The 57,671-nt window shown below is 28.9% G+C and carries 59 protein-coding genes, 1 riboswitch and 2 other annotated features (1 of these 62 running past the window's edge); of the genes, 58 read left to right on the top strand and 1 reads right to left on the bottom strand.

The window, feature by feature from the left end:
• Positions 1-18: 18 nt before the first annotated feature.
• From GKG00_RS03705 to GKG00_RS03580, 26 genes are all read left to right on the top strand, one after another.
• Complete coding sequence (locus GKG00_RS03705) at positions 19-303, top strand: co-chaperone GroES (protein WP_094207236.1); 285 nt, start codon at positions 19-21, stop codon at positions 301-303.
• Between the two features lie 13 nt (positions 304-316).
• The gene (gene groL / locus GKG00_RS03700; protein WP_154254328.1) at positions 317-1,936 is read left to right on the top strand and encodes a chaperonin GroEL; all 1,620 of its coding nucleotides are present in this window, start codon (positions 317-319) and stop codon (positions 1,934-1,936) included.
• Between the two features lie 105 nt (positions 1,937-2,041).
• The gene (locus GKG00_RS03695) at positions 2,042-3,160 is read left to right on the top strand and encodes a GTPase (protein WP_154254327.1); all 1,119 of its coding nucleotides are present in this window, start codon (positions 2,042-2,044) and stop codon (positions 3,158-3,160) included.
• Positions 3,153-3,368, top strand: a complete 216-nt coding sequence (locus GKG00_RS03690) for a hypothetical protein (protein ID WP_002836577.1) — start codon at positions 3,153-3,155, stop codon at positions 3,366-3,368. Before GKG00_RS03695 ends, GKG00_RS03690 begins: the two co-directional genes overlap by 8 nt.
• 29 nt (positions 3,369-3,397) lie before the next feature.
• A riboswitch (THF riboswitch) is annotated at positions 3,398-3,486 on the top strand.
• 102 nt (positions 3,487-3,588) lie between these two features.
• Entirely contained in the window at positions 3,589-4,143 is a 555-nt protein-coding gene (gene folE, locus GKG00_RS03685) for a GTP cyclohydrolase I FolE (protein ID WP_035109546.1), read from the top strand.
• Positions 4,143-4,622, top strand: a complete 480-nt coding sequence (locus GKG00_RS03680) for an HD domain-containing protein (RefSeq protein WP_154254325.1) — start codon at positions 4,143-4,145, stop codon at positions 4,620-4,622. Before folE ends, GKG00_RS03680 begins: the two co-directional genes overlap by 1 nt.
• Before the next feature lie 11 nt (positions 4,623-4,633).
• Complete coding sequence (gene folP, locus GKG00_RS03675; RefSeq protein ID WP_154254324.1) at positions 4,634-5,449, top strand: dihydropteroate synthase; 816 nt, start codon at positions 4,634-4,636, stop codon at positions 5,447-5,449.
• Positions 5,449-6,267, top strand: a complete 819-nt coding sequence (gene folK / locus GKG00_RS03670; RefSeq protein WP_154254323.1) for a 2-amino-4-hydroxy-6-hydroxymethyldihydropteridine diphosphokinase — start codon at positions 5,449-5,451, stop codon at positions 6,265-6,267. The genes folP and folK overlap by 1 nt, the downstream gene beginning before the upstream one ends.
• Positions 6,268-6,411: 144 nt before the next feature.
• Positions 6,412-7,059: a redox-sensing transcriptional repressor Rex gene (locus GKG00_RS03665; RefSeq protein WP_002836571.1), complete on the top strand. Its 648-nt coding sequence runs from the start codon at positions 6,412-6,414 to the stop codon at positions 7,057-7,059.
• 99 nt (positions 7,060-7,158) lie between these two features.
• On the top strand, positions 7,159-7,704 hold the full coding sequence (locus GKG00_RS03660; protein ID WP_154254321.1) for a hemerythrin domain-containing protein: 546 nt from the start codon (positions 7,159-7,161) through the stop codon (positions 7,702-7,704).
• A gap of 111 nt (positions 7,705-7,815) precedes the next feature.
• Positions 7,816-8,970, top strand: coding sequence for a glycosyltransferase family 4 protein (locus tag GKG00_RS03655; RefSeq protein WP_154254320.1), 1,155 nt, complete (start codon positions 7,816-7,818; stop codon positions 8,968-8,970).
• 82 nt (positions 8,971-9,052) lie between these two features.
• The gene (locus GKG00_RS03650) at positions 9,053-9,574 is read left to right on the top strand and encodes a VTT domain-containing protein (RefSeq protein WP_241673647.1); all 522 of its coding nucleotides are present in this window, start codon (positions 9,053-9,055) and stop codon (positions 9,572-9,574) included.
• 6 nt (positions 9,575-9,580) lie between these two features.
• The gene (locus GKG00_RS03645; protein ID WP_154254317.1) at positions 9,581-10,579 is read left to right on the top strand and encodes a glycosyltransferase; all 999 of its coding nucleotides are present in this window, start codon (positions 9,581-9,583) and stop codon (positions 10,577-10,579) included.
• Positions 10,580-10,706: 127 nt separating this feature from the next.
• Positions 10,707-11,027, top strand: a complete 321-nt coding sequence (gene spoVG, locus GKG00_RS03640; protein WP_094207224.1) for a septation regulator SpoVG — start codon at positions 10,707-10,709, stop codon at positions 11,025-11,027.
• A gap of 124 nt (positions 11,028-11,151) precedes the next feature.
• Positions 11,152-12,162, top strand: a complete 1,011-nt coding sequence (asnA, locus tag GKG00_RS03635) for an aspartate--ammonia ligase (protein WP_154254316.1) — start codon at positions 11,152-11,154, stop codon at positions 12,160-12,162.
• Between the two features lie 122 nt (positions 12,163-12,284).
• On the top strand, positions 12,285-13,619 hold the full coding sequence (locus tag GKG00_RS03630) for a potassium transporter TrkG (protein ID WP_154254315.1): 1,335 nt from the start codon (positions 12,285-12,287) through the stop codon (positions 13,617-13,619).
• Positions 13,620-13,628: 9 nt separating this feature from the next.
• Positions 13,629-14,306, top strand: coding sequence for a TrkA family potassium uptake protein (locus GKG00_RS03625; RefSeq protein WP_094207221.1), 678 nt, complete (start codon positions 13,629-13,631; stop codon positions 14,304-14,306).
• On the top strand, positions 14,284-15,015 hold the full coding sequence (locus GKG00_RS03620) for an RNA methyltransferase (protein ID WP_154254313.1): 732 nt from the start codon (positions 14,284-14,286) through the stop codon (positions 15,013-15,015). The genes GKG00_RS03625 and GKG00_RS03620 overlap by 23 nt, the downstream gene beginning before the upstream one ends.
• Positions 15,016-15,034: 19 nt before the next feature.
• Positions 15,035-15,222, top strand: a binding site (T-box leader).
• A gap of 37 nt (positions 15,223-15,259) precedes the next feature.
• Entirely contained in the window at positions 15,260-16,282 is a 1,023-nt protein-coding gene (pheS, locus tag GKG00_RS03615) for a phenylalanine--tRNA ligase subunit alpha (protein WP_154254311.1), read from the top strand.
• An 8-nt stretch (positions 16,283-16,290) separates the two neighbouring features.
• The gene (pheT, locus tag GKG00_RS03610; protein WP_154254309.1) at positions 16,291-18,663 is read left to right on the top strand and encodes a phenylalanine--tRNA ligase subunit beta; all 2,373 of its coding nucleotides are present in this window, start codon (positions 16,291-16,293) and stop codon (positions 18,661-18,663) included.
• Positions 18,664-18,671: 8 nt separating this feature from the next.
• Complete coding sequence (locus GKG00_RS03605) at positions 18,672-19,304, top strand: cell division protein ZapA (RefSeq protein WP_094207217.1); 633 nt, start codon at positions 18,672-18,674, stop codon at positions 19,302-19,304.
• Complete coding sequence (locus tag GKG00_RS03600) at positions 19,288-21,429, top strand: U32 family peptidase (protein WP_241673646.1); 2,142 nt, start codon at positions 19,288-19,290, stop codon at positions 21,427-21,429. The genes GKG00_RS03605 and GKG00_RS03600 overlap by 17 nt, the downstream gene beginning before the upstream one ends.
• On the top strand, positions 21,430-23,781 hold the full coding sequence (locus GKG00_RS03595) for an endonuclease MutS2 (RefSeq protein ID WP_154254308.1): 2,352 nt from the start codon (positions 21,430-21,432) through the stop codon (positions 23,779-23,781). It abuts the gene before it with no gap.
• A 10-nt stretch (positions 23,782-23,791) separates the two neighbouring features.
• Complete coding sequence (argS, locus tag GKG00_RS03590; protein ID WP_154254306.1) at positions 23,792-25,486, top strand: arginine--tRNA ligase; 1,695 nt, start codon at positions 23,792-23,794, stop codon at positions 25,484-25,486.
• Between the two features lie 8 nt (positions 25,487-25,494).
• Entirely contained in the window at positions 25,495-26,151 is a 657-nt protein-coding gene (locus tag GKG00_RS03585) for a hypothetical protein (RefSeq protein WP_154254304.1), read from the top strand.
• Positions 26,152-27,267, top strand: coding sequence for a tetratricopeptide repeat protein (locus GKG00_RS03580; RefSeq protein WP_154254302.1), 1,116 nt, complete (start codon positions 26,152-26,154; stop codon positions 27,265-27,267).
• Here the strand turns inward: GKG00_RS03580 and GKG00_RS03575 are convergent.
• Entirely contained in the window at positions 27,264-28,622 is a 1,359-nt protein-coding gene (locus GKG00_RS03575; protein WP_002836547.1) for a helix-turn-helix domain-containing protein, read from the bottom strand. The two genes, GKG00_RS03580 and GKG00_RS03575, sit on opposite strands and share 4 nt — an antisense overlap.
• A gap of 96 nt (positions 28,623-28,718) precedes the next feature.
• On the opposite strand from GKG00_RS03575, the gene murJ reads away from it, so the two are divergent.
• The 32 genes from murJ to cmk form a co-directional block, all read left to right on the top strand.
• A complete protein-coding gene (murJ, locus tag GKG00_RS03570; protein ID WP_110057984.1) occupies positions 28,719-30,242 on the top strand; it encodes a murein biosynthesis integral membrane protein MurJ in 1,524 nt (507 codons plus the stop codon).
• A 40-nt stretch (positions 30,243-30,282) separates the two neighbouring features.
• Positions 30,283-30,462, top strand: a binding site (T-box leader).
• 37 nt (positions 30,463-30,499) lie between these two features.
• Positions 30,500-32,266, top strand: a complete 1,767-nt coding sequence (gene aspS / locus GKG00_RS03565; protein WP_154254300.1) for an aspartate--tRNA ligase — start codon at positions 30,500-30,502, stop codon at positions 32,264-32,266.
• Position 32,267: 1 nt separating this feature from the next.
• A complete protein-coding gene (locus GKG00_RS03560) occupies positions 32,268-32,960 on the top strand; it encodes a tRNA threonylcarbamoyladenosine dehydratase (RefSeq protein WP_154254298.1) in 693 nt (230 codons plus the stop codon).
• Between the two features lie 4 nt (positions 32,961-32,964).
• Entirely contained in the window at positions 32,965-33,393 is a 429-nt protein-coding gene (locus GKG00_RS03555) for a SoxR reducing system RseC family protein (RefSeq protein ID WP_002837908.1), read from the top strand.
• On the top strand, positions 33,386-34,624 hold the full coding sequence (gene glyA, locus GKG00_RS03550; protein ID WP_154254287.1) for a serine hydroxymethyltransferase: 1,239 nt from the start codon (positions 33,386-33,388) through the stop codon (positions 34,622-34,624). Before GKG00_RS03555 ends, glyA begins: the two co-directional genes overlap by 8 nt.
• 110 nt (positions 34,625-34,734) lie before the next feature.
• Positions 34,735-36,051, top strand: a complete 1,317-nt coding sequence (gene der / locus GKG00_RS03545) for a ribosome biogenesis GTPase Der (RefSeq protein WP_094205757.1) — start codon at positions 34,735-34,737, stop codon at positions 36,049-36,051.
• Complete coding sequence (gene plsY / locus GKG00_RS03540; protein ID WP_346962829.1) at positions 36,051-36,647, top strand: glycerol-3-phosphate 1-O-acyltransferase PlsY; 597 nt, start codon at positions 36,051-36,053, stop codon at positions 36,645-36,647. The genes der and plsY overlap by 1 nt, the downstream gene beginning before the upstream one ends.
• A gap of 9 nt (positions 36,648-36,656) precedes the next feature.
• Entirely contained in the window at positions 36,657-37,838 is a 1,182-nt protein-coding gene (locus tag GKG00_RS03535; RefSeq protein ID WP_154254285.1) for an acetate kinase, read from the top strand.
• A 94-nt stretch (positions 37,839-37,932) separates the two neighbouring features.
• Positions 37,933-38,121, top strand: coding sequence for a 50S ribosomal protein L32 (gene rpmF, locus GKG00_RS03530; protein WP_002836538.1), 189 nt, complete (start codon positions 37,933-37,935; stop codon positions 38,119-38,121).
• 95 nt (positions 38,122-38,216) lie between these two features.
• Entirely contained in the window at positions 38,217-39,188 is a 972-nt protein-coding gene (gene plsX / locus GKG00_RS03525; RefSeq protein WP_154254283.1) for a phosphate acyltransferase PlsX, read from the top strand.
• The gene (locus GKG00_RS03520; protein WP_154254281.1) at positions 39,181-39,417 is read left to right on the top strand and encodes a phosphopantetheine-binding protein; all 237 of its coding nucleotides are present in this window, start codon (positions 39,181-39,183) and stop codon (positions 39,415-39,417) included. The genes plsX and GKG00_RS03520 overlap by 8 nt, the downstream gene beginning before the upstream one ends.
• Positions 39,418-39,419: 2 nt before the next feature.
• Positions 39,420-40,136, top strand: coding sequence for a ribonuclease III (gene rnc / locus GKG00_RS03515; RefSeq protein ID WP_002836533.1), 717 nt, complete (start codon positions 39,420-39,422; stop codon positions 40,134-40,136).
• Positions 40,129-41,193, top strand: a complete 1,065-nt coding sequence (locus tag GKG00_RS03510; protein ID WP_154254280.1) for a radical SAM protein — start codon at positions 40,129-40,131, stop codon at positions 41,191-41,193. The genes rnc and GKG00_RS03510 overlap by 8 nt, the downstream gene beginning before the upstream one ends.
• A 2-nt stretch (positions 41,194-41,195) precedes the next feature.
• Complete coding sequence (smc, locus tag GKG00_RS03505) at positions 41,196-44,699, top strand: chromosome segregation protein SMC (protein WP_346962828.1); 3,504 nt, start codon at positions 41,196-41,198, stop codon at positions 44,697-44,699.
• The gene (ftsY, locus tag GKG00_RS03500; RefSeq protein ID WP_154254278.1) at positions 44,693-45,847 is read left to right on the top strand and encodes a signal recognition particle-docking protein FtsY; all 1,155 of its coding nucleotides are present in this window, start codon (positions 44,693-44,695) and stop codon (positions 45,845-45,847) included. The genes smc and ftsY overlap by 7 nt, the downstream gene beginning before the upstream one ends.
• 50 nt (positions 45,848-45,897) lie before the next feature.
• On the top strand, positions 45,898-46,230 hold the full coding sequence (locus tag GKG00_RS03495) for an Asp23/Gls24 family envelope stress response protein (protein WP_002836527.1): 333 nt from the start codon (positions 45,898-45,900) through the stop codon (positions 46,228-46,230).
• 40 nt (positions 46,231-46,270) lie between these two features.
• Complete coding sequence (gene nusB, locus GKG00_RS03490) at positions 46,271-46,684, top strand: transcription antitermination factor NusB (RefSeq protein ID WP_094205749.1); 414 nt, start codon at positions 46,271-46,273, stop codon at positions 46,682-46,684.
• The gene (gene xseA, locus GKG00_RS03485; protein WP_154254277.1) at positions 46,671-48,005 is read left to right on the top strand and encodes an exodeoxyribonuclease VII large subunit; all 1,335 of its coding nucleotides are present in this window, start codon (positions 46,671-46,673) and stop codon (positions 48,003-48,005) included. Before nusB ends, xseA begins: the two co-directional genes overlap by 14 nt.
• Entirely contained in the window at positions 47,998-48,234 is a 237-nt protein-coding gene (gene xseB, locus GKG00_RS03480) for an exodeoxyribonuclease VII small subunit (protein ID WP_002836523.1), read from the top strand. Before xseA ends, xseB begins: the two co-directional genes overlap by 8 nt.
• Positions 48,227-49,036, top strand: coding sequence for a polyprenyl synthetase family protein (locus GKG00_RS03475; protein WP_154254276.1), 810 nt, complete (start codon positions 48,227-48,229; stop codon positions 49,034-49,036). Before xseB ends, GKG00_RS03475 begins: the two co-directional genes overlap by 8 nt.
• Entirely contained in the window at positions 48,999-49,796 is a 798-nt protein-coding gene (locus tag GKG00_RS03470; protein ID WP_241673645.1) for a TlyA family RNA methyltransferase, read from the top strand. Before GKG00_RS03475 ends, GKG00_RS03470 begins: the two co-directional genes overlap by 38 nt.
• Positions 49,797-49,800: 4 nt before the next feature.
• Entirely contained in the window at positions 49,801-50,253 is a 453-nt protein-coding gene (gene argR / locus GKG00_RS03465) for an arginine repressor (RefSeq protein WP_002836519.1), read from the top strand.
• A 4-nt stretch (positions 50,254-50,257) separates the two neighbouring features.
• Positions 50,258-51,955: a DNA repair protein RecN gene (gene recN, locus GKG00_RS03460; protein ID WP_154254275.1), complete on the top strand. Its 1,698-nt coding sequence runs from the start codon at positions 50,258-50,260 to the stop codon at positions 51,953-51,955.
• A gap of 2 nt (positions 51,956-51,957) precedes the next feature.
• Positions 51,958-52,494, top strand: coding sequence for an NUDIX hydrolase (locus GKG00_RS03455; protein ID WP_094205744.1), 537 nt, complete (start codon positions 51,958-51,960; stop codon positions 52,492-52,494).
• A complete protein-coding gene (locus GKG00_RS03450) occupies positions 52,488-53,096 on the top strand; it encodes a site-2 protease family protein (RefSeq protein WP_094207194.1) in 609 nt (202 codons plus the stop codon). The genes GKG00_RS03455 and GKG00_RS03450 overlap by 7 nt, the downstream gene beginning before the upstream one ends.
• Positions 53,093-53,800 (top strand): segregation/condensation protein A, encoded by a 708-nt coding sequence (locus tag GKG00_RS03445; RefSeq protein ID WP_094207193.1) that lies wholly within the window; start codon positions 53,093-53,095, stop codon positions 53,798-53,800. Before GKG00_RS03450 ends, GKG00_RS03445 begins: the two co-directional genes overlap by 4 nt.
• A 2-nt stretch (positions 53,801-53,802) precedes the next feature.
• Positions 53,803-54,351: an SMC-Scp complex subunit ScpB gene (gene scpB / locus GKG00_RS03440; RefSeq protein WP_154254274.1), complete on the top strand. Its 549-nt coding sequence runs from the start codon at positions 53,803-53,805 to the stop codon at positions 54,349-54,351.
• The gene (locus tag GKG00_RS03435; RefSeq protein ID WP_154254273.1) at positions 54,338-55,066 is read left to right on the top strand and encodes a pseudouridine synthase; all 729 of its coding nucleotides are present in this window, start codon (positions 54,338-54,340) and stop codon (positions 55,064-55,066) included. Before scpB ends, GKG00_RS03435 begins: the two co-directional genes overlap by 14 nt.
• Positions 55,041-55,388: a hypothetical protein gene (locus tag GKG00_RS03430; RefSeq protein WP_154254272.1), complete on the top strand. Its 348-nt coding sequence runs from the start codon at positions 55,041-55,043 to the stop codon at positions 55,386-55,388. The genes GKG00_RS03435 and GKG00_RS03430 overlap by 26 nt, the downstream gene beginning before the upstream one ends.
• Entirely contained in the window at positions 55,378-55,917 is a 540-nt protein-coding gene (locus tag GKG00_RS03425) for a class I SAM-dependent methyltransferase (protein ID WP_154254271.1), read from the top strand. Before GKG00_RS03430 ends, GKG00_RS03425 begins: the two co-directional genes overlap by 11 nt.
• Positions 55,917-57,119, top strand: coding sequence for an NAD(P)/FAD-dependent oxidoreductase (locus GKG00_RS03420; protein WP_154254269.1), 1,203 nt, complete (start codon positions 55,917-55,919; stop codon positions 57,117-57,119). Before GKG00_RS03425 ends, GKG00_RS03420 begins: the two co-directional genes overlap by 1 nt.
• Positions 57,116-57,671 carry the 5' portion of a (d)CMP kinase gene (cmk, locus tag GKG00_RS03415; protein ID WP_110058002.1) on the top strand. The gene runs 314 nt beyond the window's last position, so the window shows 556 of its 870 coding nt (coding positions 1-556); the start codon lies at positions 57,116-57,118; its stop codon lies beyond the right edge, outside the window. Before GKG00_RS03420 ends, cmk begins: the two co-directional genes overlap by 4 nt.

The raw sequence follows: 57,671 nt of genomic DNA, 5'->3' as shown, positions 1-57,671 counted from the left end.
ATTCTGAAGGAGGATATCATGAATTTAAAACCTATTGGTGATAGATTAGTATTAAAAAAACAAGAAAAAGAAGAAGAAAAAACATTCTCTGGAATAGTTCTCCCATCTTCAGCCAAAGAAGCTCCTGTTTATGCAGAAGTAATAGCTATTGGATCTGAAGTTGAAGAAGATGAAAAAATGAAAGGCAATATTAAAGTTGGAGATAAAGTTATATACTCAAAATACGCTGGAACAGAAATAAAACTAGAAGACACAGAATATATATTAGTTAAATATGAAGATATTCTAGCAGTTGTAGAATAGGAGGATAAATTTTATGGCAAAACAAATCAAATTTTCAGATGATGCTCGTAAAAGCATGGTAGAAGGTATTAATAAATTATCAGATACAGTTAAAGTAACATTGGGACCTAAAGGTCGTAACGTAGTTTTGGATAAAGAATACGGCGCACCATTGATTACAAATGACGGTGTTTCAATTGCAAGAGAAATTGAACTTGAAGATGAATACGAAAACATGGGTGCACAATTAGTAAAAGAAGTTGCAACTAAAACAAATGATGTAGCAGGTGATGGTACCACTACTGCTACACTTTTAGCACAAGCAATTATCAGAGAAGGTTTGAAAAACTTAGCAGCTGGCGCTAATCCAATTGTTTTACAAAAAGGTATCCGAAAAGCTGTTGAAAAATCTGTGGAAGCTATTAAAGCAAGAAGTCACAGTGTTACTACAAAAGAAGAAATAGCAAATGTTGGTAGCGTATCAGCTGCTGATGAAACTATTGGTAAACTAATTGCGGAAGCTATGGAAAAAGTTGGAAACAATGGTGTAATTACTGTTGAAGAATCAAAATCTATGGGAACTACATTAAATGTTGTAGAAGGTATGGAATTCGATAGAGGATATGTATCTCCTTACATGGTTTCTGATTCAGATAAAATGGTAGCAGCAATGGAAGATCCATTTATTTTAGTTACTGACAGAAAAATTACAAATATTCAAGATATTTTACCATTACTTGAACAAGTTGTTCAACAAGGTAAGCCATTATTTATAATTGCTGAAGATGTTGAAGGTGAAGCATTAGCAACATTAGTTTTAAATAAAATCAGAGGAACATTCAACTGTGTAGCAGTTAAGGCACCAGGCTTTGGGGACAGAAGAAAAGAAATGCTTGAAGATATATGTATTTTAACTGGAGCTCAATTGATCACAGAAGATTTGGGAATCGAACTAAAAGATGCATCATTTGATATGCTTGGTAGAGCTAGAAAAGTCAATGTATCAAAAGACAAGACAACTATTGTTGACGGAAATGGTGAACAATCTAAGATTGAAGAAAGAATTAACCAAATTCAAAACAGAATTCCAGAAACTGATTCTGAATATGATAGAGAAAAACTTCAAGAAAGATTAGCGAAATTATCTGGTGGAGTTGCTGTAATTGAAGTTGGAGCAGCTACAGAAACAGAATTAAAAGAAAGAAAATTGAGAATAGAAGATGCACTTGCAGCAACAAGAGCAGCCGTTGAAGAAGGTATTGTAGCTGGTGGTGGAACAGTTCTATTGGATGTTCTTGAAGAAGTTGAAAAACTTGTCGATGAAGTTGAAGGCGATGAAAAAACAGGAGTTAAGATAATTCTAAAAGCGTTAGAAGAACCTGTAAAACAAATCGCAATTAATGCTGGAATCGACGGATCAGTTATAGTTGAAAATGTTAAAAACAAAGACAAAGGAATTGGTTTTGATGCATACAAAGGCGAATATGTAGATATGTTAAAAGCTGGTATTGTAGATCCAACAAAAGTAACATTATCTGCATTACAAAATGCAGCGTCTGTTGCAAGTTTATTATTGACAACAGAAGCAGCAGTAGTTTCTATAAAAGAAGACGAATCAGCTATGCCTCAACCAGGTCCTGGCGCGTATATGTAGACAAATCAAAGGTGAGGATATATTCCTCATCTTTTTTTATGCAATGAATTAAAAATGTTAGTTGAAAATGGATATCGGGTATATATACAATAAGTTGGTGAGATAATGAATAATTACGATTTAATAAATGAAGTGCTTGGTAAAACAAGTGAAGAAATACAAAAAATGAGTCCAATAAATATATTATTGGTTGGGAAAACTGGAGTTGGCAAATCGACTTTAATTAATGGAATGTTTAGAGATAATTTGGTGGAGACAGGTGTAGGAAAGCCTGTCACTAAATATTTGCAAAAAATTACTAAGGAAAATATTCCTATTAATTTATACGACACTCAAGGACTCGAACTAAATTCACAAAATCAAAGAGAAGTTCTTAAAGAAATAACAACTTTATTAAAAGATTTAAAACGTCAAGGTGAAAAAGATAGAATTCATTTGATATATTATTGTATTAACTCAAATGGATCTAGGATAGAAGATTCTGAAATAGCTCTTATTAATTCCTTAAAACAATTTGCACCAGTAATCATAGTCTTAACGCAATCACTAGGAGAAAATTCTGAAAAATTAAAAGACTATATTCAGAATTTGAATTTAGATGTGGCAGATGTTATAGAAATACTTGCAAAACCATATCGCATTAACGATATGGTTATTGAAGAAAAAGGGTTAAAAGAGCTGATGACTAAAAGTTTCGAACTTTTAGATGAGGAAATTAAAAATTCTTTTATTAATGCCCAACATGTCGACATTGATTTAAAAGCAAAAACGGCAAGACGTTGGGCAAAAAGATATATAAAAACAGCTTTTGGTATTGGATTTGTTCCTATACCTTTCTCAGATGCCTCCATTTTAGTGCCTATGCAAATTGGAATGATAGCTCATATTAATTCTATATTTGGAATATCGATGGATAAACAAAGAGTTGCTTCAATCATAGCGGCGATTGGAGGAACTGGAGGAGCTACTTTTGCGGGAAGATTCATAGTAACGAATGCGTTGAAGTTTATTCCAGGAGTAGGTAGCTTAGCTGGTGGATTAATATCTGCAGCAACTGCATCTATAATGACCACGGCGTTAGCGATGAGTTATATAGAAGTTTTGAGTTATATTGCTAAAAGAGAAAAGCTAGGAATTAATATGGATTTTTCTGAAATTGAAAAATTAATGCAAAAAACTTACACAGAATATTTGAAGAATAGGAAGAAGAAAGACGATGAATGATTTAACAAAAAAAGATTTTATTGAAAAATATAAAGATGGAAATTTTGATTTTGCAGTTCAAAATACTTGCAGAGCTGTTGAATACGCAAAGCTTGAAGATTGTTTTAATGTAGCAGAGAGAAATAGGGAGCCATCTGATATAATAATTTATGAAGATGATGATATGATTGACTATTTTCACTTTGATGGATTAAAATATCAAGATTAAAAAACACATAAGTGTGGTATAATAATAATTACAGAGTAGGGTTGATGCGTTTAGTGTAATGGGATAGGGAGTTGCCCATTAACGAAATTATTGCGATATCAATGCCGCTTCCGCTGATAATATGAATTAGTGGGAGCATTATCTTTGAAACAAAGGATAATGCTTTTTTTGTGGAGCACTCTCGGGTGCTCTTATATTTTTATAAATGAGAGGGATTTAAATGGATAAAGAAAAAATTGAACAAGCAGTATCGATGATAATAGAAGCTATTGGTGAAGATCCAAACAGAGAAGGATTATTGGAAACACCTCAAAGAGTAGCTAGAATGTACGAAGAAATTTTTAGTGGACTAAACCAAGATGCGAAAGTGCATTTGTCAAAATCTTTTGAAATAGTTGATGATAATATGGTTATAGAAAAGGATATTCCTTTCTATTCTATGTGTGAACATCATTTACTACCATTCTGGGGAAAAGTTAATATTGCTTATATTCCTGATAAAAGAGTTGCTGGTTTATCAAAATTAGCTAGAACTGTTGACGTTTATTCAAAAAAGCCACAGTTACAAGAACGTTTAAATATCGAAATAGCTGATGCATTAATGGAATATTTAAATTGTAAAGGATGTTTGGTTACTATTGAAGCTGAACACATGTGCATGAATATGAGAGGAGTTAAAAAACCAGGCACTTCAACAATGACTTCAGTAGCAAGAGGAGCTTTTGAAGAAGATTTGGATTTGAAAAACGAAGCATACAGATTAATGGGATTATAATGAAAAATACCGACATTGTCCTTAATCATAAATTATTTAATAAAAAAATAAATAAAATTGAAGATGATGAGAAAACTCGTGTATTTTGTAAACATGATTTCTCTCATCTTATGGATGTAGCTAGAATCTGCTATATTATAAACTTAGAAGAGAATCTGAATATTGATAAGGATTTAATATATGTTACTGCGCTTTTGCATGATTTGGGAAGAGCTGACGAAGTAGATACAGGGATCAATCACAGTATATTATCACAAGAAATTGCACAAGAAATTTTGAAAGATTTAGATTTTAATGATGAGTCAAAAAAACGAATAATTAGTGCGATTAAACATCATAGAACTAATGAAGAAAACGACGACAGATTTATAGAGATTTTTTACAAAGCAGACAAGCTATCGAGGATGTGTTTTGGATGTCCTGCAAGAAGTATTTGTAATTGGCCAGAAGAAAAGAAAAATAAAACAGTTATTTATTGAAAGGATACAATATGTTAATTAGAAACAAAGAATTTGATTTTAAAAACGATGCTTATATAATGGGAATTTTGAATGTCACACCAGATTCTTTTTCAGACGGAGGAAAATGGAATGAAGTAGACAGAGCTGTGAAACATGTCGAAGATATGATAAACGAAGGAGCTAGTATCATTGATATTGGTGCTGAATCCACAAGACCAGGACACACTCCTGTATCTTCTGAAGAAGAACTTGAAAGAGTTATTCCTATCATTAGAAAAATAAGAGAAAACTTCGATATTCCAATTTCTTTGGACACTTATAAAGCTAATACTTTAAGAGAAGTTGTGAAAGAAGGGGCAGATATTTTAAATGATGTCTGGGGATTGAAATCAGATCCAGAAATGGCTAAAACTGCTAAGGAACTAGATATTCCTGTAATATTGATGCACAACAAAGATAATAATAATTACAATGATTTAATGAAGGACTTAAACAGAGAAACATTAGAATCTGTTGATTTAGCAAAAAAAGCGGGAATAAAAGATGAATTAATTATATTGGATCCGGGAGTTGGATTTGCACTAGATTACGAAAAAGATTTAACTGTAGTAAACAGAATCAAAGAATTTGTCGATTTGGGATATCCTGTTTTATTGGGAACGAGTAGAAAAAGATTTATTGGTAAAGCTATGGGAATAGATGTAGCTACTGAAAGAGATTTTGGAACAGCTATAACTACTGCTATTGGTGTAATGAATGGATGTTCAATTTTTAGAGTTCACAATGTAAAAGAAAGTTATGATGCTATGAGAATGGCTTTGGCTATAAAAAGAGAAGGAAAATAATGGACTACCTTTTAGTAAAAGATTTGGAAATATACGCTAACCATGGAGTATTTCAATCTGAAAAAGAGTTGGGACAAAAATTTTTGGTGACATTAAAAATGGGATACAATATGAAAAAAGGCGCGAATTCCAATAATTTAGAAGATTCAATACACTATGGGGTTTTGAGTAAAGAAATTTACGATTATTTTCGTTCAGAATCGATAGATTTAATAGAAACAGTAGCTTATAAATTGGTTGAGTTTATATTTGAAAAATACAAAATCGTACAAGAACTTACTGTAGAAATTAAAAAACCATGGGCTCCAATAAATTTGCCGCTTGATACTGTAAAAGTGACAATTAATAGAAAAAAAAGAAGATATTTTTTGGGAATAGGATCCAACATTGGAGATAAACAAGAATATGTTAATTCTGCTATTGATAGATTGAAAAACACAAATAGTATTGAATTAAAAAACGTGTCTGAAATGTACACTACAAAAGCTTGGGGAAAAACTGATCAGGAAGATTTTCTCAATTGTGCCGTTGAAATAGAATCATACGAAGAGCCTGAAGATTTGCTGAAAATAACTCAACAAATTGAGTTGGATCTTGGCAGAGAAAGACACGAAAAATGGGGACCTAGAACTATAGATATAGATATTTTATTTTGCGATGGAGAAATAATATATACTGATGATTTGAAAGTTCCTCATCCTTATGTTCAAGATAGAAAATTTGTATTGGAACCTTTGAATGATTTTGCGCAATTTTTTGTACACCCTGTTCTAAATAAAACATTAAAACAATTGCTAAGTGAATTAGAAAATAGTTAATTTTTAAAATATAAATATCATAATAAACAAAGTCAAGCATAAAAAAATGCTTGGCTTTTTCTTATTCAAATTAATTGCTGAATTATTGAAATTAAAATATTTTTTTGATATAATTATATTAATAACAATGAATGGAGTGATAATATGGCAAGGGCAAGAGTATCATTAGCTGTTGTTAAGAGACTTCCAAAATATTACAGATATTTAGGAATGATCGAGCAAAAGGGAATAATAAGAGTATCAAGTCAAGAATTGAGCAGCATTACAGGTTTAACTGCTTCTCAAATTAGGCAAGATTTAAATCATTTCGGTGGTTTTGGTCAACAAGGATACGGATACAACGTTGAAGAATTGAAATCAGAAATTGAAAAAATTATGGGAATAAACAAATCTTACAAAGCAATCATTTTGGGTTGTGGAAATATTGGAAAAGCCATAATGAACTATAAAGGTTTTAAATCTTCAGGTTTTAATATTGTTGATGTATTTGACCATGGTAAAAAGGTGGGTACAAAAATTTCAGATTATGAAATCAAAGATATTGATAAAATTGAAGAGTATCTAAAAGAAAAGAAACCAGAAATAGCTGTTATTGCCCTACCAACAGATGTAGCTCAAGATGTTTGTGATAAGCTAGTTGATGGTGGCATAAAAGGTATTTGGAATTTTGCTTCATTGGATTTGAAATTACCAAAAAATGTTGTATTGGAAAATGTACATCTTGATGAAAGTTTGTACACATTAACATACTACATGAATAATTTGGCAGATTATCCAGGAACTAAAAATTAATTATATTCGGCGTTTTATAACGCCGTTTTTTATTGTAACGAATGTTACAATATTTTTTACGCTTTTATAATATAATTATTGTATAAAAGGAGTGATAATATGGATAGTATATTGGTTTTAGAAAAAGAACACGAAAATATAAGTAAGATAATAGATTTAATGAAAGAAAAGTCAATTGAATTTATCAATAACAAAAATATAAATGTTGAATTTGTCGAATTATTGATTTATATTTTAAAAGAATACGCAGATAAATTTCACCACAGAAAAGAAGAAGAAATATTGTTTAAAAAGATGAAAGAAGATTTGGGTAGAATTGGTGAAGTTATGGTTTTGAATGGAATGTTAGTAGAACACGAAATAGCAAGAGGTATAATTTTTGACCTTGGTCAAAGTATTAAAGAATACGAAAAAGACAGATCGGATGAGAATTTTGTTGAAGTAATAGGAAATCTAATGGGATACAGAAGACATTTACAAAAACACATTGAAAAAGAAAATACAGTGGTGTATCCTTATGGAAAGAACAATTTATCTGATGAGAGATTAAAAGAAGTTGAAGATGAAACTATAAAATTTTTAGAAGAAAATAAAGAAGTTCACATTAATTTGATGAAGAAAATTGACAAATTATTTAATATGTAATGTATGAGAGGAATTAGGTAATAATTCCTTTTTTATTTGCATAAAATGTAATATTATTGTAACAAATACACACCTTTCATTTATGTTATAATTTTATGTGGAAGGTGTTTTATGAAAATATTAATAACTACAGATACATACAGACCGACAATAAATGGAGTTGTAACATCTATTGAATCTTTAAAAAAAGCTTTAGATAGATTGGGACACGATGTTAGGATTTTAACTTTTTCAGATAGTTTTAATTCAAAACAAGAAGGCGACATTTATTATATGGGCTCTTTAGGAGCTGGAAAATTTTATCCAGACGCTAGAATGAATAAGTTATTTTATAATAGATTTTATGAAGATATTATGGATTGGAAACCAGATATAGTTCATTCACAAACAGAATTCACTATGTTTATCCAAGCAAAAAAGATTGCTAAGGATTTGGATATTCCACTTTTGCATACTTACCACACTGTTTACGAGGATTACACTCATTATTTTTCTTTGAATAAAAAGATTGGCAAGGAACTTGCAAAACAATTTACGAAACAAATTATTAAAACTACTGACGGTGTAGTAGTTCCAACTAATAAAATATATAATTTGCTAACAGAATACAATATACACGAAGATATATATGTAGCACCAACTGGAATTAATGTCCAAAAGTTATCTGAATGTGACGATTTTGATATACGAAGTGGCTATAAAATTCCTGAAGATAAGCATATAGTACTATTTCTTGGAAGAATCGGAAAAGAAAAAAATATCACTGAAATTCTACAGTATCTTGAAAACATTGATAGAGATGATATTGTGTTCATTATTGCAGGTGCAGGACCATTTCTTTCAGAATTAAAGGATATTTGTTCAAATTCAAAAATAAGAGATAGATTGATATTTACAGGAATGATTGATTCTTCAAAAGTAGGAAACTTTTACTCCAAAGCAGATGTATTCGTATCTGCATCGACATCCGAAACACAAGGCTTGACATTTATTGAGTCAATGGCATGTTCTACACCAATAATTTGTAGGCACGATGACTGCTTGGACGGGGTGTTGATTGATGGTGAAACAGGATTCGGTTACGATACAGAAGAAGAATTTATTGATTATCTAAATCAAATTCTGGACAATAAAAAACTTAGAGCTAAAATGGGTAAAAATTGTAAACAATTAGTATATGAAAACTATACTGAAGATTCTTTTGCAAATAAAATTGAGCAGATATATAAAAAGGTAATTGAAAATCATGCAAAATCTGTTCAATAAGATACTTGAGGCTGACAACAAAAAATTTCAGATTATTATCCATGTGCTAAATGCAATTGGAATATTACTAAGTATATGCGTTATGATTTACGCATGGAGAACAGGAATACTTAAAGATATCGATAAGTTTCAAGAATTTATGAATCAGTTTGGGAAATTAGCTGCTCTGATATTTATCTTATTTCAGATTATGCAAGTCATTATCCCAATAATTCCTGGCGGTATAACTTGTCTCGGAGGAGTAATCTTATTTGGATCATGGATGGGATTTGTATACAACTATGTAAGTATTTGTATAGGGTCAATAATTGTATTTTTTATTGGTAGAAAATACGGTACGCCATTGATTATAGCAATTTTTGGAGAAAGGGCATATAACAAATACATCAAAATTCTTACCAAAAAGAACAGATTTGATCATGTATTTGCGGCTTTGATATTTTTTCCAATTGCACCAGATGATATGCTATGTTACATAGCTGGAACAACAAAAATGAAATTCCAAAAATATTTCTGGATAATTATATTAGGAAAGCCTATGTCTATAGCTCTTTATTCATTAGGATTGGAAGTATTATTTAAGAAACTAGTATTAAGGATTTAAGAATAAATGAAAATTTTGATATATAAAGGAGATTATGATTTAGTAAAGCAAAGTGGAGTAGGTCAAGCGATTGAACACCAGGAAAAAGCTTTGAAACTAAATAATATTGACTACACAACCGATGAAACTGACGATTATGATATTGTTCATATAAATACTATAATGCCAAAATCAAAAAAATTCGGACGAAAAGCAAAGAAACAAGGTAAGAAAGTTATTTATTATGGACATTCCACGATGGAAGATTTTAGAAATTCTTTTCGCGGAGCGAATTTATTGAGCAGACTTTTTAAAAAATGGATTATTAGTTGCTACAATATTGGAGATATTATTATAACTCCATCACAATATTCGAAAAACATACTTGAAGGATATGGAATTAATAAGAAAATATATAGCCTATCGAATGGTATTGACCTTGATAAATTTAAGGGCGACAAAGATAGCAGAAAGAGATTTCGAGATAAGTATAATTTGAAAGATGATGATAAAGTTATTATTTCTGTAGGTCATTTGATGAAGAGAAAGGGTCTGGATGATTTTATAGAAGTTGCAAGGAAGCTTCCGCAATACAAATTTATTTGGTTTGGTCACACTAATCCTAAACTATTGACTACTAATATTAAAAAAGCAATAAAAAATAAGCCGGATAATGTAATTATGGCTGGATATGTTGATCAAAAAGAACTGGTAGATTGTTATCGAGGGAGTGATTTGTTCCTATTTATGACCAGAGAAGAGACAGAAGGAATTGTACTATTAGAGTCTTTCGCTTCTAAAATAAAAGTTTTGGTAAGAGACATTAAGATTTACGAAAATATGTTTACTGATGGTAAAGAAGTTATCAAAGCAAAAACCAATGATGAGTTTAAAAACAAAATTGTTAATATAATAAATGGCAAATATTCTACTGTTGAAGAAGCGTATAGATATGTTAAAGAACGAAGTGTTCAGAAAATTGGAGAAAAATTGAAAAGCATTTATTTAAAATTAGAAGATGCTTAAGATTTAGTGACATCTTAATCTCACAAAAATATATTATATATAAATGTTTTGTTTAATATTTACATTTATTTACAAAAGAGTTTTTTAGCGTTATAATTATATATATAAAACACAAGGTGGTGAGGTTATGCAAATTACAGATGTTAGAGTTAAAATACTAAATATTGATAACAGATTAAAAGCAATTGCTTCTGTTACTTTTGATGACGAAATAGTAATTCATGACATCAAAGTTATAGAAGGTGAAGAGGGGTTATTCTTAGCTATGCCTAGTAGAAAAATCGGTAATAATAAATATCGTGACATAGCTCATCCAATTAGTTCTCCAGCCAGAGAAAAAATTGAAGTAGCAGTTATCAATAAATACAATGAAGAATTTGAAAAGCAATCTTCTGAAGAAACTGAGCCAGTGACTGAAGAAAATATAGAAACTGCAGAAAATGAATAGTACAAAAAGCATCTATTAAGGTGCTTTTTTTAGTGCTTAAATTATCCGATTCAAATTATTTTACATATTTCGTATGTTTGATATAATAATAAAATATGGTTAATTTTGAATAAAGGAGATATTTATGGAATTAAAAGTACCGAAAGGATACAAATCCTCTTTGGATTTATTAGAAACACAGAAAGCTATTAAAATTATCAAAGATTTTTTTCAATATAGGTTGTCTGAGACTTTAAATTTGACTAGAGTTTCTGCTCCGTTATTTGTTAGAGCTAATACTGGAATTAATGACAACTTAAATGGCATTGAAAAACCTGTAGGTTTTGAATTCTTGGAAGACGGTTCAATGAGTAGGTTGGAAATCGTACAATCACTTGCAAAATGGAAGAGAATAGCATTAAAAAACTACGAGATCCCAGTAGGAGAAGGGATTTATACGGACATGAATGCTATCAGACCTTCAGAAGTTTGTGATAACACACATTCATTGTATGTGGATCAGTGGGATTGGGAAAAAGTAATTTCAAAAGAAGACAGAAATGTAGAATTTTTAAAAGATACAGTAAGAAATATATATCAATGTTTCTTAGACACTCAAACAATGTTGATTAATTCTTATGATGATTACAAAAAAATACTTAGAGATGAAATTACTTTTGTAACTACTGAAGAGTTAGAAGAAATGTATCCGGATAATACTTCAGATGAAAGAGAAACTTTGATTACTAAAAAATACGGTTCTGTGTTTTTAATTGGAATTGGTGATTCTTTAAAATCGGGTAAATCTCATTCTGACAGATCTCCCGATTACGACGACTGGAGCTTAAATGGAGATATATTAGTTTATAATCCTGTTTTAAACAATTGCCTTGAATTAAGCTCTATGGGAATTAGAGTTGATAAGGATAGATTGATTTATCAATTAGACAAAAAACAAAATAATGATAGAAAAAATTTAGAATATCATCAAATGCTACTTAATGATGCACTTCCTCAATCTATAGGCGGGGGTATTGGTCAATCTAGAATTTGTATGTTCTTCTTACAAAAAGCACATATAGGAGAAGTTCAATCATCAATTTGGCCTAAAAATATGCTTGATGAATGTGATAAATTGGGAATTAAATTATTATAATTTAGAGTTATAAAATTAGTTTTACAAAAGAGTTATTTATTTGAATAAATAAGTAACTCTTTTTTTGTAAAATGTTCAATAATTTGTTTTACTTTTAAATTCTTTTGTAGTATGATTTGTTTATGAAACATTTAAAAAAATATTTAGAAGACAATCCGCCATTGGTGTTGATTCTAAGTTTTATTTTTTTGATTATAGTAGGATCGTTATTATTGTCACTACCTATAAGTCAAAATGCAACAAAAGTTCCATACATTGATTGTCTGTTTACAGCAACATCTTCTGTATGCGTAACAGGTTTGGTTACTGTTGCTACATATAGCACATGGAGCGCTTTAGGAAAACTAATTATTATCATTTTAATCCAAATGGGCGGACTTGGTTTTATGACATTTGCAACTTTGATTGCACTTGTCATGGGAAGAAGAATTACTTTAAAAGATAGATTAATTATTAAAGAACAAACAAATAGTATTGATATGCAGGGAATGGTAAAACTAATTAGATATATACTGATATCTACTTTTTCCATAGAAACAATTGGTGCTTTTTTACTGATGACGAAATTTATACCAATGTATGGATTGAAGGGAATATTTTATAGTTTCTTCCATTCAATTTCAGCTTTTTGTAATGCAGGATTTGATATTCTAGGACCTAATTCTCTAATTGATATAAATACTAATTTTTTTATTATGCTAGTAATTGGACTTTTAATAGTAATAGGTGGTATTGGTTTTAATGTAATACTTGATGTGTTGCACAATGGTTTTGATTTTCAAAAATATTCATTGCATTCAAAAATTGTACTTACAACGACTGTATTGATGTTATCCATAACATCAGTTTTAATTTTAGCTATGGAATTTTTGAATCCTGAAACTATTGGCAATTTAAGCTTGGCAGACAAGATATCTAATTCTGTTTTTCAAGCTGTGACTTTAAGGACAGCCGGTTTTGCTTCAATTGATCAATCAAAATTATTGGACAGTTCAAGTGTTTTGTCTATATTGAATATGTTTATTGGTGGATCTCCAGCAGGTACTGCAGGAGGTATTAAAACGACAACTTTTGCACTGTTAATTATTGTGGCATTGAGTGAAATCAAAGGTCAAGAAGATGTAGAAGTATTCAACCGTAGAATTAGATTTTCTCAAGTAAAAAAAGCTTTAGCTATAATTACTTTATCAATGGTTTGGGTGATTTTTGTTACATTTGCAATTTTAGTTATAGATAAAGCAAAATATTTAGATGTAGTTTACGAAGTAGTAAGCGCATTTGGTACAGTTGGTTTAACTCGAAGTTTAACTCCGACTTTAAATATTATTTCAAAGATTTTGATAATTTCCACTATGTATATAGGTAGAGTGGGATCATTAACTATTTTATTTGCGTTGTCTAATACGAAAAACAAAAAAGCTTACAAAGAAGCTCATGAAAATATTATAATAGGTTAGGTTTTAAATATGAAACAATTTGTAGTAGTTGGCTGTGGTAGATTTGGTAGAGCATGTGCTATTGAATTATCCAATACTGGCCACGAAGTATTATTAATAGATAATAATGAAGATACTGTAGATGAAATGAGTCGTATTGTAACTCACGCAGTGTATATTGAACATTTGACGGAAAATTCATTGAGTTCAGTCGGTGTTGGAAATTTCGATGTGGCGATAGTTGCTATATCTTCAAATTTTGAAGCATCAATTCTATCTACTGTAGTTTGTAAAAAATTAGGGGTAAAAAAAGTAATCACAAAAGCTAAAGATACTCTTCACGGTAATATTTTACTTAAGGTTGGAGCAGATAGAGCAATAATTCCAGAAAATGATTCAGCGGTAAGACTTGCTAAGAGTTTAATAAGTGATCAAATCTTCGACTATATTGAATTTACTGATGATTATTCAATTGCAGAGATTACTCCCAAAAAAGAATGGATAGGAAAGAACTTCATTGATATTGGTATGAGAAGTAAATACGGCATTAACGTTGTTGCTGTTAAGAATAATGGAGAAATGAATATCAATCCTTCACCAGAATATACAGTAAAGTTTGAAGATTACTTGATAGTAATTGGATCAAATAAAGATTTGGACAAAATTACTGAAACAGGTGATAAAGATGATAACCTCTACTTCAAATAAAATATACAAACACGTAAAATCACTTTATAAGAAAAAATATAGGTACAAGTATAACGAATTTGTAATAGAAGGTTATAAGCTTTATGAAGAAGCGATTAAATCAAATTTAAATATCAAACAAATAATACTAAGAGAAGGGGAAGAATTTATTGATGGCTGTGTTTGTTTTGATTCAAAAACTTTCAACAGTCTCAGCGAAATGAACAATCCTGAAGGTATAATTTGTGTAGTTGATTTTATTGAGAACAAAGATAAGGATACAGATAAAATTCTATTTCTTGAATGTATAAACGATCCAGGAAATTTGGGGACAATAATAAGAAGTGCAGAAGCTTTTGATTATAATAATATTATTTTATCTGACAATAGTTGCGATATATATAATTTGAAAACTATTAGAAGTGCTATGGGTAGTTTATTCAGAATAAATATTTCTTATGAAAGTATAGATGTCTTAGAGAATTATAAATCAAATGGATTTAAAATTTATGAGACATCTTTAGAGAAAAATTCTAAAAGTATTCTTGAAATTAAGGACAAAGAAAAACATGTTCTAATAATTGGAAATGAAGCAAATGGAATTAGTGATGAAATAAAAAAATACGCTGATGAATTTTTGATAATTCCTATGGATAATTTAACCGAATCATTAAATGCTTCTATAGCTGCTAGTTTGAGTATGTTTTACCTATCAAAATTGACAAATTAGTAGTTATATTATAAAATAATTAAAAATGTTGAAGAAGAAAATACAAAACTAGATACAAAGAGAGATATGGGTTGGTGTGACATATTTATCGAATTTTGTTGGTTCGCTTTGAAGTTGCTAATATAGCCGTGTAGGGTGCGTTAAACTTGCGAGTGATGTTATCATAATTTGGGTGGTACCGCGGAAATACAATCTTTCGTCCCATAGGGGATGAGGGATTTTTTTATTGTTTAAGGAGAAAATAATGAAAGAAGAAATTTTGAAAATTAAAGAAAAAACTGTTGGTTTAATCGATAATGCCAGTGATCTAAAATCTTTAGAAGATATTAGAGTAAAAGTTCTTGGCAAAAAAGGTGATTTGACACTTGTTCTAAGAAATATGGGTAAACTTTCTAAAGAAGAAAGACCGGTTATGGGACAATTAGCAAATGAAGTTAGATCTGAAATTGAAGAATTATTGTCCAATAAATTTGAACAATTAAAACAAGAGCAAAAAAAGATTAAATTAAAAGAAGAAGAATTAGATGTAACTGCAAATAGAGGTGTCAGAAAGATTTCTCACAGACATCCACTTAATGAAACGATAATCCAATTGGAAAATTTGTTCCAAACAATGGGATTTGATATTGTAGATGGTCCTGAAATTGATACGGTTGAAAATACATTTGATTTATTAAATTCACCAAAATATCATCCTTCAAGATCTTTATCTGATACTTTTTATTTGGATGATAAAACTGTACTTAGACCACACACATCAAGTGTACAAATCAGAACAATGAAAGATCAAAAACCACCTATTAGAATGGTTTCTGCGGGAAGAACTTTTAGATTTGATGATGTAGATGATACACATTCACCAATGTTCCATCAAATCGAAGGATTGGTTGTGGACAAAGGCGTTACTATGGCTAACTTAATGGATACAATCAATATTTTCATCAAAAACTTATTTGGAGAAGAAATAGAAACAAGATTTAGACCACATTATTTTCCATTTACAGAACCTTCTATGGAAGTAGATGTCACTTGCTTCGATTGTAAAGGCGAAGGATGCCCAAGTTGCAACGATACAGGTTGGAGTATGGAACTTTTAGGATGTGGAATGGTTCATCCAAATGTTTTAAGAAATTGTGGAATAGATCCTGAAGTTTATACTGGATTTGCATTTGGTATGGGAGTTGACAGGATTACAATGGTAAAACACAAAATCGACAATATAAGATTGTTGTACGATAACGATAAGAGATTTTTGGAACAATTCTAGGAGGAAATATGTTATTACCTATTAATTGGCTTAAAGATTACGTCGATGTAGACGAATCGATAAAAACTATTACAGATAGACTTTCAGAAACAGGAAGTCACGTTGAATCGGTTATAGATAAAAGTAGATATTTAAACGATAAATTAATCGTAGCTCAAATAAAGAAAATTGATAAGCATCCAAATGCAGATAGATTATCCATAGTCACGTTAGATACTGGCAATTCAGAAATAGAAGTAGTAACAGGTGCAAAAAACATCAAAGAAGATATGTTTGTTTGTTATGCACAGGTAGGGGCAACTCTTCCTGGAGATATTGTTTTAAAAGAAGCTGATCTTAAAGGAATTATGAGCCCTGGAATGTTGACAAGCTTTGAAGAAATGGGATTTGAAACTTCAGTTGTAGATAAAAACTCCAAAGATGGAATTGCTGTTTTATCTGAAAACGAAATTGGCGAAACTGTTATTAATGCACTTGAAATCAATGAGCCTATAATTGAATTTGAAATCACACCAAACAGACCGGATTGCTTATCCGTTTTAGGAATGGCAAGAGAATATGCTGCCTCTTTTGGCAAAAAAATCAAATATCCTTCTATTGAAATCAAAAACTTTGATGAAGATATTAATGATTACGTAAATTCTGTTGATATTCAAACTAACAAGTGTACTCGTTATGTGGCTAGAGTTGTAAAAAATGTAAAGATAGGAGATAGTCCACAATGGCTAAAAAATAGACTTATTCAATCTGGAATTAGACCTATTAACAATATTGTTGATATTACAAATTTTGTAATGTTGGAAACTGGTCAACCAATTCACGCCTACGATTTGGATAAAATCGCAGATAAGAAAATTATAGTAAAAGAATCTGGTTCACAAAAATTTACAACACTAGACGATGTTGAACGTGAATTATCAGATGATATAATAATTTGTGACGGTGAAAACACATTAGGTATCGCTGGAATTATGGGTGGTTTTGATTCAGAAATAACATCAGATACTACAAATGTGCTTATTGAAGCTGCAAGTTTTGATAGCGATACAATTAGACTTTCATCAAGAAGATTATCTTTAAGAACTGATGCCTCCACAAGATTTGAAAAGGGTGTAAGCCAGCAATTATGTGATTTAGCATCATTGAGAGTTTGTAAATTAATTGAAGATATTACAAATGCCACTGTGATTAATAATTCTATAGATGTGATTACATGTGAAGAAAAATTAGAAGATGTAGAGCTATCTTACAAAAAATGCAATGATTTATTAGGATCAGATATTTCAAATGAAGAAATTAAAAATATATTACAATTATTGGAATTTAAAATTGTGTCAGAAGACGACGAAAGAATCAAAGTTAAAGTTCCATTCCACAGACAAGACGTTTCAATTTATCAAGATTTAATTGAGGAAGTTGGAAGAATTTACACATTTGAGAAAATTGGCGCTAAACCTCTTATCGGAAAACTAAAGAGAGGTGTTAAGAGCGAAGAAAGAATTGCCATAGATAATACGAAAAAAGCTTTGTATTCTATGAATACTTTTGAAGTGTTGTCTTATTCATTCATCAGCCCAAAGTCTTATTCTAAAGCAATGGTTGAAATGGATGATGATAAATTGATCAAACTAATCAATCCACTAGGAGAAGATTTCTCTGTGATGAGATCCACAATTATACCAAATATTTTGGATATACTATCTAAGAATTATAAAAATAAAATCAAAGATATTTGCGTATATGAATTGGGCAATACTTTCCACTTGGTCGGAAACGAAAGAATCGAAACTAAAAAATTAGCTTTGGGAATGTATGGAGATTATGATTTCTACGATGTTAGATCCATGATTTTGGCATTATTTAACGAATTGGGAATTGATAATTATGAAATCGTAAAAAACAAAGATAATAAAACTTATCACAGCGGTAGATGTGCTGATATATTTGTAAATGGTGAATTGAGCGCAACATTTGGTGAAATAAGTTATGAAGTAAGAGACAATTATGACTTTGATAATAGGGTTTATGTTGGAGAAATTCATTTTACAGAATTAATTAAACATATGGATTTCAAAAAGCTTTACTCACCAATTAGTAAATATCCTTCAATTGAAAGAGATATAGCTCTTGTGGTGGATAGAGAATTGGAAAGTATTGAAATTGAAAAAGAAATTCTAAAGCACTCTAATGGTATCATTAAGGATGTTTACTTATTCGATGAATATAAAGGTGAACATGTTGATAATGATAAGAAGAGCTTAGCTTACAGAATTATATATCAATCAAAAGATGAAACATTAAAAGACAAAACTATTGAAAAAATACAAGAAGAAATATTAAATTCATTAGAACAAAAATTCAACGCAACATTGAGAAAGTAGGAATGTATATGAACAAATTACAAGTTGTAATTCAAGGTTCAACTTACAATATTGTTACTGAAAAATCTAAAGAAGAAACAGATAAGATAGTTGAGAAAATTAACAAGGATATTGCAGATTGTAAAAACAGAAATTCAAAATTAACGACTTTGAATGCAACTATCTTAGCTCTTATGAATTTGGCAGAAACTCACGATAATTTAACAACTGAATTAAATGAATACAAAAAAGAGAATGATCCAATTATAAAGGATTATTCTAACTTAAAATCTGATTGCGAAAAATTATATCAAAATTTGGTTATTAAAGAAACAAACTTAAAGCAAATGACTAAACAATACAATGAAATTAAAGAAAATTCTGAAAAGGAAAAAGAAGATATAAAGAAAAAAGCTGAAAAATACGCTAACGAAATCAAAGCGCAATATGAACAAAACGCATCAGATTTAAATACAAAACTCAAAAAAGAAAATAAAATTACGGAAGATTTGAAAAAGCAAATTGAATTTTACGAAACAGAAAATGATGATATATCTCAAAAATACAAAGATTTAAAAGACGAATATAATAAATTAGCTTTTGAAAAAAATAAGCTAGAAAATATTTTAATGGATTATCAAAGGGATGAAATCATTGATTAGTGAAATATTAGCTCCTTGCGGAAATTGGGAAATGGTAAAAGCAAGTGTCCGTGCGGGAACTGATGCCGTTTATCTTGGAACAAAAGATTTTTCCGCAAGGGCTTATGCTGAAAATTTTACTGTAGAAGATGTTAAGGAAGTTGTAAAATACTGCCATTTAAGAAACGTAAAAGTTTATGTAACATTAAACACTCTTATAAAACAATCAGAAATTCACAAGGCAATTGATTATGTAAATAGATTATATAACATCGATATTGATGCACTAATTGTGCAAGATATTGGTCTGGCATATCTTGTAAACAAGTTATTTCCTGATATGGATTTACATGCATCTACTCAGATGAACATTAATAATTTGAATGGGGCATTAATTGCCAAAGAACTTGGTTTCAAAAGAATTGTATTGGCTAGGGAAACTGATTTAGAAGAATTAAAAAATATTAGGAATAACTGTGACATTGAAATTGAAGTTTTCATTCATGGATCATTATGTGTGTGCCAATCAGGGCAATGCTTGATGAGTTCATTAAATGGTGATAGAAGTGCAAATAGAGGAAGATGTGCTCAACCTTGTAGGAAGGATTACAATATTATTTTAGCCAACGAAACTATTAATTCAAATCTGTCTTACCTCAGTCCAAAAGATTTGTGTACTATTGATAATGTTGACGAAATCGCGAAATATTGTGATAGTTTGAAAATCGAAGGAAGAATGAAATCCAAGGAATACGTGTACTCTATTGTAAAATCTTACAGAGAAAAATTAGATAATGGTAAATACGATTATTATTTAGACGAAGTTAAAAATCGTGGATTTACAAAAGGATTAATCAATAATACAAATGGATACAATTACGTTGAACTTGGTAGGAAAAATCAAATTAAAGGTAACACAGTAGGAAAAGTATTAGGAAAAGGGAAAATAAAATTTACAGATGATGTATTTAAGAAAGATATTTTAATACTTTCTAACGGGAAAAATACTTTTCCGTTGACATTAACTGAAAATTATACGAAAAATAACATAGCTTCATTTAAAAATATAGGTGATGCTCTTGAAAATTCTGATGTAAAAAGAGTTAGTCACATTAAAATAGTTGATGAGTCAAATGAAGAAAAAAATGTGAAATTTAATTTACAAGTCAAGTTTATTTGTAAAAAATTTCAACCTATTCAAATATCTGTTAATGGACTAAAATATAACACTAATATAATTTGCGATGACGCAAAAAATAAGCCAATAGATGACGATTTTATTCGTAATCAAGTACTAAAAACAGGAAACTATCCAGTAAACATTAATAAATTGGAGATTATTCTAGATGATGGATTATTTTTATCGAAAAGTCAGATAAATCAGATAAGAAGAGATTTCATAGAATTCTATTTGAACGAAAAAGCTGATTTTAATCATAGAAAACAAAAAAATGTTGATCTGAAAAATTTAGATAAACTAATAGAAAAAAATAGAATTAATAATTCAAGTTATAAAACAGTTTATGTAGATGAAGTGGATGGTTACAGCGATAAAATTTCATCAGAATACATCGTGAGAGTTCCAAGATTTTTGAATCAAGAAAAAACGGATAAGTTTATAAAAAGGTGCAGAGAAAATAATGTATCCAAACTTTTAATCAATAATATTGGAGATATAGCTATAGCCAGGGACATTAATGCTAATTTCGTGGTTAGTGACTATCAGATGAATGTATTTAATACTTTATCAGCAAAAGTTTTAAATGATTTGGGAGTAGATGTAATAACTTTATCAGTTGAATTAAACAAATCTGAAATTAAAGAAATTGTAGAAAATTCAAATTACAATTATGAATTGGTTGTTGAAGAAAACTTAGTTAATATGATTACTATTTATTGTCCTTTTTCGAGCATAATAAAATGTAATGGGAAAAATTGTGAGTTCTGTAAGTTTAATGATTGTTATATTGAAGGAGATTTTTCTAAATATAAGGTTGTAAGAATGGACGATTACTCTTTAATTTATTCTTGTGATAGAATTAAGATAGATGAGAATGATATAGATTTCAACTTATATTCAATTAGAAAAAACAAATATGCAACTGGAAAATCTAATGAATTTCATTTTAAAAAAGGAATTTTATAAATGGATAAAAAGACATTAAACACACTTGAATACAACGAAATAAAAAATAAAATTGAAAAACTTTGCAAATCTAAATTGGGGAAAAGTATAGCCAATAAATTGGAACCTATGAAAAATGAGGATGAAATCAGACAAAGTTTGGATGAAACTTATGAAGCTATGAGTATGATTTACAAATTTTCTAATCCTCCTATATATGAGATTATAAATGTTAAAGCAAGTATAATGCATGTATCAAAGGGTGGATACATAGTTCCAGAAGTTTTGTTGAAAATTGGTCAAATCTTGAGTAGCGTTCACGATATAAAAAGATACGCTGGAGAATCTGACGAAAATCACGAAAATTACCTTATGATTATGGCAATGATGGATTCTTTGGTGGAAGAACCTGATTTAGTTGCAACTATTAATAATGCAATAATTTCAGAAGATGAGATTAGCGATAATGCCAGTAGAAATCTGGCAAGAATTAGACAAACTAAGAGGCAAAAGACAGAAAATATTAGAGATAAAATAAATAGTATTTTATCTTCTAATGATCAAGCATTACAAGAAAACATCGTAACTATGAGAGATGATAGATATGTAATTCCAGTAAAAGTTTCACATAAATCATCTTTTAAAGGAATCGTACACGACCATTCATCTTCGGGTCAAACAGTCTACATCGAACCGATGGAGGTTGTAGAATTAAATAACGAATTGAGAATGCTTGAAGCAGAAGAAAGAGAAGAAATAATAAGAATTTTGAAAGAAATTTCTGATAGAGTTTATGATGCTAAGGATTCGATTTTTGTGGATCAGGATGTTTTATCAAGATTAGATTTCATATTCGCTAAAGCAAAATATGCGATAGAAATTGATGCGACAAATCCCAAACTAAACACCAATGGATATTTTAATTTCAAAAATGCAAGACATCCTTTATTGGACAAGAAAAAAGTTGTGCCTATAAGTATTTATCTTGGTGATGATTACAATACATTGGTAATAACTGGACCTAATACTGGTGGTAAAACTGTAACACTTAAAACAGTAGGTTTGATAACTTTAATGGCACAATCTGGAATTTTAATTCCTGTAGATGAAAATTCGGAAGTAGCAATATTCGATAATATTTTCACAGATATTGGTGATGAACAAAGTATAGAACAATCTTTGTCAACTTTTTCGGCTCACATGAAAAATATTGTACACATTGTAAAAAATATTACGTTTAATTCTCTTGTGTTATTCGACGAGCTTGGTGCAGGAACAGATCCAACAGAAGGAGCAGCACTAGCAATTGCAATTTTGAGAATTTTCTTAGACAAATCTATAAGAACAATTGCTACAACTCACTATTCTCAACTTAAAATATTTGCATTGACAGAAAAATACGTAAAAAATGGTTCAGTAGAATTTGATGTAAATACTTTATCACCAACTTATAAATTGAGAATTGGGATTCCTGGTAAATCAAATGCTTTTGAAATTTCTAGAAGACTTGGTCTTGATGATGATATAATTAATAATGCAAAGGAAATCTTATCCCAAGAAGACAAAGATTTTGAAGATGTTTTATCTGACATTGAATCTGAAAAGAAACAAATTGACGAAGATAAAAGAAGACAATTAGAACTTAAAGAAGATTTATTAAAGCTTCGTGACAGATACGAAAAAGAACTTGAAAAGACAAAAATAGAAAAAGAACGAATTATTAATGAAGCAAAAGAAAACGCAAATGAAATTTATATGCAAGCTAAGGAAGAATCACGTGAGCTTATCAATAAATTAAAATTCTTAGAAAAAGAATCTGATGCCAGAACAGTAGCTAATGATGTTGAAAGTAAATTTAATAAAAGAATTAAAAAGAGTTCCACTAAAAAACTATTGAACGAAACATCTAAGAAACAAAATCTTCAATTAGGAGATGAAGTCGAAATCTTAGGAATTGACCAACAAGGTACTATTGTTTCAGAGCCTGATAAAAAAGGTGATTTATTGGTTCAAGTGGGTATCTTAAAGATAAATGCCAATGTTAAGAACTTGAAGAAAATTAAAGAACAAGAAGTTATTCAATCATCAAAGAGCATTAAAAGTATTATAAAAAATAAAGCTAATTCTGATATAAAAAGCGAAATAGATTTGCGTGGTAAGAATATCGAAGAAGCGATATACGAACTTGACAAATACATTGATGACTGTGTAATTGTCGGATTGAAAAAAGTGAATATAATTCACGGAAAAGGAACTGGTATGCTCAGAAAAGGTATCAGAGAATACCTAAGAAGTGATAAAAGAATCAAAAAGATAGAAGATGCAGGTTACAATGAAGGCGGGCTTGGAGCTACTTTCATTTATTTAAAATAAGGGGATTAAAATGATAAATTTTAAAGAAGAAGTAAAGGAAATTATACTAGGATTTGACACTGGTCTAACTGAAAAAGAAATATCAGATTTAATCGAAATTCCACCAAACAGTGATATGGGAGATTATGCGTTTCCAGTGTTTAAATTGGCAAAAACTTTTAGAAAAGCACCTAATTTAATCGCAGAAGAATTAGCTAAAAAAGAATTCAGCAATGAAAATATCAAAAAAATTGCAAATGTAGGTCCTTATGTAAACTTTTTTGTAGATAATTCAAAATTAGTAGAAAGTGTTCTAACAGAAGCTGTTAAAGATGATTTTGGAAGTAGTCATATAGGCGTTGGGAAAAATGTTGTGTTTGACTTCTCTTCTACAAATATAGCAAAGCCATTTCATATTGGACATTTACGTTCCACTGTTATAGGAAACGCGATAAGAAATATAATGAAATATCAAGGGTTTAATACAACAGGTGTTAATTACATCGGTGATTATGGAACTCAATTTGGTATGATGATTTCAGCTTATTTAAAATGGGGTGACGAAGATAAAATAAATGCTGATCCAATTAAAGAACTTTTAAATCTTTATGTAAAATACAATAAAATCGCAAAAGAAGATGAAACTTACATGGATGAGGCACGCGATTGGTTCGATAAATTAGAAAAAAAAGATCCTACAGCTGTAAAATTATGGTCATGGTTTAGAGAAATTTCTCTAAAAGAATTCCAAAGAGTTTATGATTTACTAGGAGTTGAGTTTGACAATTTTAATGGTGAATCATTCCACTCACAATTTATTGGAGATGCATTAGAAGCTATAGATAAGAAAAATTTACTAGAAGAATCCGATGGTGCAATGATAATCAATTTGGATGATGAAAACTTGCCACCTGTTTTAATAAAAAAATCAAATGGGTCTTCAACATACTTAACAAGAGATATTGCTACTGCAATGTATCGTAAAAAAACTTACGATTTTTATAAAAATGTATACGTTGTTGCTAGTCAACAAAAACTTCATTTTGAACAATTAAGAGCCGTTTTGAAAAAAATGGGATTTGATTGGTGGAATGATTGCGAACATGTTTCTTTTGGTATGGTTAGCATGAAAGATGGATCTATGAAAACAAGAGAAGGTAAAGTTATTTTCCTAGAAGATGTTTTAAATAGAGCTATTGATAAAACAAAATCAATCATAGAAGAAAGAAATCCTAATCTTGAAAATAAAGAAGAAGTGGCAAAACAAGTTGGTGTTGGAGCTGTAATATTCCAAGATTTATTCAATAATAGAATAAAAGATTATACGTTTGATTGGGATCAAGTTTTGAATTTTGATGGAGAAACTGGACCATATACACAATATACATTTGCAAGAAGCTGTTCTATATTAGACAAGGGAGAATTTGAATTAAAAGACAATAGCAAATTTGATTTATTAGTTGACGATACAGAAATCGACATTGTAAAACACTTATCAAAATTTGAAGAAGTTTTATTAAATGCTACTGAAAAATACGAACCTTCTTTCTTAACACGTTATACAGTAGAATTAGCAAAACTATTCAATAAATTTTATGCAAATTGTCCAATCAACACTGTAGAAGATGAACTAAAATATCAAAGATTGTATTTAACTTATTCTGTTAACAAATGCTTGAAATTATCTTTGAGCTTGTTAGGCATTGAAGCACCAGTTAGAATGTAGGGAGAATAATGGACTCATTTATAGAAATAATCAAAAATTCTTTTACAAGAACCGCACATACAATTAAATATTTTCCGTTGATTTTTGCATCAATGATTGTAATGAAATTATCGTTAAATATGTCTAATAATATTTTGTTTAGATTATCTGTATCTAAAGAAATATCTAACGTTATAATAGCGGTTTTGGTTACATTTCTGTTGAGTATCCTTTTAAATATGCTTAGTATTTCGGTTCATACAAGAGATAACTATCAAATAGAACCGATTACTATTCCCAAATTAATGTTAAAGGTCGCTTTTAATGGAGGAATTTTATTATTGTTGTATTTTTTCTTAAAAAAATACGAAGGAGCAGTAATTGTTCTTTTATTAATATTTAATCCGTTAGTGGAGACACTTTACATGATTGACGAAGAATTTTATAAATCGATTTGGACATCATTAAAATTTAATTTTAAAAATTTTTTAACATGGAACATACCTAATGTTGTAATTTTTGCAATTTTATTTAATCTGATTATGAAAAATTACACATTTGAAGACTTTATAATGTCAAATGAAGTTGTGTCGATTTTGAAATTTGGATTACTTTTGATGTTCATTTCGTTGTTCATGTTGTATAGGGCTAATTTGTACAGGATTTTAGAAACGGGGGAGAAATAAATGATTAATAAGATTGACGAATATTTCAGTAAATTTATGAATCAATTGGTTTATGTGAATTTATTAGAATCAAATGATTACATTGATAAAGATATTCCACTACCTGTTTTAGAAAAAGATTTGTTAGATGGAGTCAGGAACAATGATTTCGTCAAAAATTTTGATTTGGAATTAATAATTAAAGGCATGATTTATAACATAGCTTACGATAGAACATTCAAATACTGTGTAAACTACACAGATATTATGTACAATATTTTCCCTGATATTGAAAAATCAATAATATCTATGGGAGTTGAAAAAATTTCAGATCCAAAAGAAGCAGTTATTTATTTTAGAACAAATGATATATTAAAATCGGACATTGCGGATAATGCTTATTACTATGCGTATTGTTTGAGATTATTGGCGCTTGAAGATGAGTTTAATTCTAGTATTTTTATTGAAGAAGCTTTCAGAGTTTTAAATGAAAATGTTGCAAATTTTCCTGATTTCTTCTTAAGTTATGTAGAACTTGCAAATTTAGAATTACTAAATCATAATTATATAAAAGCTTATGATTACTTAAAAAATACACACAAGATGGCAACTTCTCCTAACGATTACGATGAAAAAAGAGTATTAATTGTGATAAATGAAGTTGAACGTTTAATGGAAGATATAAAGCCTCTCAGAGATTTGGATTTTGCGACTACTTTAATCAATTCAAAACCACAAAAGGCACTTGAAATTTTCAGAGAACTTGAAAAAACTTCCAGAATTGTTTATTTAATGGGTAAATGTTACTTGAATTTGAATGATTTGGATAAAGCTATAGAATATTTTGAAAAAGCTGAAAGTATGGGATTTGATCACGTTGATTTGTATAATGATATGTCTGTGGCTTATTTCAACGATTATGATTTTGAAAAATCAATTCAGGTTTTAAATCGTGGGCTTAAAATTCATAAAGACAACGAGATTTTATTGTACAATAAAGCCGTTATTGAACTAAACTCAAATAGAGTTGCAAAAGCAAAAGACACATTGTCAACTTTGGTTTCTTATGATGATGTACACGAAGATATTTTTAATATGGCAATGCAATTATTGCAAAAAATAGAAGAAGACAATTAAATGTCTTCTTCTGTTATTTTAAGCGTATTGTCCAATCGGTCGATGATTTCTAAAGCACTTATTATGTTTTTTCTTGCTTTGTAACAATCCAAATTAATATCTACCAATTCATTAATTTTGTTTATTCTATAAACGATTGAGTTTCTGTGAACATTCAGTCTTTGAGATGCTTTGATTAATGAGCGTTCTTCTACAAGGTAAAAGTATAATGTTCTGAGAAGGTCTGTGCCATTATTTATATCGTCATATTTTAATTTATAGATGAATTCTGGAACTAATATTTCTATTTCAGAATCCAAGCATACCAAATCATAGATGATTTTACAGCAATTATCGTTTATGTTTTCAGTTAATTCTATATTGTTTTCTAAAATTCTTCTAGATAAATCATAAGCTTTTTTCAAATTGAACAGGTTGTTTTTAAGTGATAATTTTATGCTTTTTAAGTCGTATTTTTCAGTAAAAAAGTTTAAGTTTGTCTTTACTGATGAAACATCTTTAATTTTATTATTAGTTAATAACACAAGGTATCCTTCTTGTAATACAGAATACATATACATTGGATAATCCAACACAAATCTGTTACCATGTGAAAACATGTCTTGGTATTTGAATAAACCACCTTCGATTTTTATTACATTAATATCGTAATTGTCATCTGTTTTCCAACCTATATTTGCGATATTTTCTTCGTCTTTTTCTGTAATATTTCCAGAAATCAAATTCTTAATGGTGCTGTATATGTCTTCTTTCGAATTTATCAGCCCGTTTACATTGTTATAAATGTATGTTGAAATTATTTTGGAAATTTTTCTGAATTCAAATTCATATTCATCTTCAATAGTTTCAAAAGCGAGATATCCGTACAATTTGCTCAAGCTTTTCTTTTTTATTTCCAACGGATAAATCTTTTTTATAGTTGAAAAATCAAATGTATTTAGCAACAACTTTTTGTTTGAGTTCAACAGGCATACATTTACATCAAAATAATCTTTTATGATTAAAAGCAAATTATTAACGGCCTCACGGTTTGAAATTGTATTGTAAATTCTATTATAGAACTCGGAATGCTCTCGCAAAAATCCATTCACAATTTCGTAAACTTTGAAAATATCATCTTCTTTTGAATAAATAATATTTGCATTTTCGTTTTCTATGATTTCATCTTCTGCTTTAAAAAAAAGAATATTAGAATTTTTAGGACAAATAATATTTTTGTCATATTCCATTATGGATAGTGTGTTTTTCTGATCGGAAATACAATTTAACGATATATTGTCGATATCGTTTATTATATTTATGTCCGAAGAGTCAACCAACTCATCCATTTTTTTTACCAATAACTTTATATTCATCTTATCACCTTTAATTATCGTTAGACCTGTGTTATTATCTATAGTATAAATAATATCACAACCAACAAATTTTTTAAATATAAACAGGAGATACTTATGAAAAAGACTGCCATTATACTGATGATAATTACACTACTATCAAAAGTCTTAGGATTAGTAAGAGAAACTACACTGGCATATTTTTTTCCTACAAATGGGCCGGTTGCCAACGCATTTTTGGTTTCACAAATACTGCCGATTACAATAGTAAGCTTGTTTTCAGCAGGAATTTCAACTTCTTTTATTCCTATATACAATAAAATAGTACACGAAAAGGGAAAGGAAGAAGGCGATATTTTTACATCAAATATCAACAATATAGTTGTTATTATAATATTAGCATTAATAGTAATACTTGAGATTTTTACACCATCTGTAATTAAAATTTTTGCTCCAGGATTTACTGGATATACAAAAGAATTAACTATAAAATTCATGCGATTGACTTTATTGTCAATGATACCGTCCATAATGTCATGTGTATTCAAGGGATATTTGAATGCGAATAATCATTTTGTAGTTCAAAATTTACAAGGTTTTATAATGAATTTCTTCATTATACTTGCTCTTGTCATTTCCAATAAATACGATAATAATATGATAGTTGGAATTGGTTTGCTATTGGGAAATGCACTCCAATATTTGCCTTACATATTTATAACGAAAAGAAAGAATTTTAAATATCATAAGATTTTAGATTTTTCAGATAAAAATGTAAAGATGATTGTTCTTTTATCAATTCCGATAATTTTAGGAGTATCGGTAAATCAAATCAATGTTATGGTAGATAAGTCGATAGCATCTACAGTTTCAGCTAATGGTATTCCAATTCTAAATTATGCATCAAGGCTTATTGAATTTGTAACTGGTATTGTTATAGCAAATATTTCTGTAATTGTGTATCCTGAATTGTCTAGAAATTTTATCGCTAATGATTTGAATAAAATGAAAGATAGCATAATGAAATCAATGTCTATGATTTGTATTTTAGTAATCCCAGCGACAATAGGACTTTTGGTATTATCTTATCCTATTACTAAGATGCTATTCTTTAGGGGAGCTTTCACAATGAATGATGTTGATATGACATCAGTTTGTATGTTCTTCTACGCTTTGGGAATCATAGGAACTGCTATCAGAGATATTTTGTCGAAATCATTTTATGCCATGAATGATACAAAAACTCCTACGATTAATTCTGTTATTATGGTTGCTATAAATATAATAGGAAATATTATTTTATCAAGAATTTTTGGCTTAGTAGGATTAGCAGTAGCGACAAGTTTTGCAAATCTAATTGGAGCAATAATGATAATAATGAGATTACACAAAAAAATTGGAGATTTTAGCTCTACAAAATCATCATTTGTAAATATTTTTAAGATGTTGATTTCATCGTTGATAATGGGAGCTTTAGCTTATATTACATTTAAAACGACAAATATTAGATTTTCAAATACATTATCATTAATGATGTCTATAATTGTTGCAGGAATTAGTTATTTGAGTTGTATTTTAATTTTTAAGGTCGATGAACTAAACGAAATTATCGCTTTTTATAAAAACAGAAGAAAAAAATAGCTGGTTTGACAATTGAAAGTTTTTTGAATATAATTTTGTTATAAAGACAAAGATAAAAAGAGCGCATTATGATTGATTTTCAGAGAGATAAGGGTTGGTGTGACTTATTATTCATAGTAATTGCAGACATTTTTGAGTCGAATTTTCCGCTTAATAGCGTTATAAATTAAAGTGAGGTTTACCTAATTAGGGTGGTACCGCGATTTAACTCGTCCCTTATCATAAGGACGGGTTTTTTATATTTTAGGAGGTTTTTTATGAATAGTATGGGAAATCTTAGACGTACTCACATGTGTGGGGAGTTGAGATTAAGTGATGTAAACAAAGAAGTCATTCTTATGGGATGGGTTCAAAAAGAAAGAAATTTAGGATCTCTTATCTTTATAGATTTGAGAGATAATACAGGAATAACTCAAATAGCTATAAAAGACAATAATAAAGAAATTTTCGATAAAGCAAAAGATGTTAAAAGCGAGTATGTTTTATGTGTAAAAGGTGATGTTAGAGAAAGAGAATCAAAAAACAACAACATTCCTACTGGAGAAATTGAAGTTATAGCTAATGAACTAATTGTTTTGGATACAGCGAATGTTCCTCCAATTTACATTAAAGATGATGATAATGCTCAAGAAGCTGTTAGGTTAAAGTACAGATATTTGGATTTAAGAAAACCTAAATTACAAAATAATTTAAAATTAAGAGCCAAAACTAATAAATTAATTCGTGATTATTTAGATGAAAATGGATTTTATGAAATTGAAACTCCGTTTTTAGGAAAGCCAACTCCAGAAGGAGCTAGAGATTATTTGGTTGCAAGTAGAGTAAATGAACACAGTTTCTACGCACTGCCACAATCACCACAGTTAATGAAGCAACTTCTTATGATTAGTGGAATGGACAGATACTACCAAATCGTTAAATGTTTCAGAGATGAAGATTTGAGAGCAAATAGACAACCGGAGTTCACTCAAGTGGATATGGAAATGAGTTATGTTGATCAAGAAGATGTAATGACATTGAATGAAGGCTTGATTAAAAAACTTTTCAAAGAAATTAGAGGAATTGATATTCCAACTCCTATTAAGAGAATGACTTACGCAGAAGCTATGGAAAGATATGGATGCGATAAGCCAGATTTGAGATTTGGATTTGAATTGAAAAATATCACTGAATTAGTAAAAGATTCAGAATTCAAAGTATTCTCAAGTTGTAATGACAAAAACAAAAGCGTTAGATGTATCAATATTGGGAATTATGAAAGTGAATACTCACGTAAAAAAATCGACAAATTAGAAAAATTTGTAAAAGAATACGGTGCTAAAGGTTTAAGTTGGATAAGAGTTCACGATGGAGAAATTCAATCTTCAATTAAAAAATTCTTATCTGATGAAGAAATGAATTCGATAATTGAATCTACAAAAGAAGACGAAAATGCTTTAATATTTATACTGGCAGACAAAAATGATGTTGTATTTAATGGATTAAGTGCATTAAGAAACAAAATTGCAAGAGATATGAATTTGGTTGACAATGATACATTCGAATTTGTTTGGATAGTTGATTTCCCATTATTTGAATTCGACGAAGAAGAAAACAGATTTGTAGCAATGCATCACCCATTTACAATGCCAAAAGAAGAAGACATTCAATATTTGTTAACTGACAAGGAAAAAGTAAGAGCTAAAGCTTACGATATTGTATGTAATGGAGATGAAATAGGTGGAGGCTCTATAAGAATTAACAATTCTGATTTACAAAAGAAAATGTTCGAAGCATTAGAATTAACTGAAGAAATGATTGAAAACAAATTTGGCTTCTTCGTTGAAGCTTTCAACTATGGAACACCTCCACACGGTGGATTAGCGTATGGTATGGATAGACTTATGATGTTATTAGTTGGAACTGATAATATCAAAGATGTTATAGCATTCCCTAAGACACAATCTGCTACAGATTTATTGACAGGTGCTCCATCAAATGTTGACGAGAAACAACTTAAAGAAATTCACATCAAATTAGATTAGTATGGATAAAAGATTTGAAAGAACAAAACTTCTAATAGGTGAAAATGACCTAGAAAATATCATCAACTCCAAAGTAGCTGTTATTGGCTGCGGTGGAGTTGGAGGTTTTGTAATAGAAGCTTTGGCTAGATGTGGAGTAGGAACATTAGCAATAGTAGATTATGATACTATCGATATAACAAACATCAATCGCCAAATTATAGCTTTGGAAGATACTGTTGGAAATTATAAGGTAGATGAATTTGAAAAAAGAATTCACAGAATTAATCCGAATTGCAAAGTTATTAAATTTAGGGAAAAGTTTGATAATTCTACTGTTGATTTATTTAATCTTAAAGATTATAATTATGTTATAGACGCTATTGATTTAATATCAGCGAAGCTAGATTTGGCTGAGTATTGTTATAAAAACGATATTAAGTTGATAAGTTCTATGGGTGCGGGATCGAAACTAAATCCTTTTCTTTTTAGAATTACGGATATTAAAAAGACCCACACTTGTCCAATGGCTAAAGTAATGAGAAAAGAGCTAAAAAGAAGAAACGTTGACAAACTTACATGCATTTGGTCTGATGAACAAAGGTCAGGAGAAGTTCTATCTTCAAATGGAAGAAATGCTCCGGCAAGTATAAGCTTTGTACCTTCATGTGTTGGACTTATGATTGCATCGTATATTATTAAAGAATTGAGGTAATATTTTGGCAAAAGAAGGAATGGTTATAAAAACCGAATCCACTAAAGCATCTGTTCTAATTACTAGAAAAGGAGCTTGTGGTGGTGAAGGTTGTAGTAAATGTTCAGGTTGTGAACATCAAACGCAAGTTATAGAATGTGCAAACTATATAAGTGCAAAAGTAGGAGATAGAGTCCAAATTTCAGGTGACGATTCTTCAATGCTTAAATATACAGCATTGTTGTATTTAGTGCCTTTAACATTTTTTCTAATTGCTCTTATATCATCATATTCTATTTTGGAAAATAAAATAGGAAATTTTGAATTAGCATCTTTTGGTATAGGACTTGTAGGATTATTAATTGGCTATATAATTGTAAAATTTATAGATAAAAAATTTGTTGATAAGGACCTAGTTCATATCACGAAAATAATTGGAGGTTTGTATGAATAATTGTAGACAAAATTTAGAAAATTTTGACCCAGAGGTATTTGGACATCTAAATGATGAAATCAAAAGACAAGAAGAACATATCGAGTTGATAGCTTCAGAAAACTTTGTTTCAAAAGCAGTACTTGAAACTATGGGTACTGAATTAACTAACAAGTATGCTGAAGGATATCCTGGAAAAAGATATTACGGCGGTTGTGAACATGTTGATAAAATAGAACAATTAGCTATAGATAGATTAAAAGAATTATTTAATGCAGATCATGCTAACGTTCAACCTCACTGTGGAGCAAATGCTAATATTGCTGTATATGTTGCAGTTTTAAAACCTGGAGATACAGTATTAGGTATGAGATTAACAGAAGGTGGACACTTAACTCATGGATCACCAGTAAATATGTCAGGTAAATTCTATAATTTCGTAGATTATGGTGTAGATCCTGAAACTGAAACAATTGATTATGAAAACGTTCGTGAATTAGCTTTAAAACACAAACCAAAATTAATCGTAGCTGGTGCTTCTGCATATCCAAGAATTATAGATTTCAAAAAATTTAGAGAAATTGCAGATGAAGTTGGAGCTTATTTAATGGTAGATATGGCTCACATAGCAGGTTTAGTTGCTACTGGAGATCATCCAAGTCCGGTTCCTTATGCAGATTTTGTAACTACAACAACACATAAAACATTAAGAGGACCAAGAGGTGGAGCTATCCTTTGTAAGGAAGAACACAAAAAATTAATAGACAAATCAGTATTCCCAGGATTCCAAGGTGGTCCATTAGAACACATTATTGCAGCAAAAGCAGTATGTTTCAAAGAAGACTTGCAACCAGAATTTAAAGAATACACTCATCAAATTTTGAAGAATGCAAAAGCAATGGAAAAAGTATTTTTAGATAATGATGTAAGATTAGTTTCTGGTGGTACAGATAACCACTTATTATTAATCGACTGCAGAAGCTTTGAAATGACAGGTAAAGAAGCTGAAGCATTATTGAGCGAAGTTAATATTACAACAAACAAGAACACTATTCCAAATGATCCAGAAACACCATTTGTAACTAGTGGTATAAGAATTGGTACACCAGCTATAACAACTAGAGGATTAAAAGAAGCAGAAGCTGCAAAAGTAGCAGAATTTATGTTAGACGCATTAAAGAAACGTAGACCTGCTGAAGAAATCAAAAAAGACGTTGTAGAATTGATGAAACAATTCCCAATCAATAGATAAATTTTAAGCTAATACTAGACAAAAGTTTAGTATTAGCTTTATTTTTTTGATGAAATATTGTATATTTGACACATTTTATGGTATCATTTATAGAGAAATGAGGTGATAACATGGCAAAACCAGTTGTTGCTATTGTAGGAAGAGCTAATGTGGGAAAATCTACATTATTCAATAAATTAATTAAGAAAAGAATCGCCATCACTCAAGATGATCCAGGTGTTACAAGAGATAGATTGTATATGGAAGCTGAGTGGCAAAATAAATATTTTACAGTTGTAGATACAGGTGGTTTGGAACCAAAAAGTAATGAAATCATTACTAAAAATATTAAAAAACAAACAGAACTTGCTATTGAAACTGCAGATGTTATTTTGTTTATGGTTGACGGTAAACAAGGCATTACTCCGATTGATATGGAAGTTGCCGATATGCTTAGAAGAACGAAAAAAAGCGTAATTTTAGTTGTAAATAAAATTGATCACATCAAACAACAGGACAATGTATATGATTTTTATAATCTAGGATTTTATGAAATATTTCCAATAAGTGCTTCAAATTCTATGGGGCTTGGAGATTTGTTAGAAGCTGTAGTTTCAAAATTTGATGATAATTCAAATACAGAATCTGATGAGGATATTACGAAAGTTTGTCTAATTGGAAAACCAAATGTTGGTAAAAGTTCTTTGATTAATAACCTATTAAACGAAGAAAGAATGATAGTTACTGATATTGCAGGAACTACAAGAGATGCCATAGATTCCAAGATTAATTACAAGGGAAATGAGTATATATTTATAGATACAGCAGGTCTAAGAAAAAGAAAAAAGATTGACACAGAAGTTGAGAGGTATTCTGTTGTAAGGACTTTGTCAGCAATTGATAGGTCTGATATTTGCGTTCTAATGATAGATGCCACTGAAGGTGTCAGCGAACAAGATACAAAAATCTTAGGATATGCTCATGATCAAGGCAAAGCTATGATTATTCTTGTGAATAAATGGGATCTTGTTGAAAAACAAACAAACACTATGAATGATTTCAAAAAAGATATCCGAACTAAATTGGGATTTGTAATGTATGTTCCTATCGTGTTCATAAGTGTAAAAGAAAACAAAAGAATAGATACTTTGTTTACTGAAATCGAAAAAGTAGATAATAATTATTCTATGAGAATTAGCACAGGTGTTTTGAATGATGTAATATCAAAAGCAGTATTATTAAATCCACCACCATCAGATAAAGGTGTTCGTTTGAAAATCTTTTATATTACTCAGATAGAAGCCAGACCACCAAAATTTTTGGTGTTCATAAATAGAAATGATTTGATGCATTTTTCATACCAAAGATATATCGAAAATCAGCTAAGGGAAAACTTTAGCTTTGAAGGTGTTCCTTTGCAATTTGAATTTAAGACAAGGGGAAAATAGTGAATTATTTATATTTAATTGTCCTTGGAATAATATGTTATTTCATAGGTAATATAAGTGGTTCTATTGTGCTTTCTAAGTTGATTTATAAACAGGATATAAGAAATTATGGAAGCAAAAATGCAGGTGCAACGAATGCTTTAAGAGTTTATGGAGTGAAGTTTGGTTTGGCAACTTTTTTGATTGATTTCTTAAAAGGATTATTGTGTGCATATTTGGGCTTTAAATTTTTCGGCAGTTTAGGTATACTAGTATGTGGGCTTTTATGTGTAATAGGACATATATTACCGGTTATTTATAATTTTAAAGGTGGTAAGGGAATTGCGACATCTTTCGGTGTTTTATTGTTTGCCCAACATTTACAAATTTTATTTTTATTAATATTGTTTTTAATAGTTGTACTTATAACTAAATATGTTTCACTCGGAAGCATAATAGGATGTGTTACAGCTGTTATTTATGGATTAATTTACATTAGAAAAGACTTTTACATTGGTTTAATTTATATTTTGCTAGGAATAATATCATTATTCAAGCATAGATCCAATATAAATAGATTGATTCATGGAAAAGAAAGTAAATTAGGTAAAAATTAGGAGGAAAAAATGAAAGTATTAGTAATCAATTGTGGTAGTTCTTCATTAAAATATCAATTATTTGATATGACTGATGAAAGTGTATTATGTAAAGGATTAGTAGAAAGAATTGGAATTGAAGGTTCTAAATTAACTCATAAAGTTAATGGAGAAAAATTAGTAGTAGAAGAACCAATGAAAGATCATACTGAAGCTATTAACCACGTTTTCGATGCTTTATTAGACGAAAAATATGGAGTTATCAAGAGCTTAGACGAAGTATCTGCTATTGGTCACAGAGTACTACACGGTGGAGATAAATTAACAGAATCTTGCATTATTGACGAAAAAGTAAAAGATAAGATTAGAGAATTTATCAAATTTGGTCCACTTCACAACCCAGCTAACTTAATGGGAATTGAAGCATGTGAAAAATTAGCTCCAGGAAAGAAAAATATCGCTGTTTTCGACACTGCTTTCCATCAAACAATGCCAGCTAAAACATATATGTATGCTATCCCTTATGAATACTATGAAGATTACAGATTAAGAAAATTCGGCTTCCACGGAACAAGTCACAGATACATTACTTTAAGAACTCAACAATTATTAGATAAAGAAGACATCAATATTATTACAGTTCACTTAGGTAATGGTTCATCTATAGCAGCTGTTAAAGATGGAAAATGCTACGATACATCAATGGGACTTACACCATTGGAAGGACTTTTAATGGGAACTAGAAGTGGAGATTTGGATCCAACAGTAATGACATTCTTAATGAACGAAAAAGGATATTCAGCTGATGAAATGAACCAAATTTTAAATAAAAAATCTGGTGTATTAGGAGTTTCTGGAATTAGTTCAGACTTTAGAGACTTAGAAGAAGAAGCTGAAAAAGGAAATGATAGAGCTCAATTAGCACTTGATATGTTTATTGAAAGAGTTAAGAGATATATTGGTGGATATATGGCTGAATTAGGTCATGTTGATGCAATTTGCTTCGCTGGTGGTATCGGGGAAAACTCTTCATCTATGAGAAAAGATATCTTAGATACATTTGAAGAACTAGGCGTTAAATTAGACCTTGAAAAGAACAATACTCGTGAAGAAGCTTTAATCTCAGCTGATGATTCAAAAGTTAAAGTTTATGTTGTTCCAACTAATGAAGAATTAATGATTGCTAGAGACACTTTAGACTTAGCAAAATAATAATATTTTTATTGACAACTTAACATTATTATATTATAATTAACTACGTTGTTTGTATAAATTTTAAGGACTAAAGTCCTTAAGGAGGTGTAGCATGGCAGTACCAAAGAGAAAAACTTCTAAAACTAGAAGAGATAAAAGAAGAGCTTCTTCGTATAAATTACCAAGAGTTACTATAACTACATGTCCTAATTGTGGATCTCCAAAATTACCTCACAGAGTATGTAAAGAATGTGGGTATTACGATGGAAAACAAGTTGTAGATAATTCAGAACAAAATTAATGAAAAGAGAGCCGTTTAATTATTATTAAGCGGCTTTTTTATTTGTTTGATGTTATAACATACAATATTGTGATAGAATATACTAGAGGTGAAGTATGAAAATTTTATTAGATACTTTGGGTTCCGATAAAGGAGCATCAGAATTAATAGAAGGGGCTATAATGGCTCTTGAACAAAAAGATTTTAACTTGACGATAGTAGGAAATGAAGAAGAAAATAGAAATATTGTAAATAAAAGATTTGAAGACAAAATAGATTTTGTAAATGCTACAGAAACCATTGAAAATAATGAATCACCAACGAAAGCGATAAGATCGAAAAAAGATTCTAGTATGAGAAAATGTTTTGATTTATTAAACGAAGATTACGATGGGTTTTTATCGACAGGCTCTACTGGTGCTTTATTAACAGGGGCTACACTTATAACTAGAAGACTTGATAATGTATCTAGACCTTGTTTAATGGTTACAGTACCTAGCTTAAAGGGTGATGTGGTAGTATTAGATGTTGGAGCTAATGTTGATGTCACTTCTGAGTTATTAGAACAATTTGCAAAAATGGGATATGTTTATTCCAAAAATATTTTAGGAAAAGAGGATTGCAAAGTAGGTCTATTAAATATTGGAGTCGAAGAACATAAGGGAGATTCATTAAGATTAGAAACATACAAGAATTTATCAAAATATCCTTATTTTAAAGGTAATGTTGAAGCAAGAGATGTTTTGAATGGTGATTTTGATGTTGTGGTAACTGATGGTTTTTCAGGAAATATTCTTCTGAAAACAATTGAAGGTTCCGTTGAGTTTATTAAAACTTTAGCTAAGTCAAAATTATCTAAGCTTGATGAAAAATCTCAACAATCTATTATTCCAATGATTAAATCAATGAGTACAGGTATTGATTATAACAGTGTTGGCTCTGCACCATTTTTAGGAACGAAGAAGCCAGTGTTTAAAGCTCATGGCTCATCTAACAGGGACGCTATTATGTCTGGAATTTTAACGCTGATAAAATTCATTGAAGAAGATGTTACTGATAAATTAAAAAAGGAGTTGGAACATGAATAAAGAAATTTATGAAAAAGTTATTGAAGGCTTAAAAAATGAATTTAATAGAGACGATATAGACGAAAAAACAAGATTTGTAGAAGATCTTAAAGCCGATTCCGTACGATTATTGGAAATCGTAATGGATGTAGAAGAAGAATTTGATATAGAACTTGATGACGAAAAGCTATCGGCATTGAAAAATGTAGAAGATGTAGTTAATGAAATTGAAAGGGCACAAGGAAAATAGTTGTGGACAAAGCTAGAATTGAAAAACTACATGAACTAGAAGAAAAATTAGATTACAGGTTTACAGATATTAATCTGTTAAACCTGGCTTTTTTTCATAGCTCATACGGAAATGAAAACAAATCATATAAAGATATTTCAAACGAAAGATTGGAATTTTTAGGAGATTCAGTCTTGGATCTAATTGTTAGTGATTTCTTGTATAATAGTAAATCTTCGTTAAAAGAAGGTGCTATGACAAAGATTAGAAGTCAAATGGTATGTGAAAAATCTTTCTCAAATATGGCCAAGTATTTAGAATTAGGAAAATATTTAATGATGGGTCATGGTGAATTTATTTCAGGTGGCAGTGAAAAACCTAGTGTACTTGCTGACACTTTCGAAGCAGTTTTTGGTGCAATATATTTGGATTCTGGTTATGAATCGGCTTTTAAAATTGTAGAAAATAAGTTTAAAAGTCTATTCATAGCTGAAATAGAAACAAAGTCTAGTTTTATTGACTATAAGACTATGTTACAGGAAAATAATCAAAAAAATTCAAGAGATAAATTAAAGTACAAGATTGTTAAAGAAGAAGGCCCAGATCACGACAAGAAATTCTATGTTGATGTTTATGAAGGTAACTTGGTTATAGGATCTGGATTTGGATCTTCAAAAAAACATGCAGAACAAGATGCTGCAAGAAACGCCTTGATTAAATTAAGGGTAATAAATGAGTAAGAAAAAATACATTGTATCATTGTTCATTCCTCATTTAGGATGTCCAAATGATTGCATTTTCTGTAATCAACGCAAAATCACAAATTACATCGAAGTTGTTCAAAAAGATGAAATAAGAAATGAAATAAGAAATCAACTTACAAATTTTCCTAATAAAAGTCAAGAAGATATTCAGATAGCTTTTTATGGTGGATCTTTTACAGGAATTGAAGAAACAGCTATGATAGACTATTTAAAAATAGCAAATGAATTCATTGAAGACGGTAAAGTTCGATCGATTAGACTTTCTACAAGACCTGATTATATTGATAAACACATTTTAAATATTCTTAAGGAATTTAACGTAGAAACTATAGAGTTAGGTGTTCAATCAATGGTAGATAGTGTATTAGATTCAAATTTAAGATGTCACGATAGTCAGTGTGTTAAAACATCTTCTGAGCTGATAAAATCTATGGGATTTAGTTTAGGGCTCCAAATGATGACCGGTTTATACAAATCAACCACAGAGATGGACTTATATACTGCAGATGAATTAATCAAGTTACAACCTGATTTTGTCAGGATATATCCAACTTTAGTTATAAAGAATACTATGCTTGAAACTTTTACCAAAATTAATAAATATAGTCCGGAAAATTTGCACGATTCGGTCGAAAATTGTACCAAAATATATTTAAAATTTATAAACGCTAACATTCCAGTTATTAGATTAGGTCTATTAAATACAGAAAATATAAAACAAGGCGAAGATGTAGTTGCGGGGGCAATTCATCCAAATTATAGACAATTGGTAGAAGATAATTTGTATAGAAAAGTGGTAGATTATGTTTTGAAAAATGATAATCTTGAAACACTAGAAATACATGCCAAACCAAATATTTTGAATAATTTTGTCGGCTATAATGGGGAAAACAAAAAATATTTTAAAGAAAAATATGGATTAAAAACAATAAAATATTCTAATTCTAATAATAACTTCTTAGTGTTAGATCATATCAACAAAATTGATATTAATTTAGAAAATATTTTTAAAAATATTGAAAAAGAGGTGTAGCTGTGGGATTAAAATCAGTTGAAATACAAGGTTTTAAGTCCTTTAAAGATAAAATAAAATTGAATTTTGATAATCCCATAACAGCAATTGTTGGGCCAAATGGTAGCGGGAAGTCAAATATTTCTGATGCTATTTTATGGGTTTTAGGTGAACAATCAGCAAAAAATCTCCGTGGGAATAAAATGCAAGATGTTATTTTTGCTGGAACTCAGAAGGAAAAACCTGTTAACTTTGCACAAGTTTCCATAACATTCGAAAATGACTTATGGAAAGACATTGATTATCAAGAAATTACAGTAACGAGAAGAGTTTTCCGTACTGGTGAAAGTGAATATTACATTAATAAAAACCAAGTTCGTTTAAAAGATGTAAAGGAATTATTTTTAAATACAGGAATTGGAAAAGAAGGGTATTCTGTAATAGGTCAAGGTAAAATCGACGAAATTCTGTCATCAAAAAGTGAAGATAGAAGGGAATTATTCGAAGAAGCATCTGGAATTTCCAAACAAAAATACATTAAAGAGCAAAGTGTTAAGAAACTTGAACAAACTAATGAGAATTTACTAAGAATTGAAGATATATTGATTTCACAAGTCGATAGATTAAAATATTTAGAAAAAGAAAGTAAAAAGGCTAAACAAGGAATTGTTCTGGAAGAAAAACTAAAAGAAATGGAAATCCAAAAAGCTTTATTGGATATCGAAAAACTTTCTATTACACTAAGTGATGTCATTGAGAAAAAAGAAAATAATGATAAAAGCTTGATTGACTTAAAATCAAAACTTGTAAAATTTGAAAATAAAAGAAATGATTTATTAAAAAGCATCAATAAAATAGATATCGATACAGAATTGAAAATCTCTAATTTAGCTGATATTAAGAGTCAAAAAATAAAAAACGAATCAGATATTCAATTGAATGATGAAAGACTTAAAAATAGCAACACTGAATTAGAAAGATTAACAAAAGAAAACGAGAATTATTCATCAGAAATTAAAAATTTAACATCAAAAATTGATAATTTACAAAATACAATAAAAAAATCAGAGAAAAAGCTTGAAGAAATAAATTCAAATTTAGAAGAATTGAATATTGATGATTCTAAAGAGGAACTTAACATTAAAAAAGAATTGAGCGATAAGAAATCAGAAAAATTAAAAAAATTACAGTCAATTTATACACAACATATTATTGAAAAATCCTCACGAGATGCTATTGAACAAGAAAGATTGAAGGAAATATCAGAGCTAAGAAATCAAAAAGAAGGATCTGAATTAAAATTAAAAAAATTAGAAGAAGAATTAAGTAATTTTGAAGTAATCGTAAGTGATTACGATAAAAGTTTAGATACTTTAAATAAAGGTAAAGAACAAATTTCTTGTATTATTAAAGATAAAGAAAAGTTTTTACTTGATTTAAGAGACAAATTATCTAATTTAAAAGAAGAATCGATAACTAACAAAAATAAATATATGTTTTTGAAAAATACTATAGATAATCACGAAGGATACAACTTTACAGTTCAAAACTTTTTTAAAAAGTTAAATCCTAGTTTACAAGATAAAGTAATAGGGACACTTGGGGATTTAATCAGTGTGGCAAAGCAGTATGAGAAATCTGTTGATGCAATAATGTCATCAGCGTTTCAAAATATAATTGTCAGGAATGAAAATGATGGTAAGGAATTAATTAATTTTTTGAAGTCAAATAAGATAGGAAGACTTACTTTTTTACCATTAAATAAAATAAAATCTAGAAATTATAATTATGTAAAAGATGAATTGGTACTTGGACATTTAAATGAATTTATAAAATCTGATGAAAAATTTAGGGATATTGTAGATTATTTTGCACAGAAAACACTTGTTACTCAAAATATGGAAGATGCTATTATCGTAAGTTCGAAATACAAAAACTATAGAATAGTTACATTAGATGGTGATATCATTAATAGTTGGGGTTCAATGGTAGGTGGATATAAAAAGCCTTCCAATTACTCAATACTATCAACGAAAAATAGTTTAAATTCTGTTGAAAATTTGTATAAAGACTGTGTTAATGAATACAACGATTTGAAAAAAATATACGAAGAAAATATTGATATTGTAAATCAAAACAAATCCGATTTAGAAATTATTGAAGATAAGATTGTAAAATTAAGAACTGAAAGGGATGCTTGTAATAGCAACATCAAGGACAAACAGTTTGAAATTAAATATTTGAAATCTAATATTAGTGATTTTGATAATAAGTTGAATTCAAATACTATACAAAGTGATGCCAATGATTTACAAGAAACTGATTTAAAAAATCAAATTGTAGAATTAGAAAGTCTTTTAAAAGAATTAAGTGTTGAAATTGAAAAATTACAAGAACAATATAATTCGGAAAAAATGAATATGATTAGTTTAAAATCTGAATACTCTTCTGTACAAAGGGATTTAAATATATTTAATAATCAGTTAAATGATGCAAAAATTAGAAAAGAATATTTGGAAGATAACTTTAAAGTTAATTCAGTTAAAATTGATGAAATTCATAAAAATGTTTCTAAATATAAAAGCCTTAAAAATGATATAAAATCTAAAACTATTGATTATGATGATATTATTTCTGGACTAAATAATGAAATTTTAAATATGAAGTCCAATATGAATGAATTTAAATCAGAGTTAACAAAGATTGAGCGATCAATATATGATTCAAATTCTAGTGTTCAAAAAATAGAAATAAGCAATAACTCATTAATTGAAAAGGCTTTAAATACAACAGAGAAGTTAAATAATATAAAAATAGATATTAATGAGCTCTATGATATTAATATAGACACAATAGAATCTAATTCTGATATTAAAATTAGTCAGAAAGAAATCAATAAAATTATCAATGATTTAAGAAATATAGGTTCTTTTTCTGTAGATAGTATTCAAGAATATGAATCAGTTAAAAAAGAATTTGATTTTATGACTAAAAATAAAAATGATTTAATTGAATCCAGGGAAGATATCATGAGTGCTATTAATAAGCTTAATAGAGAAATGAAAGAAGTATTCACCAAAAAATTTGAAGAAATAAATACAAAATTTATTGCGATTTTTAAACAACTTTTTAATGGAGGATATGCAAGTCTTAAATTGACCGAAGATGATGTTCTAAGTTCTGGAATTGAAATAACTGCTCAACCACCTGGGAAAAAACTTCAAAGTCTAAACTTGTTGTCCGGTGGAGAAAGATCGTTGACGGCGGTAGCGTTGCTTTTTGCGATTTTTGAGACAAGACCATCTTCTTTTTGTATATTAGACGAAATAGATGCTGCTTTAGATGAAATAAATATTAAGAGATACAAAGAATATTTAATTAAATTTAAAGAAAAAACTCAATTCATTATTATTACACATAGAAAAAGTACAATGGAGATAGCTAACATATTATATGGAATAAGTATGGAAAAAGATGGAATATCTAAAATGATTAAATTAGATGTAGATAGGAGAGAGATATGCTAAATAAGTTCTTTGATAAGTTTAAGTCTAAAAAAGATGACGAAGAAACAAAAAATACAGAAGAAGATTTACAACAAGAAGAATTAGAAATTAGTCAATCCAATGAAAATATAGAAATAAGCGAAGAAGTTAATGATGCTGAAAAAGTCGTTGAAGAAAAGAATGAAAAGTCTGAAACTGATAACGAAAAATACCAAGAACAATCTAAAGAAATGATCGAAGATAAAGAAGAAAATAAGGAAGGATTTTTTGAAAAATTAAAGAATTCATTACTTAAAACTCGTGACAATATTTCTAATAAGATTGATCAAGTTTTAGCCAATTATAGAACGGTTGATGAAGAATTATTCGAAGAAATTGAAGAAACTTTGATTTCCGCTGACATTGGTGTTGAAACTACATTAAAGATTGTTGCTCAATTGAGAGATAAAGTAAAACTTAATAACATTCAAGATCCAAGTAAAATAAAAAATGTTTTGGCTGATATCTTAAAAGAAAATATAATTAATGATAAGATCGACAATAATTTAAATGTAGATGACAAAACTATTATTTTAGTAGTCGGCGTAAATGGTGTAGGAAAAACTACTACGATTGGTAAATTAGCCATGAAATTCAAAAAAGATGGGAAAAAAGTTTTGATGGTTGCAGCCGATACTTTTAGAGCAGCGGCTATAGAGCAGCTTACTGAATGGGCAAATAGAGCTAAGGTTGACATTATTAGTCACAAAGAAGGTTCTGACCCAGCTAGTGTTGTTTTTGATGGAGTTAGTGCTATGAAGAGTAGAGATGCAGATATATTAATTTGCGATACAGCTGGAAGGCTTCATAATAAGAAGAATTTAATGAATGAATTGAATAAAATACAGAGAGTTATTGAAAAAGAATATCCGGAAGCTAAAAAAGAAATTTTATTAATTGTAGATGGCACAACTGGACAAAATGCTATTATTCAAGCAAAAAAATTTATGAATGCAACTGATTTAACAGGTGCTATAATTACAAAACTAGATGGTACAGCTAAAGGTGGAATGATATTTCCACTTGAAATGGAATTGGGAATTCCAGTAAAATTTATTGGAATTGGCGAACAAGTAAATGATTTGGTTAAGTTTGAGCCAGAAAAATTTATAGAAGCAATAATAAATTAAAATTGAATTTTTTTTCATTTTTTGATAAAATTTGTGTGTGGAGGAATAACATGGATAATAAATTTAATAACGGATCTGTTAAGATCTCTAATGACATAATTTCACTTATTGCAGCAGAAGCTTGCATGGAAGTTGAAGGTGTAAAAGCTATTATGACACCACAATCAGAAAAAGTAAATATACAAAAAGGAGCTCAAAAATCAGTAATCATTGAAATTCTTGACAATGCTGTAAATGTAAGAGCCCATATTGAAGTAGATTCTGATTATAACATCAAGGATGTATGCTATAAGGTGCAAAAGAAAATAAAAGAAAATATCGGCATGATGACTGGGTTAGTTGTCATAAATGTAGATGTTGTTTGTGAGAAAATAAGTATTTAATGTAACCCTCTTATCAGAGGGTTATTTTCTTGGAGGAAATATGTCAAGAAGACAATCTAGAAAAAGCGCAATGCAATTAATCTATGAAATGAATATGAATGGAGATTATGATAAAAATAGAATTGAAGAATTTTGTAAATATCAGAATATTAATAAAAATGATATAGTATTTTTCAAAGAAATTGTATTAAATTTTATTGAACATATTGATGACATAGTAAATATTATAGAAAATAACACAAAACAATGGAACTTGGACAGAATTAATAAACTAGATTTATCGATTTTACAAGTTGGTGTTTGCGAAATTCTATACGTGGAAAGCACACCAGATAGTGTTGCAATTAATGAAGCCGTTGAATTAGCGAAAGAATATTCTACAGAAAAATCATACAGTTTTATCAACGGCATATTAGGCTCTGTATTAAAGAGAAAAGAAAATGCAAGTTTATAGTGTTAAAGAGATTTCTGATTATATTCAAAATACTTTGAAGAAAGATCCAATTTTATCCAATGTGTGGATAGAAGGTGAGATTTCAAATTTTAATAAAAATATTTCAGGACATGTTTATTTTAGATTAAAAGATGAAAAAGCATTGATTTCTTGTATGATTTTTAAAACAATGTCTCTTGCAAAAACTATAAACTTAAAAGATGGAGACAAAGTTCAATTAAGAGGGAGCATAACAACATATCAAGGATCAAGCACTTATCAACTTCTTGTAAAAGAATGTAAGAAAGCAGGCACTGGAGACCTTTTTCAAAAGTATTTAGAGTTAAAAGAAAAGCTTGAACGAGAAGGCTTTTTTTCGGAATCAACAAAAAAATCTATAACTAAATATCCTAAAGCTATTGGCGTGATTACATCTTCTACGGGAGCGGCCGTGAATGATATTTGTAGAACAATAAAGAGAAGATATCCTATTTGCGATATTTTGATATATCATTGTGTTGTTCAAGGAGAGCAATCGTCAGAATCTATTATACAAGGCATTAAATATATGGATGAGAAAAATCTAGATACTCTTATAGTAGGAAGAGGCGGTGGTAGTTTTGAGGATTTAAATTCATTTAATGATGAAAATCTTTTAAAAACTATTTATAATTCAAAAACCCCTATCATAAGTGCTGTTGGTCATGAAAATGACTTTATGCTTTCTGATTTTGTAGCGGATTTGAGGGCATCTACTCCAACAGCAGCTGCTGAACTAGCCACTGCTGATTTTAATGAATTAAAATATTTTTTACAAGAAAGCTACGCTAAAATTAATAGAATTTTGATAAGAAGATTTGAAGATGAAAATCAAGAATTAGAGTATTATGGTAAGCAGTTGGAATTTTTAGGTCCCAAAAACATTATTAAAGAACACATGGATAATCTTCAACTTTTGAAGGATAGCTTAAAAAAAGCTTATAGGAAGAATTTACAAGATAAATACAATGAAGAATTAAATATTTATCACAAATTAAATCTATTGAAGCCAGATAAGTTATTATCTTTAGAAATAGAAAAACTAAATAAAATTCGATTAACAATGATTAAGAATATGATCTCAAATATTAATTACAAAGAATTGATTTTAGATTCATATAAAAATAACCTATTGCATTTGAATCCTAGCACGATTTTAGAGAAGGGATATGCAAAAGTATTAAAGAATAATAAGAGTATTTCTTCTGTTGATAATGTTATGGAAAATGACAATATTGTCTTAATTATGAAAGACGGTAAACTCGATACACTTGTTCAAAATAAGGAGAAATTCAATGAATGAATATAGAGAATATGACGAAGGATTAAAAAGACTAAGTGACATTGTTGAAAAGTTGGAAGACAGAGAGCTAAGTCTTGAAGAAAATATAAAATTATACGAAGAAGGCATGAAGCTTCACAAGAGATTAAGTTCTATTTTAAAAGAACAAGAAGGCAAAATGACTTTGATTAAAGATAACAAAGAAGAAGATTTCCAGATAAACATGCTTTTAAGTGATGATAATGAATAGTAAGGAAATTATAAATTTAATAAACACTTCATTAAAAGACTTAAAATTTTCCGATGATAAAATTGGCGAAGCTATGAGATATACTCTTGTTGACGACGATGCAAAAAGATTAAGACCGCTTTTGTTTTTGTTAACTTATCAAATGTTTAATGAATCGATAACTGAATCTGTAAATTACGCTATTGCCATAGAATTAATTCACAATTATTCATTAGTGCATGATGATTTAGAATGTATGGATAATGACGAATATAGAAGAGGGAAGTTAACGGTTCATAAAAAATACGGAGAAGATATTGCAGTTTTAGTAGGGGATGCACTTTTAAATTATTCATTTGAAGTATTATCTGAATCGATTAAGAACGAAATTGACGCAAAGTGTGCAAATTATATCGTAAAGAAATCAGGTTGTTTTGGCATGATAAAAGGTCAACTTTTGGATATTGACAGTGAGATTTCTGAAAAAAATATTATTGAAATTTACGATAAAAAAACGTGTAATTTACTTAAAGCATCTACAGTATCTTCTGGAATTTTAAGTAGGGTTGACGATAATACATTATTAAAACTAGAAGATTATGCTTTTAATCTAGGAATGGCTTTTCAAATAATTGATGACATTATGGATTATGAGAATGATTTAAAAATTAACAAAAAAACTTATGTCACTATTTTTGGAAAAGATAAAGGCATTGATGATGCAAATAAGTATTCTCAAAGAGCTATAGAATGCATTAAAGATATTGATAATTCACGACCTTTAATTGAGATTACAAATAAATTATTGGACAGGAAATATTAATATGAGAATCGACTTGTATTTGTGCGAAAACAAATTTGCGTCTTCTAGAACAAAGGCAAAATCTTTGATTGAGAATGAATTGGTTTATTATAAAGGTAATCTAGTAAAGAAACCATCACTTGAGATAAATTCTGATGAAGTTGAAGTAAAAGAACATACTGAATACGTTGGGAGAGGTGCTTTAAAGCTTTTAAAAGCTTTTGAGGTATTTAACATAGGTAAGCATAATTTGTGCTTAGATATAGGCTCATCTACTGGTGGATTTACTCAGGTTTTATTAAAAAACAATGCAAAGGAAGTCTATTCTATTGATGTTGGTGATAATCAAATGGTTGATGAACTTAGACAGGATAGCAGGGTTAAATTATTCGAAAATACAAATTTTCGAAATATTAATGTAGATGAGTATCCGAAATTTGATTTGATAGTATGCGATGTATCTTTTATATCATTGAAAATGATTATTCCAAATGCCGTTAAAATGCTAAAAAATAATGGCGAAATGATATTTTTGATAAAGCCGCAGTTTGAATTAAAATCAAAAAATCATATAATTAATAATAAAAAGGAACATTTATCTATAATAAATGATATTAATAATTATCTAAATAATGAAGGATTGTATATTTCTGAGATGACACATAGTCCAATAAAAGGTAAGAGTGGAAATATAGAGTATTTAATCCATATTACGACTTTAGATAATAAAAATATAAAATTCAAGGATGTTGTGGAGACAGCATTTAATAAATTGAGGTAGAAATATGAAAAAATACACAAGGCAAAGATTAATTCTAGACTTAATAGAAGAAAATGAAATAAGAACTCAGGAAGAACTTTCTGACTATTTAGAAGCTCATGGAGTTAGAGCTACACAAGCTACTATTTCTAGAGATATAAAAGAATTAAGAATATCAAAAGTTCAAACTAGAGAAGGCGAATATCATTATGCAATAATTGACACTGTACACGATTCATTAAACGAAAGATTAGATAAGATTTTCAGATCTGCTGTGTTGACTATCAAGCATAATGAAGATATGGTAATTATTAAAACAATATCTCACACTGCAACAGTATGTGGTATGGCAATTACCAACGCTAAATTAGACAATATAGCAGGAATTTTAACAGGTAACGATACTATTTATATAACTGTTGAAGATAAATCTGGATTGGAAAAATTAGTTTCAGAAATCAAATCAATCATCAGGTAAAAAAATGTTAAATTCTCTTTATATAGAAAATTTTGCGATAATTGACAAAATCAATGTCGATTTTACAGATGGACTTAATATCATAACTGGGGAAACTGGTTCAGGAAAATCAATTTTGATAGAAGCTTTTGAACTTCTTCTAGGACAAAGATTTAACAAAAGTTTTATCAGAGATTCTTCAAAAAAAACTATTGTTGAAGCGACATTTACAATAGCTGATAATTCTAAAATTAAATTTTTAGAAGACATGGGATACAATGTTGAAGATGGAGTAATAATAATTTCAAGAATTGTAGATACTAATTTAAAAAGTATAAATAAATTAAACAATAGATCAATCACGCTTAACACACTAAATGAATTAATGAGTAAATTTGTTGACATTCATGGACAAAATGGAACTCAATCACTATTGAACAAGGATTTTTATCTAGATTTAATTGATTCTTTTGATAAGGAAGAAACTTTTAAAATCAAAACTGAGTTAAGAGGAATTCTTAACAATATTACAGAATACAAAAAAGCGTACAAGAGTTTTAATATTTCGAATGAAGAAAAGGATAGACAACTCGATATAATAAATTATCAAATTGAAGAAATATCACAAATAGATCTTGAGAACTTAGATGAAGAAGAACTTGAAAATGAGTATAATAAACTATCTAATGTTAATTTGATTAAAAATAATATCGGTGAAATATTAAACATGTATTCAGATGAAAACTACAATGAACAAGATATAAACACTATGTTTAATATTGTTTTAAGCAAAATGGACTCAATCTGTGAGTTTGATAATGAAGTGAATTCTTTTAAGCAAGATTTGGATAAGATTTATTATGAGATGGACGACTTGTTTTCAAGGATTAGTTCGTATTCATCAAGCATTTATCAAGATGAGTTTAAATTAAATGATTTAGAAAATAAAATAGCAATAATTACAAATTTAAAGAGAAAATACGGGAAATCTATTGATGATATAATTTCATTTAGAAAAGATTTGGAACGTAGACTTAAAGAACTGAATGAAATTACAGAAAATAAAAGAAAATTCAAGGACTTAATTGATTCAGACAAGAAAAAAGGGCTTGAACTATCAGATAGACTTCATAAAATTAGAAAAGAAATTGTTTCTAAATTAGAAAAATTGATTGTTCAAAATCTAAAAGATTTGAATATGAAACATGCTGATTTTCAGGTCAAATTTGAAAAGCTTTCTGATTTCAATGAAAAAGGTTATGATTCATTGGATTTTCTAATTAAAACAAATCTAGGACAAGATTTAAAACCAATGGCATCTATTGCATCTGGTGGAGAAATTTCACGTATTATGCTTGGATTTAAGTCAGTTATATCAGATTTTGAAGATATCAATACTCTTATTTTTGACGAAATTGATACTGGAATTAGTGGTAGGACGGCATTGGTAGTAGGTGAAAAACTTATTGATTTATCAAAAGATAAGCAAGTGATTTCAATAAGTCATTTACCTCAAATAGCTTCATTGAGCGATAATCACATTTTAATTGAAAAGATTGATTGTAATAACGAAACAAAATCAATTTTAAAAGTATTAACTCCTGAAGAAAAGGTAAATGAAATTTCTAGATTGATCGGTGGAATAAACATCACAGAAACTACAATTGAACAAGCAAAATTAATGATCAATCAAGCAAATGAATTAAAAAATGATAGGAGATAATTATGGATTATGAAGAAAAAACTATAAAGAGTGAAATGATATATGAGGGAAGAATTTTAAACCTCAGATTAGATACGGTTGAACTTCCAAATAGAAAATACTCCAAAAGAGAAATTGTAGAGCACGCAAACGCTGTGTGCATAATCGCAGTAAAAGATAATAAATTATTTTTCGTTAGTCAATATAGAAAAGCTATTGACCAACAACTAATGGAATTACCAGCAGGATTAATTGAACACAACGAAACACCAAAAGATGCAGCGATAAGAGAAATGAGAGAAGAAATAGGTTATAATTGCAAAAATTTAACTTATCTGTTCGATGCATATTCTTCTCCAGGTTTTAGTGATGAAAAAGTAAGTTTCTTTTTGGCTGAAGAATTATTCAGAGACGAACTAGAAGCAGATGATGACGAATTTTTAAATATAGAACTCATCGAACAAGAAAAATTAATGCAAATGATAGAGGACGGAGCTATTGTTGACGGGAAGACAATTATGGGAATTCTATATTTTTTAAGGAATGTGAGTAAATGCTAGAAACGATAAATCATTATATTATAATTATACTTGTATTACTTCCAACTATTGTTCTCCATGAACTTGCTCATGGTTATGTTGCTTACTGGATGGGTGATAATACGGCTAAAAGCATGGGTAGATTAAGCTTCAATCCTATTGATCACATTGATCCATTAGGTGCAATTAGTTTGATTTTATTCAAGTTTGGTTGGGCAAAGCCAGTTCCAATTAACTCATACAATTTTAGGAACAGACATTTAGGGATGTTCTTGGTTTCAATTGCAGGAGTTACAGTAAATTTAATTTTAGGACTTATATTTTCGTTTTTATATGTTAAATTTTCTCATGTAAATCCTGTAGTATCAGAAATTTTGAGTTTATTTATTGTATACAATGTGTATTTTGCTGTATTTAACTTAATACCCGTTCCACCTTTAGATGGTTCTAAGGTTATAACTGCTTTTTTCCCAGGAAAATTTTTAGATTTTATGGCAAAATATGAAAAATACACTTATTTTATATTGCTTATATTAATATTTTCAGGTGTGTTGGGTAAAGTTTTAACGCCTATAACATCATTTATAATTGATAAGTTTTTAAGGTTAGCAATTGCACTATGAGTTTAATTATTGAAACTGAAGAATTCAACGGTCCAATGGATCTTTTATTAAATTTGGTTGAAAAAGAAAAAATTGATATAGAAAATGTTGATTTAGCAAAAATTACAAATAAATTCATTGAAGAAGTTGAGAATTTGAAAAATCATTCTACTAAAGATTTGACTGATTTCATTTACTTAGCTTCTACTTTGTTATATATAAAATCAAAAAAATTATTACCCAAAAATGATTTTGATGAAGATGATCAGATAGATGAAGATTTAATTAAACAACGATTAATAGAATATAAAAAATTTAAAGAAATCTCTAAACAATTGATTGAATTAGAAAACATCTCATCGAAACATTTTAGAAAAATTCAAGAGGATTTATCGGTTTATCAATCTGAAAAAGAAAATTTGATTGTTCCTGACATTAATTTATTATCTGAAACTTTGTTAGAAATATTAAATAAGGTAGATAATAGAATTGTCATTGAAGAAACAGAAATTATAGAAGCAGAAGAATATAAGATTGAAGATTGTATTGAAGATATATTGTGGAAGGTAGAAAAAAATAACAAATATAGTTTTTCATATTTTTTATCCAAAAAGACCAATAGAAATGAAGTTATATCTGTTTTTTTAGCTTTACTAGAATTATTAAAATCAAACATACTAAAAGTTGTAAAAAATGAGGGTAATACGGAAATATTAATGAGGTAATTATGGAAGATAAAATTATTCGAAATAAAATTGAATCTTTACTTTTCTTATGGGGTGAACCATTAGATATTTCTTCAATATCTGAAGCTATAAACCTTGGCAAAAAAGAAACTAGAAATATGCTCGATGATTTAATTAAAGAATACGAATATAGAAACACTTCTCTGGAAATCAGATGCATCAACGATAGCTACCAAATTCAAACGAAAAAAGAATACTACGAATTTTTAAAAGAAATTTTTGTGAAAAATAAAAATACAAGATTAACTAATACCACCATGGAAGTTTTATCGATTATAGCTTACAGACAACCAATAACAAGAATTGAAATTGATGAAATAAGGGGAGTAAAATCTAGTTCATCAATTGACACTTTAACTAAAAAAAATCTAATAAAAGAAGTCGGAAGACTCGATAAAATCGGAAAACCTATATTATACGGAACTACAGATGAGTTCTTGTATTATTTTAATATTAATTCTTTGGAAGATCTTCCTAAATTAAACGAAATAGAAAAACTTATTAAGGAAAAAGAAAATGAGAATAAATAAGTTAATCGCGCAAAGTGGATATTGTTCTAGAAGAAAGGCTGATGAACTAATCAAAAACTCAAAAGTTTGTGTCAACGGGACAATACTTTTAGATTTATCGTATCAAGTAAATGATGGTGACATTGTTGAAGTTGAAGGTAAGAAAATTAGAAAAAAAGAAGAAAAAGTTTATATTGCTATCAATAAACCTGTTGGATATACTTCAACAGTTAAGGATAAATTCGCTAATAAAAAAGTTGTTGATTTAATTAAATCTAATACAAGGGTTTATCCAGTTGGTCGTTTGGATAAGGATTCTCATGGATTATTAATATTAACGAATGATGGTGATTTAACTTATGAATTAACTCATCCTAAATTTGAGCATAAAAAAGTTTACGAGGTTTTAGTTAAAGGTAAACCAACCAAAAACAAAATACAAGAATTAAAAAATGGAATAATATTAGATGGTTATAAATTAAAAAAATCAAATATAGAATTTATTGCCAATGTAAAAGACAATACAAAATACATGGTAACTATTTATGAGGGTAGGAACAGACAAATTAGAAGAATGTTTGATTATATAAATCATCCGGTTTTAGATTTAAAAAGAGTTCAAATTGGTAATTACAAAATGGAAGATAATTTAAAAAGTGGAGAATATGTATTGTTAAAAGGCAAAGATTTGGATTTAATAAGAGGTAAATATGATAGAAGTAAGACTTGCAAATAACAAAGACGAAAAAATTTTAAAAAAATTTAACCTAAAGATGGAAGAAATCGTGGGGAATTTTTGCTTTATATATATTGCCGACTTAAAACCAAAAGGATATTCTCTGATTACGACAGAAGGCACAAGAGCGAATATTTCAGATTTTAAATTAGAAGAGGATGATTCAAGTAAGTTATTTTTCTTAAAAAGCATAGGAATGAATTTGAGAGATTTTGGTATTGAAGAGTTTTATGATAACAATGGCTTAGTAAAATCATTTTTTTCAAATCAGGGTAAGATAGACTTTAATTTACTTTTTAGAGGAAGTTGCAATGATTTATAATAACACGAAAATATTAGTTGATTCATTGATGAAGGATAAAGTTCCGACTTCAAAAATTTGTTTAGATATGACATTTGGAAACGGGAATGATTCATACAAAATGCTATCTATAAACGAAAATATAGAAGTTTATGCGTTTGATATTCAAAAAAGTTGTATCGATAATGCTAGAAAAATTGATAATTTAAAAGTTATTAATGATTCTCATCTAAATTTTGACAAATATATTAATCAGAAAATTGATTTTGTGGTGTTTAATTTGGGATACCTTCCAGGTGGAGATAAAAAAATAACTACTGATTATGATACTATAATTAAAACTTTAGAAAAACTTTTGAAAGTACTAAGCACAGAAGGTCAAGTTGTTATTACTTTCTATCCTGGACACAAGCCAGGACTTGAAGAAAGTATAAACATAATCGCATATCTTCAAAAATTAAACCAAAAAGAATTCAACGTTATTAGATACGATTTTATAAATCAAATAAACAATCCCCCTTTTGTTTGCTTAATTGAAAGGATTAAATAATGAATGTAGCGATAATAGGAGCAGGTGCAGCAGGATTAATGGCTGCAAGCTTCATTAAAGATGAATATGAAATTCATATTTTTGATCATAATGAAAAAATAGGTAAGAAATTGTTCATTACCGGGAAAGGAAGATGCAACATTACCAATTCATGTGATATACAAGAATTAATTGAAAATATTAATACAAATAAATATTTTTGTTACAGCCCATTTTATGACTTTACTAACGAACAAGTCATAAATTTTTTTAATTCAAATGGTCTTAAAACAAAAGTAGAACGTGGAAATAGAGTTTTTCCAAAGAGTGATAAATCATCAGATGTGATAAAAGTATTTGAAAAAATTTTGAAAGATAAGAATGTAAACTTACACTTAAATGAAAAGGTGAATAAAATCTATAAATCGAACAAATTTTATCTTACTACAAGTACTAATGAATATGCATTTGATAAAGTAATCATAGCATGTGGTGGCAAATCATATCCAAATACAGGCTCAGATGGATCACTTTACAATCAAATAATTAAGCTAGGTCACACTATTCATGAAATGAAGCCTGGTTTAAGTGCAATTATTTTAAAAGAAAATGTAGAAGAATTAGAAGGTGTTAGTCTTAAAAACGTCGGATTAAAATGTTATTTGAATAAGAAATTGATATTCAATGATATAGGTGAAATGATTTTTACAAGAAAAGGAATTTCAGGTCCCTTAGTACTTACTTTATCAAGTATATTGTGCAATAAAAATGGTGACATTAAAATATCGATAGATTTGAAACCAGGATTGACAGATCAAAAACTTGATGATAGGATTTTAAGAGATTTCAGCGAAAATCAAAACAAAACCATTGAAAATGCCATAAGTAAAATAACGATAAAAAAATTGATACTCCCAATTTTAAAATCTGCAAATATAAATCCAAATAAAAAGGTAAATGAAATAACAAAATCTGAACGTGATAATTTAAGAAGAACTTTGAAAAGTTTCGATTTTACTTATGTATCAAATGAAAAGCTTGATTACGCAATTATTAGTGTTGGAGGGGTCGATGTAAATGAGATTGATCCAAGCACAATGGAATCTAAACTTGTAAAAGATTTGTATTTTTGTGGAGAAATTATTGATGTTGATGGTTTTACAGGAGGATTTAACTTACAATTTGCTTTTTCAACGGGTTATTTAGCGGGGATAAATATATGAAAAAAATCAAATACGAAAACGAATCAAAACTTTATGATGATATTAATGAATATATCAAAGACAAAAATTTTGACATATTATTGATATCGACGCCTAGAGTTATGAAAGAAATTTTCGACGATAGATTAATTAAAACAAATAAAAATATTTTGATCTCATCAAGAATGCTCAGAAAAAATGACGATGATAATGTTTATATTGAATTGATTAATAATGACGTATATTCTGTTACTGTTGATGGACCAAGTGGATCTGGCAAATCAACAGTTTGTAAATTAATCTCAAATATATTAAACATTGAGTATTTGGATACGGGATCAATGTATCGTTCTCTTGCTTATTTTTGTTTGAAGAAAAATATAAATTTGGAAGACGAAGAAGCGGTCATGCATGTATTGAACAATTTGGACATAACATTTGAATCATCTAAGATTAAAGTTGATGGCGAATTCTTGCGAGATAAAATAAGAACTAATGATGTATCTATGACAGCATCAAAAGTTTCAACATATTATTCTGTAAGAGAAAGATTAGTTGAAATTCAAAGACAGA

The organism is Finegoldia sp. BIOML-A1 (assembly GCF_009678325.1).
Lineage (GTDB): Bacteria > Bacillota > Clostridia > Tissierellales > Peptoniphilaceae > Finegoldia > Finegoldia magna.
The sequence above is the reverse complement of the archived record's forward strand: the minus strand, read 5'-3'. Positions and strand labels throughout refer to the sequence as shown.

Bases quoted from the DNA above. Each gene is read 5' to 3' on its own strand.
- GKG00_RS03705 (WP_094207236.1), top strand. From the start codon at position 19: ATGAATTTAAAACCTATTGGTGATAGATTAGTATTAAAAAAACAAGAA.
- groL (WP_154254328.1), top strand. From the start codon at position 317: ATGGCAAAACAAATCAAATTTTCAGATGATGCTCGTAAAAGCATGGTA.
- GKG00_RS03695 (WP_154254327.1), top strand. From the start codon at position 2,042: ATGAATAATTACGATTTAATAAATGAAGTGCTTGGTAAAACAAGTGAA.
- GKG00_RS03690 (WP_002836577.1), top strand. From the start codon at position 3,153: ATGAATGATTTAACAAAAAAAGATTTTATTGAAAAATATAAAGATGGA.
- folE (WP_035109546.1), top strand. From the start codon at position 3,589: ATGGATAAAGAAAAAATTGAACAAGCAGTATCGATGATAATAGAAGCT.
- GKG00_RS03680 (WP_154254325.1), top strand. From the start codon at position 4,143: ATGAAAAATACCGACATTGTCCTTAATCATAAATTATTTAATAAAAAA.
- folP (WP_154254324.1), top strand. From the start codon at position 4,634: ATGTTAATTAGAAACAAAGAATTTGATTTTAAAAACGATGCTTATATA.
- folK (WP_154254323.1), top strand. From the start codon at position 5,449: ATGGACTACCTTTTAGTAAAAGATTTGGAAATATACGCTAACCATGGA.
- GKG00_RS03665 (WP_002836571.1), top strand. From the start codon at position 6,412: ATGGCAAGGGCAAGAGTATCATTAGCTGTTGTTAAGAGACTTCCAAAA.
- GKG00_RS03660 (WP_154254321.1), top strand. From the start codon at position 7,159: ATGGATAGTATATTGGTTTTAGAAAAAGAACACGAAAATATAAGTAAG.
- GKG00_RS03655 (WP_154254320.1), top strand. From the start codon at position 7,816: ATGAAAATATTAATAACTACAGATACATACAGACCGACAATAAATGGA.
- GKG00_RS03650 (WP_241673647.1), top strand. From the start codon at position 9,053: ATGATTTACGCATGGAGAACAGGAATACTTAAAGATATCGATAAGTTT.
- GKG00_RS03645 (WP_154254317.1), top strand. From the start codon at position 9,581: ATGAAAATTTTGATATATAAAGGAGATTATGATTTAGTAAAGCAAAGT.
- spoVG (WP_094207224.1), top strand. From the start codon at position 10,707: ATGCAAATTACAGATGTTAGAGTTAAAATACTAAATATTGATAACAGA.
- asnA (WP_154254316.1), top strand. From the start codon at position 11,152: ATGGAATTAAAAGTACCGAAAGGATACAAATCCTCTTTGGATTTATTA.
- GKG00_RS03630 (WP_154254315.1), top strand. From the start codon at position 12,285: ATGAAACATTTAAAAAAATATTTAGAAGACAATCCGCCATTGGTGTTG.
- GKG00_RS03625 (WP_094207221.1), top strand. From the start codon at position 13,629: ATGAAACAATTTGTAGTAGTTGGCTGTGGTAGATTTGGTAGAGCATGT.
- GKG00_RS03620 (WP_154254313.1), top strand. From the start codon at position 14,284: ATGATAACCTCTACTTCAAATAAAATATACAAACACGTAAAATCACTT.
- pheS (WP_154254311.1), top strand. From the start codon at position 15,260: ATGAAAGAAGAAATTTTGAAAATTAAAGAAAAAACTGTTGGTTTAATC.
- pheT (WP_154254309.1), top strand. From the start codon at position 16,291: ATGTTATTACCTATTAATTGGCTTAAAGATTACGTCGATGTAGACGAA.
- GKG00_RS03605 (WP_094207217.1), top strand. From the start codon at position 18,672: ATGAACAAATTACAAGTTGTAATTCAAGGTTCAACTTACAATATTGTT.
- GKG00_RS03600 (WP_241673646.1), top strand. From the start codon at position 19,288: ATGAAATCATTGATTAGTGAAATATTAGCTCCTTGCGGAAATTGGGAA.
- GKG00_RS03595 (WP_154254308.1), top strand. From the start codon at position 21,430: ATGGATAAAAAGACATTAAACACACTTGAATACAACGAAATAAAAAAT.
- argS (WP_154254306.1), top strand. From the start codon at position 23,792: ATGATAAATTTTAAAGAAGAAGTAAAGGAAATTATACTAGGATTTGAC.
- GKG00_RS03585 (WP_154254304.1), top strand. From the start codon at position 25,495: ATGGACTCATTTATAGAAATAATCAAAAATTCTTTTACAAGAACCGCA.
- GKG00_RS03580 (WP_154254302.1), top strand. From the start codon at position 26,152: ATGATTAATAAGATTGACGAATATTTCAGTAAATTTATGAATCAATTG.
- GKG00_RS03575 (WP_002836547.1), bottom strand. From the start codon at position 28,622: ATGAATATAAAGTTATTGGTAAAAAAAATGGATGAGTTGGTTGACTCT.
- murJ (WP_110057984.1), top strand. From the start codon at position 28,719: ATGAAAAAGACTGCCATTATACTGATGATAATTACACTACTATCAAAA.
- aspS (WP_154254300.1), top strand. From the start codon at position 30,500: ATGAATAGTATGGGAAATCTTAGACGTACTCACATGTGTGGGGAGTTG.
- GKG00_RS03560 (WP_154254298.1), top strand. From the start codon at position 32,268: ATGGATAAAAGATTTGAAAGAACAAAACTTCTAATAGGTGAAAATGAC.
- glyA (WP_154254287.1), top strand. From the start codon at position 33,386: ATGAATAATTGTAGACAAAATTTAGAAAATTTTGACCCAGAGGTATTT.
- der (WP_094205757.1), top strand. From the start codon at position 34,735: ATGGCAAAACCAGTTGTTGCTATTGTAGGAAGAGCTAATGTGGGAAAA.
- GKG00_RS03535 (WP_154254285.1), top strand. From the start codon at position 36,657: ATGAAAGTATTAGTAATCAATTGTGGTAGTTCTTCATTAAAATATCAA.
- rpmF (WP_002836538.1), top strand. From the start codon at position 37,933: ATGGCAGTACCAAAGAGAAAAACTTCTAAAACTAGAAGAGATAAAAGA.
- plsX (WP_154254283.1), top strand. From the start codon at position 38,217: ATGAAAATTTTATTAGATACTTTGGGTTCCGATAAAGGAGCATCAGAA.
- GKG00_RS03520 (WP_154254281.1), top strand. From the start codon at position 39,181: ATGAATAAAGAAATTTATGAAAAAGTTATTGAAGGCTTAAAAAATGAA.
- GKG00_RS03510 (WP_154254280.1), top strand. From the start codon at position 40,129: ATGAGTAAGAAAAAATACATTGTATCATTGTTCATTCCTCATTTAGGA.
- ftsY (WP_154254278.1), top strand. From the start codon at position 44,693: ATGCTAAATAAGTTCTTTGATAAGTTTAAGTCTAAAAAAGATGACGAA.
- GKG00_RS03495 (WP_002836527.1), top strand. From the start codon at position 45,898: ATGGATAATAAATTTAATAACGGATCTGTTAAGATCTCTAATGACATA.
- nusB (WP_094205749.1), top strand. From the start codon at position 46,271: ATGTCAAGAAGACAATCTAGAAAAAGCGCAATGCAATTAATCTATGAA.
- xseA (WP_154254277.1), top strand. From the start codon at position 46,671: ATGCAAGTTTATAGTGTTAAAGAGATTTCTGATTATATTCAAAATACT.
- xseB (WP_002836523.1), top strand. From the start codon at position 47,998: ATGAATGAATATAGAGAATATGACGAAGGATTAAAAAGACTAAGTGAC.
- GKG00_RS03475 (WP_154254276.1), top strand. From the start codon at position 48,227: ATGAATAGTAAGGAAATTATAAATTTAATAAACACTTCATTAAAAGAC.
- argR (WP_002836519.1), top strand. From the start codon at position 49,801: ATGAAAAAATACACAAGGCAAAGATTAATTCTAGACTTAATAGAAGAA.
- recN (WP_154254275.1), top strand. From the start codon at position 50,258: ATGTTAAATTCTCTTTATATAGAAAATTTTGCGATAATTGACAAAATC.
- GKG00_RS03455 (WP_094205744.1), top strand. From the start codon at position 51,958: ATGGATTATGAAGAAAAAACTATAAAGAGTGAAATGATATATGAGGGA.
- GKG00_RS03450 (WP_094207194.1), top strand. From the start codon at position 52,488: ATGCTAGAAACGATAAATCATTATATTATAATTATACTTGTATTACTT.
- GKG00_RS03445 (WP_094207193.1), top strand. From the start codon at position 53,093: ATGAGTTTAATTATTGAAACTGAAGAATTCAACGGTCCAATGGATCTT.
- scpB (WP_154254274.1), top strand. From the start codon at position 53,803: ATGGAAGATAAAATTATTCGAAATAAAATTGAATCTTTACTTTTCTTA.
- GKG00_RS03435 (WP_154254273.1), top strand. From the start codon at position 54,338: ATGAGAATAAATAAGTTAATCGCGCAAAGTGGATATTGTTCTAGAAGA.
- GKG00_RS03430 (WP_154254272.1), top strand. From the start codon at position 55,041: ATGATAGAAGTAAGACTTGCAAATAACAAAGACGAAAAAATTTTAAAA.
- GKG00_RS03425 (WP_154254271.1), top strand. From the start codon at position 55,378: ATGATTTATAATAACACGAAAATATTAGTTGATTCATTGATGAAGGAT.
- GKG00_RS03420 (WP_154254269.1), top strand. From the start codon at position 55,917: ATGAATGTAGCGATAATAGGAGCAGGTGCAGCAGGATTAATGGCTGCA.